Origin of the sequence: Bifidobacterium sp. N4G05 (assembly GCF_002742445.1) — a bacterium.
GTDB classification, from domain to species: domain Bacteria; phylum Actinomycetota; class Actinomycetes; order Actinomycetales; family Bifidobacteriaceae; genus Bifidobacterium; species Bifidobacterium hominis.
The window spans coordinates 57,672-115,342 of the sequence record NZ_NJNQ01000001.1 but is presented as its reverse complement, the minus strand read 5'-3'; the positions used below and the strand labels follow the sequence as shown (position 1 = coordinate 115,342).

The window sequence follows — 57,671 nt, the reverse complement described above, 5'->3', positions numbered from 1 at the left end:
GGGCTTCACTCGCACCGGCGACGCATTCTGGGGATTCGGACGCCAAGGCATTGTTCCCGATCTGGTCACATCCGGCAAGCCCATGGCCAACGGTCTGCCCACGTCGATGATGGCCGCCCGCCACGAAGTACTTGAACCGTTCGCAGGCTCCATTCCTTACTTCAACACTTTCGGCGGCAACCCGGTATGCATGGCCGCGGCCCAGGCGGTGCTTGACGTGATGCGTGACGAAGACACCATGAGCAACGCCAAGAAGGTCGGCGCAATATTCAAGGATGCCGTCGCGTCGCTTATGCCGGCACACCCCTGCATCGGCGACGTGCGTGGCGCGGGCCTGTACATCGGCTGCGAAATCGTCAAGCCGGGCACCAAGGATCCCGACCAGCAGGCAGCGCTCGATATCCTCGAAACCCTGCGTGACAACCACATCCTCACCTCCGTATGCGGCCGTTACGGCAATATCCTCAAGCTGCGCCCGCCGCTGGTGTTCAGCGAATCCGATGTGGATTGGTTCATGGATGGATTCACGAAGACTCTGGAAACATTGAAGCTGTAAAACGACAGATAACCATAAAGAAAGGGCACGGATATGGAAGATCATACCGGCATCGGGCGCACGCGAAGCGCTACGAGCGAACTGGTCTACCGTATCCGCGCTCGCATTCGTGAACAGGAGCTTCTTCCCGGAGAGAAACTCGGATCGGAACGGGCGCTCGCCGAAAGTCTTGGCGTCAGCCGTTCCGATTTGCGCAATGCGTTGACCGTGTTGGAATCCGATCATGAAATCATCCGCAAAATCGGGCGTGCCGGAGGCATCGTCATATCGGACGGACGTTTGGAACGCAATATCAACACGGTGGAATCATTGCCGACGATCGCGCGAAGACAAGGCATGCGCGTTTCGTCGAAAGTATTGCAGGCGGTGATTGCCCTGGCTTCCGTTTCCGACGTGCGTTTGCTGCGATTGCCGGGCGAGCATCCGATGATCTACGACATTACGCGATTGCGGTATATCGAAAATCGGCCGCTTTCGTTGGAACGGTCGCATTTGCCGGCATATCTGTTTCCTCTGTTCCTTACACGCGATTTGACGACCCCGTTCTACACCATGTTCGAACGTGATTATGGCGTGTATCCGTGCAATGTCGACGAAACATTGGAATCGGCGGTCGGCGATGAGCAGGAGAACGAGCTGCTGCAGATCGAGGCGGAAACTCCGCTGATGCGCATTCACCGGATCGCCTATGCGTCGGATGGACGCCCGTTCGAGCGTGCCACTGACGTGTATATCGCTGATCGCATGCGATTCACCATGCATCATTCCGGCTATGTACGCCTGTCCGCAACGTCTACGCAGAATATGACGAAATAAGCCGGAAGATTCTTCGGTTATACGATGCGGCGGTCGGCGGCCCAGCGGGTGAGTTCGGTGCGGTTTGACAGCTGCAGTTTGCGTAGTACGGAGCTGACGTGCGTTTCCACGGTTTTGATGGAAATAAACAGTTCCGCTGCCACTTCCTTGTACGTGTAGCCGCGCGCGATCAAGCGCATGACTTCCTGCTCACGGTTCGACAAGCGGTCCAACTCGTCATCGTGGATCGGTCCACTTGCAGAGCCACCCATGCCAGCCGGTGAGCCATTTTGGAAGGCGGAGAGCACGAATCCCGCCAATTTCGGCGAAAACACGGCATAGCCCTCATGTACTTGCTTGATGGAAGAAATCAAATCATCGCCGGAAATCGTCTTCGTTACATAGCCTTGCGCTCCGGCACGAATCACCGATCCAACATCCTGCGGCGAATCAGACACCGACAGTGCCAGAAACACGGTATTTGGGGAGTATGCGCGCGATTTCACGAGAATTTCAGCTCCGCCGCCGCCCTCACCACCGGGAACATGCACATCAAGCAGCACCACATCCGGCTTCGTCTGCGCGATCATCGCCACCGATCCCTCGACATCGGCCGCTTGCCCGACGATATCGAAATGCGGCTGCAGCGTTGCGATAACGCCCGCGCGGAACATTTCATGATCGTCAACGATGGCGATGCGGATCTGCTGTTCCTGCTCGTTCATTGCTGTTCCTCCGTTGGCATATTTGTACTTACGGTTGCATTCGCGTCTGTAGTTGCATTCGCAGGAGTTGCTGCGATCGGCATATGCATGCGCACCTCCGTGCCCCATTGCGGTCTTGATACGATCTCCACTGTACCGCCACGACGTTTGATTCGTCCGATAATCGATTCACGAATGCCAAGGCGATTCGCAGGAATCGCATTCACGTCAAATCCGTTGCCATGGTCGCGTACGAATACTTCCACCAATTTGCTGCTTGCCTCGCAGTAGACGGAAATCGGCTCGCCTCCATGCGTCACCGCATTGATAAGCGCCTGTTGCGTGGCATCAAGCAGCGCATCGGTTTGCGCGCTTGGACGTGCGTCGCCCACCGTCACCACTTCGATCGGCTTGCCATGCGTGTCTTCCACATGTGCGGCGATTTCTTTCAAACCGGCGTTCACGGAACGGTCAGACGTGGTGCGTTCCTGATACAGCCATTCACGCAATTCGCGTTCCTGCGAGCGCGCCAGCGAAAACACCGTCTGCTGATCATCGGCATGCAACTGAATCAGCGCCAACGTTTGCAGTACGCCATCATGCAGATGTGCGGTCATGTCAGCACGTTCCTCTTCGCGTTCCTTCAACGCGCGTTCCGTACCCAAATCGCGAATCAGTGCCATAATCCATGGCACAATCGCAAGCAATGCGCCAATCAGCAGTGCCAAACCGGCGCACAGTATGCGAATCATGGAAAACGCGTCAAAATGCATGCAGGAACTGACATACAAAGCGTATGCGGCGAAAATAATCGCAATGCCGCCAAGCATCGTCCATAACTGACCTTCTTCAGCGTTGAAACGCAACCAAGAGACGCCGATACCGACCAGACCAAGCAGCAGGGGCACAATCAGAGTGCGTTCAACACCGCCTGCGAACATGACGAAACAGATGGAAAGCAGTATCAGACCAGCTAATGCAAGCAAAGCGGGTTTCGGTGCTTTCTTCAGTGTCTGTGCAAGGTTTTCGCTGGAAGATTGCGTATTGCCATACGTTCCGTCGTTGTGTTCAGTCGTATCTTCAAAAGATGGTGGTTGCGTGTGCTGACCATCTTGCGTAGCTGTAAAAGATTGATATTCCGGGGAAACGGGATATGTTCCGTACGGCATGTTGCCTCTGGAAAGCGGTGCCTGCCATGGCGAACGCTTGCCGGCAATAATGTACGTCTGCTGTACGGGGTCTCCTACGGGAAGTGCCATCCACAGGAAAACATAGGCGATCAGTCCTGCGCCGAACAGACATGTGGTGGCGAGAAAAAACAGGCGCACCCATAGCACAGCAATGCCCAAATGCATGCTGATCGCCTTGCATACGCCGGCTCCCATGCGTCCGTATGGAGGGCGCATCAACGGCAGTTTGGCCGGCTGCGTCGGCAGCAGACGTCCCTCATGCAGGGCTTGATCGCAGCAGTAGCGCATATACACGGCGCTCGCCTGGTCGTATTGGCTTTGCGTGTACCACGGTTTTCCTAAGGATTTCATACTTCTATTGTGCCCTGTGAGGGATGCCGTTTCAGGGCATTCATATAGTGTTCAGGGCAGATTCAGGGTGTTCCCCGATACGTGTGGCACGCGCGAGTTGCTGTAATGGAACCATGAGCAATGCAAATAATGATCCGCTGGGTGATCGCGGCAACGCAGGGCCGCAACCTGCTGCTGGACAATCGTATCATCGGCAGCCTGCGTACGGTTCGCCGCAACCTTCCCGCGGTGGCCGTTTCTTCGCGTGGATTCGTTCCAGCCAGGTCAAGCGTGGGCATGACCGTTGGATTGGCGGCGTGTGCGATGGCATAGCACGTCGTCTTGGTTGGAATACCACGTTGGTTCGTGCGCTTATGATGGTTGCCACGCTGTTTTTCGGCGCGGGTGCCGCGTTCTATGGCCTGGCGTGGTTTGTGCTGCCGGATGAGCGCGACAATCAGATTCTTGCTGAGGATTTGATTAACGGCAAGTGGGATTGGAATTGCATTGGCGCGCTGTTGTGCTGCCTTGTTGCCATCTGTTTGCCGGGTGCAGGATGGTTTGCTTTCGCGCTGGCCGCGTTGGCGCTGTGGCTTCTGCTCAATAGGCAGATTTATGCGCCGAATGTTCGTCCAGCTCAGTGGCAGCAGCCCCCGTATGGTCAGGCTCCGTACGGTCAACCGCAATATGGTCAGCCTCAATATGGAAGTCCTTCGTACGGACGGCCGGTGCCTCCTGCATCGCCGTCTCCGGCGCAATCGAATCCTTATACTCAGCCGATGCAGGCGAGCGGCGCATATAACGGGGCGGCCAACACGGCTTCGTCACCGGAATCGCAATCGCCTCAGCCTCAGCGTCCTCAGCCTCAACAGCCTCAGTATCATGCCTACCAACAGCAGGCCAATGGTCCGGCCGCTTTTGCCACGGCCAATGTTCCTCCAACATTCACCGCTCCGGCAGCCCCGGTAGCGCAGACGCCTACGCAGCCAAGAAGGGGACGCCGTAAGCCGGCCGGTCCACTGCTGGTATTGATGATGTTCGGTCTCACGATGATCGCATGCGCACTATGCGTATGGTGCATTATGACGTACGGCGTTCAAGGCGGGCAGCGGGGCACCGAATACACGTTGCAGGCATGCGCGGCATTCGTCGGTGGCATCTGTCTGGTGACGGGAATCGTTATTGTCGCGCTCGGATTCGCGGGCAGAAGAACGGGAGGATTGCATCCTCTGACATGGATATCCATATTCATGTCGTTGGTCATGGTGATAGCTTTGGCGAGTTATTCGCTGTTCAGCTATCGGATTGACACGAGCATTCCCTCATCCTACAAGAGGGTCAATGTGTCGGGAATAACCACCATGGGCTCTACCGCCAGTGAAATGAGCAAATACGAGCAGGGCATCGTCGCGCAAGGCAATGATTACGCCACCGACGTGCTGCATATCGACTTAAGCGATTACGCGAAAAACAACGGTCCGCACAAAGTGGATCTTCAGGATGGCACACAGGGCACAACTTCCTGCCCTACAGGAACGTTGAATGTGGTGGCCTCAAGCGCACAGGTCGTGGTGACCTTGCCGAACGGCTGCTGGTGGGCGTTCGGGTCTAACGGTAATTTCTATAACATCACCGATTTCGTCGGCAGTTCGGACGGGCTTACGTTGGATTCCGGCAATATCTATGTCTCGCTTATGGGCAACGATTCCACGAAATCGGTAGTGAAAAAGCGTGCGCTGGGAACTTACGATACTTACGATTGGAGTTGCGGCTCATACGGAGATGAATCTGGCATCGAGGATTTCGATGATGAGACCGATACGGAAGATGGCACGGATACCGGCGCCGATTCCACTAGGACCGATTCCCCATTCAAAGACGGGGATGTAGACAAGGCCTACCGCGAAATCTACGACAATCATCAATATTGGCCGTGCTTCACCGGTGATGACAAGGCTCCGGTCAGACCAGCCGGACTGCGGATCAATACTATGGCAACGATCGGCGGCAGCGTCGCGGTGCAGTATGCGTCCGACAACACATTGGGCAAAGCGGGAAAGGAGTGACCATGAGCGACGACAAAACCCAGGAAATGCCGGTTATGACGGATGCTGGAGATATGCCTACCGAAACGTTGCATACCGTGGATGCGCAGTCCACGTATGACCAGTCGCAGCACAGTGGGCGTGCGACGCAGGATGATAAGCCGCGCGTGGAATCCGTTCCAGCGCAAAGCGTTCCGACCTATACCGCTTCGGCAGCCGGTGCGAATGACGGGCACAAGAATCGGCAGATTGGAGACGACATCATCAGACCTTCCGGAAGAAGCGGTTCGACCATCGCGCTCGGCGTGTTCACGTGCTTCATGGGGGTGGTGACGCTGCTTTGCGGCATGCATGTGCCAATGAATCTCTGGTGGTGGGCCAGCGATCCGAAACAGTCCTTCGTATTCCTGCTCGGAGGCATCGGCGTGCTGCTTATCGCCGTCGCCGTGATTTGGGCGATAGTCAGCGCGGTGCATTCAAACCGATCCAAGAATGGAAACGATGCGGACGGCGACGATCCGTTCGACGCTCCCCATAGCTCGGATACCACGGCCTTTTCGACTGATTCGGATAAGTCACCGGTTTCGGAACGATTGTGAGAATCAGCTGAATAACCCCTGATATCAGCCGCACCAACGAAATCGAGGCTGACATCGCAAACAAATACGTGGCCACCATGGCATGACCAAATCCAACATTTGCTTTTCCATCTTGACGTTGGATTTTGGTCGTACCATGGTGGTCATTTTTTATTGTGATTTATGGGACTTACTGCAGTTTTCAGTAATTTTCACGGTGTTATTTTCACTGTGTTTTACTGTGCGGCTTCAGCCTGTGCCAAGTCCTCAAATCCAGCCAAACGAACCGTATTGCGAATCGTCTCTTCGGTTAGATTACGCTGCTCATGCCGCAAACGCTCCACAAAATCGCGGTATAACGCCACAGTACGGTCGGAATAGGTGCCCAATTCGCCGCGCAGATACGTTTCGAACGACGTGGTCTCTGGCGTATCTTCGACAGTGGTCAGCACGCGCATCGCCTCGCCAAGATGAGGAAAACGCTCACGAAAATCACGCGCCCACGACACCTGAACTGTTATGATGCCTTCCTGCAAGGTGTTGCGATCCGCGGAAATCCGGGGAATATACGGCGCAATGTTTGCACAATACTCCTGTGGATATGTGGATTGCATCATGCGACCATACTTTTCCGTCACCAAATTACGTCCAACACGGTCGGCTTCCTGCAAGTCCGACCGGTAACTGCGCAGCAATTCTTCCGGCCACGTCATGAACTGACTGGCACGCATCTGATGGAACATCGGCCAATTGCCTTGGCAGGACGCGCGGCCGCCCTCATTATTGGTTTGCTGAAACTGATTCCATTCCAGTTTGATAATGGATTCAACAAGATTTGCTGTATCGTGACCGTCTATTACATCTGAACTTACGCTGCTATTCATATGATTTCGATTCTTGATTTCGATTTTTGATTTCGTCTTATTGCTGATCTGAATGTGCGATGCCTGCAGTGAAGTTATTGCAATCACAGGCTGTGCAGACAACTTGCATCGGACTTGATATGGTCCTCAATATACGGACGTTGCCATTCCACAAACGTTTCGTGGGATTCGGTCAGTCCCTCCCGCAACAATTCATCCACAACATCACTGCAGATGCGCTCAATGGTGGCGATAATGTGATCCGCCGCAGGCTTCGCGCCCTTGCCGCCCTCACCGAAGCCGGCACCACCAAAACATGCGGCGGAGCCCAATCGCAATATGTCTTCCAACTGCTCGCACACGCCTGCAAGCTTTGTTGCCATACGGCGGCTCAGCTTGCGTAATGCCGCAAACTGCCATTTGTAATACGGCAGATATCCAACGCTCACCGGCTCATTGATCAGAAACACCAACGAAGCCGTGGCGTTCACGAACTCATGAATGCTCAACATCGCAGCAGCACCATCGCCACGTTGCAGCATGCGCGGCAGATTGTACTGCCCCGCCTGAGCCATCATGCCCAAACGGCGAGAAATCAAGGAAAGTCGAACATCTTCCGGCATGAACTTGAACCCCTGCCGAGTCTTGGAAAACATGCCCAATGGATCAGCGAACACCTGACCGTTTGTGGCAGTGGCAAGTGTCGCATCCTCCAAACTCAGCCAAGACGCGTGGTCGTTCTGCGCCGGAGCCTCACGAAACAGCGTGATACGCTCGAAGAAATCACCGATACGAAACACGCCATCACGGCGGAACTCGCCTTGCGCACGCGGCGTAAGTGGCGATTGAGATGCGGCAAGAGCGTCGGAATTAGCCGAACCATACCCTGCAAAATGCGGCTTGCCCTGCTCATCAACAGTGAAATCGCGACTCAACGCATCGTAATCAGCCTGCAATTGCTCGCCAATCGCATCATAATCCTCATCGGTAAGCCACAGGCAGAAACGCGGCGCGAAATCATGATCGCGCGAAAACTCATCGTCGAAACCGAAACATTCCGAACCATAACCGACCAAACCTGCGGCAATCCGCCCCTGATATGCCGAATATGCGCCGGCAAGCAACGGTTTGCCGAGATCATTCCAGAATGCGCGAGACAAAGCAAGTCCCGAAATATGGTGAGAAATCGCAGGAATCGAAGATGCGCCGGATTCTGTCATATAGTGCGGTTCACTTGATTGCTGAGATTCGCTTGATTTCGGTGAATGCTGAGATTTCAAGGATTCTTGCGATTCTTGATATTCTTGCGATTCTCGCGTTTTATGTGATGATGGCATGTGTTTATGCAACGTCTGTTTTGCCGCTTCAAGATTGGCTGCAGTCGTGTGATAGTAGTCGGTGTTGCGTCCGTAGCATTCTTCAATCACGCTCAACGCATGCTCATAACCGGAAACCGCATCTTGCAGGCAGCCGGCCATATAGCAGGCCTGCGCATAGCCGGCCAGCGCCGAAGCATAATGCGCACTATGTTCCAAATGCCCGGTACGGTAGATTGTCAACGCTTTCTGGGCGTGCTGCATGGCGTCGCTCGCCCAATACCGGTCCATCTGCAGGAGCAGCAACGCAAGATTGGTGTGCGTGGAGGCAACGTCGATATCAGCGCTCGCATCGGGGGAAGATTGCTCCAACAGGTCCAGCGCCTGTTCCAGCTCGCGCTTCGCCTGATTGAGACAACCGGTTTCGCTGTACAACATGGACATATTGTTATGCAGTGCGGCCAGGCGTCGGTCGGCGGGGGAGAAGGCGGACGTGGCCGCGTCAAGCGCCTGACGGTACAGCTGCTCGGCTTCCTCGTACTGGCCTGCGGCTCGCATGCCCGTGGCCGCGTTGATCAGCGTCGTGGCCCACGTCTGCGGGTCGATTTCCTGAAGATGCAAATGATCCGCAATGCTTAACGATTCGCGGATAATCGGCAGATTGTCGGTATGGCGACCTTGCGAACGGTAAAACCCCATCGTTTCGTTCAACACCGTCAGCAAACCGGCGTCATCATGACTGTGTTCGGCTTCGGTTCGTGCCTTCTGCAGGTACGGTTCAGCCTGTTCAGGAGCCTTATGTGCGTCGAAAATCGCATCAAGACCACGCAAAAATCGTTGTACATCAAATGTTGCGCAACCGTCATCGCAATTATTCATATTCAGATTGACATCACTGTCTGCCATCGCAATCCCTTCATCGGTGACTTCCATCATCTCCCGAACCGCAGACGGCATCGCAGACGGCGAAACAACGAAAGATGGGGAACATGCGATACGTCGTAAAAAGAACAACGGGATATCTCATCACAATAATTGTGATGAGATATCCCGTTAAATAACAGAAATAATCGAAATAACTGATTGTCGAATGTCAGACATGCACTTCGCGCATACGCTCCGTAGCACCCGTATGCGTTTCGTAACGACGCGAATAGGTGACCAGCATAATCACCGCGATCAAGGCGATCGGAGCACCGGCCAAACCGGTGTAATGGTAGTTCATGGCGGTTGCCGTCAATGCGGCACCACCAACGATCGAACCGATTGCATTGCCGAAATTGAACGCGATCTGCACGGCCGCGCCCGCAATCAGTTCGCCGCCGCCCTCACCGGCCTGCACCATCAGCAGCTGCTGTGGAGACGAGTTGAAGAACAGCGCGAAACCAAGCATGAACGTCAACACCGCAGTCGTAACGAGATTGCCGGGAACGAAAAACACCAACAGCAAACCAACCGTGGCGATGGCCTGCGAAAGACCGGCAGTGGCACCTGGCTTCCACAAATCAGTCAAACGGCCGCCAGCAATACCGCCAAGCACCATGCCGAAACCAGCAAGCACCATTAACAGGGGAACCATCGAGGAATCCCATCCACCGACCTTCTGCAGCCACGGCGAAATGTAGCTCCACCAGCAGAAAATACCGGAATTACCGCAGAACACCGCCATGAGAATAAACCACGGACCGGCGTGAGTGAGGAAACGGAACTGCCCTTTAATACCAGCGTCCTTGATCGGCGCGACGAACGGCACCCATGCGATCACCAACACCATCGTCATCAATGCCCAAGCGGCAAGAATCGCAAACGCCAAACGCCACGACAGCATTTCCGAAAGCAATGTGCCCGCAGGCACACCCAACATATTGGCAACCGTCTGACCCGTCACCATCATCGACACGGACTGCGCTTCCTTGCCCTTATCGGCCAAAGTCTTGGCAATCAGCGTGGCCGTACCGAAAAACGCGCCATGCGGCAAGCCCGAAATGAAACGAGCACCCAACAACATGGGGGAATTGAACGAAACCGCGCTCAACGTATTGCCGACCAGCGCGATGATCATGAACAGAATAATGAGATTCTTCGGCGGTATCTTACGGCCGAACACCAGAATCAGCGTGCCTACGCACACGCCGATCGCATATGCGGAAATATAATGGCCTGCCGCAGGAATGCTGACCTGCATGGCGGCGGCTGTCTGGGGCAGAATGCCCATCATCACGAATTCTGCGGCACCAAGAATAAAGGCGCCGGAAGCCAAAGCCAGAATGCTTCTTTTCACAGTCTCTCCTCCATGAACGTGAAGCGTGTTGGTGTGCGCGCTTGTTTACGCGCTTGTGTATTACGTGTTTTTTGATTTTTCAGGTGGTTGCGTCTCGTATATGCTGTTTTGCACCGCTGATGCGCTGGAAATAAAAAAGGCGGAACCGAAGTTCCGCCTTAAGTTGTCGGGCTGGCGGGATTTGAACCCGCGGCCTCTTCGTCCCGAACGAAGCGCGCTACCAAGCTGCGCTACAGCCCGTTTTGCAACAGTTGGAAATATTACACGATTGCTTAGGTAATGCAAATACGGCGTGTCGCATGTGGTGTAGTGGCTTCTCGGTACACTGTGGGCTTATGAGTGAGACCATCGAATCGCAAGAAAATCAGAATGAAGAGGCTGCCGTTCCCGCTATGACCACAGTGGAACGTGCCGAAATGCTGCTGCAGCAGGATGCGGCTATCTACGCCAAGATCAATGACGGCGCTACCCTGGATGAGGCCGTTGATCCAGGCAATAAGGAATTCGGACCGCTGGCGCATCCGGAACAGGTGCAGATGCGCGTGGCCAAGCGTGCCATGATGCTTAAGGACGGCATTCAGCCGTACCCGGTGACCCTCGACGTCACCGCCACCATCGAAGAGGTCCGCGCCAAGTATGACGGCAAGCTTGAAGCCGGAGACGAAACCGAAGACGTGGTCGGCATCGCCGGTCGCGTACTCTTCCTGCGCAACGCCGGTGGCTTGTGCTTCGTGCAGCTTTCCGCTGGCGATGGCACCAAGATTCAGGGCATGATTTCCAAGAAGGAGATTGGCGCTGATTCCCTCAAGCAGTTCAAGCAGCTGGTTGACCTGGGCGATCACCTGTTCATTAAGGGTCGTGTGATTGCCTCCAAGACCGGCGAACTGTCCGTGTTCGCCACTGAATGGGCTATTGCCGCCAAGGCGCTTCAGCCGCTGCCGGCCCTGCACAAGGACCTGAACGAGGATACCCGCACCCGCAAGCCGTACATCGGCATGATCGCCGACGAGAAGATGCGCAATATGGTGCGTAACCGCTCTAAGGCTGTTGCTTCCCTGCGCAAGACCTTCGCTGATCATGACTTCCTCGAGGTTGAAACCCCGATGTTGCAGACCGTGCACGGCGGTGCTGCGGCCCGTCCGTTCACTACGCACATGAACGCGTTCGACCTTGACCTGTATCTGCGTATCGCGCCGGAACTGTTCCTCAAGCGTTGCCTGGTCGGCGGCATCGACCGCGTGTTCGAGATCAACCGTGACTTCCGTAACGAAGGCGTTGACGCCACCCACGCTCCGGAATTTACCATGGTCGAGGCCTATCAGGCTTACGGCAACTACGACACTATCGGTGCGCTCGTCAAGCAGCTCGTGCAAGACACTGCCATGGACGTGTTCGGCACCCACAAGGTGACGTTGCTTGACGGCACCGAATACGATTTCGGCGGCGAATGGAAGACCATCAGCATGTATGATTCCCTGTCTGAAGCGCTCGGCGAGGAAATCGTGCCGAACGGTGGCCCGGACAATCCGGGCACTTCCGTGGAACATCTCGGTGCCATTGCCGACAAGCTTGGCGTGGAACGCGACGATGTGGAGAACCACGGCAAGCTCGTCGAACACCTGTGGGAGCACTTCTACGAAGACAAGCTGTTCGAGCCGACCTTCGTGCGTGACTTCCCGGTCGAAACCTCCCCGCTGGTCAAGGGCCACCGTTCCAAGCCAGGCGTGGTCGAAAAGTGGGATCTGTATGTGCGCGGCTTCGAGCTGGCCACCGGCTACTCCGAATTGAACGATCCGGTTGTGCAGCGTGAACGTTTCGTGGCTCAGGCCAAGGATGCGCTCGCGGGCGACGAAGAAGCCTGCGATATTGATGAGGACTTCCTCGAGGCTCTCGGTGTGGGCATGCCTCCGGCAGGCGGCATGGGCATGGGTATCGATCGACTGTTGATCGCCCTGACCGGCGCCACCATCCGCGAAACCATCACCTTCCCATTGGTGAAGCCGCTGAATTAAGGCGAAGCCTTAATTCACATCGGCTTCACGCGAGGCGGAAAAGCTGACGGCCCAGTGGGCCGTCAGCCCGCCGGAGCCATCCCTATAAAAATGGCGTTCATGGGAATGACGATTTGGATTCGTGGGGCACGGTTGAAAACGTTGCCGTTGGCGATTGCGCCGGTGTTGATTGGGGCGTCTCTGGCTTGGCATGATGCTGGCGAGCATCGCATTGCGGTGGCGGTGTTGTGCGGTTTCGTGGCATTGTTGCTGCAGGTCGCAGCCAATTTCGCCAATGATTATTCCGATGGCATTCGCGGTACGGATGAGGGGCGTTCGGTTCCGGTGAAAGATGCAGACGATTCTGCGGTCTCCGGCAAAACAACGCCGTCGCGCGGTCCTGCCCGCCTCGTGGCTTCCGGCGTGAATCCCAAGAAAGTGCTGGCTGCGGCGGGAATCAGCGCTCTGCTTGCTTGCCTGTGCGGACTGGCGATCATTGCGCTGACTGGCTACTGGTGGTTCATTCTGGTCGGCATTGCATGCTTGGCGGCAGGCTGGTTCTACGTTGGTGGCAAACACCCATACGGCTACCACTATTTGGGTGAGGTCTTCGTATTCATTTTCTTCGGATTGACGGCCACCTGCGGTACCATGTTCGCCCTGTCTGGCACGATTACGCCTGATGGATTGCTTGGCGGTTCAGCTGCGGGATTGGTCGCGGTTGCTGTGCTGTGCGTCAACAATCTGCGCGACATCGAATCTGACCGCAATCACGGAAAACATACGTGGATGACTGCAATGGGGCTGCGAAACGGCACTATCTTCACTATTGCAATCCTGATTATTTCAGCATTGATCGCGTTGCGCCATCTGTTGCAATTGTCGATATATGCGGCAAACAGCATTCCGCTAATCGCAATTATTGCAATACTGTGTGCGGCGCAAATTGCCGCATCGTACGCAATCGCAAGAAAAACCTACTGCAGAGCATTGCCGCTATGTTCTCTCGATTCGTTGACTGTCGCAGCGATTTTCGTGCTATCGACGATGCTTGCATAACGTTTGCCTGACAGTAGATTGCAGCGGAATGAAAATTGTTGAATAAACGTAACTCGAATAATCGAGAAAACACTCGTTTTTGGGTGTGCAAGGCGGTAGACTGGCAAACATGACTTACAAACTAGTACTGCTCCGTCATGGACAGAGCGCATGGAATAAAACCAATCAGTTCACCGGCTGGGTCGACGTCCCGCTGACCGAGCAGGGTGTCGAGGAAGCCAAGAATGGCGGTCGTCTGCTCAAGGAGAAGAATGTTCTTCCGGATATTGTCTTCACCTCGATGCTGCGTCGCGCCATCAACACCGCCAACGTGGCTCTGGATGAGGCAGATCGTCTGTGGATTCCGGTTCAGCGCAGCTGGCGTCTGAACGAGCGTCACTACGGCGCTCTGCAGGGCAAGAACAAGACCGAGATCCGTCAGGAGTACGGTGACGAGAAGTTCATGCTGTGGCGCCGTTCCTACGCCACTCCGCCGCCGGAGATCGATCCGAACGACGAGTATGCGCAGAACAACGATCCGCGCTACACCGGCGATCCGGTTCCGGAAGCCGAATGCCTTGCCGACGTGGTCAAGCGCGTTGAGCCGTACTTCAAGTCCGACATCGAGCCGGAGCTGAAGGCTGGCAAGACCGTTCTGATCGCCGCTCACGGCAACTCCCTGCGCGCCATCGTGAAGATGCTTGACAACCTCTCCGAAGAGGAGATCGCCAAGGTCAACATTCCGACCGCAATGCCGCTGCTGTACGAGCTGGATGAGAACTTCAAGCCGATCAAGCCGCGTGGCGAGTACCTGGATCCGGAAGCCGCTGCTGCCGGTGCCGCTGCCGTCGCCGCTCAGGGCCAGAAGTGAGTTTGTTGCGATTGATACGCAGGTAATCGCGTTCAATCGCACGGAACGTATATGAAAAGGTGGAAACCCACGTACTGTGGGTTTCCACCTTTTCATATACGTTGCCTTTGTTGGGCTATTGCGTCCGTCTGCCGGATGGAATGCGGAACATGGGATGTACGGCAGGCGGACGTCAATCGCAATCGACTCAGATCACGCCGTATTCCTTAAGTAACATCGGAATGTCGGTGGAATCGAGCCTCTTCAGAATCTGTTTCAGCACGGTCTTTTCAATGGGGTTAAGCTTCATGTCGGTAATCGGCTTGCCGTCACGCAGCATCACCGTGGCGTTGAGCAGGTTGCGTACGTCGTAGACCGAGCCCCACACTTCCGGCACGCCACGGTCCACATCGCACAAGGTATACACAGCCTCCATGCCGGTGCGCATCGAATACTCAGTGGTGAAGATCGTGTCGCGCGGGGTTTCGGCGAACTGACCGAGGAAAGCGAAGTTCACCGCGCCGTCCGGCACCACATCAGGGCGGTCTCCGACGGAACGAGGCATGAAGAACGCATCGATGTATGGCATCATCACCGGCACGGTGTTCGCATGATTCGTGGCGAGATCCTTGATCTTGTCGGTCGGCACGCCCATATGGTAGAGCCATTCCTCGCAGATCTCCTCGCCCGTGCATTCCTGCATCGGCTTCTTCACGTAATTGCCCGGCTTGTCGGGGAATAGGCCGTACACCCATACGCTCAGCTGATCCTTCGGCTGTTCGCGGAATTGCTGTTGACGGTTCAGCGTCCAGCTCATAAGCCAATTGGAATCCTCGACGGTCACAATGCCGCCGGTCACCACATGGCCGGTGAACGGGTCTCGCTTGCAGATTTTCTGAATATACGGCGGAATCTCCATGTCAAGCGTGGTAACGGTGGCGCTCATCCACTTCGAATGCTCCGGATCGCCGCAGAATACGTCCGGGTGGCCGAAACTCGGGTCTTGCTTGGCGATGCGACGCCACATATCCCAGCCGCCGCCGGGCTTGATCTCCGGAGCCCATGCGGCTGCTTCGGTCTGCGAGCCCATGGTCGAATTCTCCACGCAACCACCGTTAGTAATGAATACCAGATCGTTTTCGCCCAGGTCAATGCTTCGCGCGGTGCCATCCGCCTCGGTCAAGTCGATGCGCGTGGCCATTTTCTTGGTTGGTGAGCTATACGGATTGCGTACGAACACACCGGATTCAGCCTGCTTCTTCAAAATCGTGTCTTGACCGGTGCCTGTATGCTGCCGAACTGGACCCATACCGCCGCCAATCTTAAAATCGACATTCTCCACCTTCACGTTGTAGTGGAACTGCACGCCGAATCCTTCCAAATACTTGATCATCGGCAGAATCATCGACTCATACTGGTTGTAACGGGTAAAACGCAACGCACTGAAGTCCGGCAATCCGCCAATATGATGAATGTATCGACGGATATACAGCTTCATTTCCAACGCACTATGCCAATTTTCAAAGGCGAACATAGTGCGCCAGTACATCCAGAAATTCGAATTGAAAACCTCATCGTCGAAATAATCAGAAATTTTCTTGCCGTACAGTTCCTCATTCGGCGTGAAGAACAATTTCATGATCTCCATCGAGGCTTTGTCTGACAGATTGAATTTGCCGTTCGTGCCTGCGTCAACGCCGCGCGCTTTTGTGGAGCGGCAGAGTGAGAAGTTGGGATCTTCCTTGTTCAGCCAGTAATACTCGTCAAGTACGGAAACGCCTTCCGTTTCGATGGATGGAATGGAACGGAACATGTCCCACATCACTTCGAAATGGTTGTCCATTTCACGGCCGCCGCGCATCACATAGCCGACGCCGGGAATATTTGCGCCATCGCAGGCGCCTCCCGGAACCGCGTCCTTTTCGAATACGTGAATGTGGCTGCCCGGCATTTGCGCGTCTCGCACCAGGTAGCAGGCTGCGGTGAGTGCGGCCAAGCCGGTGCCGATGATGTACGCGTTCTTGCTGTCCATGCCTTCGGGCTTCTTCGGTCGGGCGAATGCTTCGTAATTGCCGTTGGAATAATACATGACTGCCTCCTTTGGATGTCACTGCACATATTGTGCCGCGACATTGCGTAAAAGTATATGGGCAAAAAATAGACAGATTGTTTAATTTTTCTTACGGCTTGACGAAAGTGAAATAATGCGGGAGATAGTGCTTGACGATTCGTGCTGAAAGATTGCAAAAACAAAACAAGAAGGCGGCTTCAGTGGGGAACGGAAGCCGCCTTCTCAAAAAGAAGATGAAAAAGAAGATCGCAAGAAAAAAATCAGGCGATGTCGGTGTCTTCGTCGCGGGTCGGCTCCTTGGACGGGTCGAAACCGGAGACGATGTACACCACGCGGCGAGCCGCGGACACGGCGTGATCGCCAAGACGCTCCATGAAGCGGCCGATCAGCACCACGTCGATGAGCTGCTGGTTGGTGCCGGACCAATCCGCGGACTGAGCCAGTTCAAAGGTCTTCTTGTGCAGTTCGTCTAGCTTGTCGTCGTTGATGATGATCTGTTCGGCGGTCTTGGTGTCGCGGTCAGACAGCATGGCCACGGTCTGGTCGGCGACGTCGTTCAGGAACGCCTGCATTTCGGCGAACAGCGTCTGGGCTTCGGGCGGCAGCGGGGAAGCCGGGTAGGTGCGGCGGGCGGCTTCGGCGATGTGACGAGCCAGATCGCCCATACGTTCGAAAGTGGTGGCCAAACGCATGGTGGAAACAACCACGCGCAGATCGGTGGCAACCGGGTTCTGCTTGGCCAGCAGCTTCACGCATTGGTCGATGACGCTGGCTTCGAGGGCGTCGATTTCGATGTCGCCGTCAATAACGGCCTGGGCGGCTTCAAGATTCTGGTTCAGCAGCGCGTCGCCGGCGCCGTTGATCGCCTTGCGAACGCCTTTGACCATATGGTCGAGATCATCGGCAACAGCCTTGAGCTCTTCGTTGAAAATAACGCGCATGTGACTTGCCTTTCAATGCTTCATAATTTCAGGTCTGGTAATACCTTTCATAAGTCTATTAGAGAAACGCCATATTCATAACCAGCGTTTGTGTTGTTCCGTGAAAGTTCACCGGCGCGTTCACCTTGCGTTCATGAACGGGCTGTGGTGTCGTGAACATAGGAGCCGTAGGAGTATGCGAGAATGAAACCATGGTTGAATCTTTGGGCTCGTGGTGGCGTTCATTGACGCACCGCAACGACGATGATGAGCATGATGCCGATGATGATACATTGGATGATGCCACTAATGCGTTGCTTTCCGTGCTTCCGTTGGCTTCCATTGTGGTTGATGAGCATGATGAGGTGATTCGTGCGCATCCTTCCGCATATTCGCTTGGCGTGGTGCGGGACGACGTCATCATCGAAGACAGTGTGCTTCAGGCGGTGCGCGAAGTGCGCTCCTTCGGTGGCAAAAAGCAGTTCGATCTGACCACCACCACCGCGTATGTTGCGCAGCGTGCGCCGAAAGCAGGCAGGCTTTCCACTCGCCAAGCCGCGAAACAGGCGCTGATTGGGCAACAGTCAGCCAGCAAGCCTACGGCAACCGTGTCAAGGCCAAACTGGTTGAAAGTCATCGTCGGCAAACTCAGCGACAATCTTGTGGTGGTGTTGATCAGCGACGTCAGCGAAAGCGTACGATTCTCGCAGATACGCGACTCCTTCATCACCAATGTGTCCGAGCAGCTGCTCAAGCCCACGCAATCGCTGGAACAGTTGGCGGATATCGTGGAACAAGGTGGAACAAGCCAGCGGGATGTTGAGCGCAACGCCATGCAATTGCGTCAGTCCTGCTCCCGTTTGGAACATATGATTTCCGACCTGCTGCTGCTTATCAAGGCGCAGGAGCCGATTCTGCCGACCGCAGACAATCGCATCAATGTGATGGGCCCGGTGCGGGCTGTGGTCGACTCCCATCGTGAGGTGGCGGCGCAACGCAATATCACCATCGATATGAAGGGCGACGAAAGCCTGGAAATCAATGGCGATGCCGAACAGATTCAGGCGGCGCTTGCCAAGCTGGTTGAAAACGCCATCACCTATTCAAAGGACGGTTCGACGATCAATGTTGTGGCCAAAGCCAATGAGGAGGGCACGGAGGCGGTAATCAGCGTGCTTGATCGTGGCACTGGCATTGCCGTTGGCGAGCAAGGCCGCATTTTCGAGCGATTCTACCGTGGTAATAATCAGAATGATCATTCTGGCGATGGTATTGGTTTGGGACTTGCGATTGTCAAGCATGTTGCGTTGACACATCATGGTTCCGCTTCAGTGTGGAGCAGTCCGGGGCAGGGGAGCACGTTCGCACTGGTATTGCCGTTGGCTGGAGAATAATACAGGGAGACAACATGATGCCCGTCTTGCTTTCAACAAGGCAAGACGGGCATCATGCTTCTATTTATGAGAAAATTTTCGGGGGTATGCTGCTGGTTGTTCGTGTTGACGGTTACTCGCCGAGACGTCGATAGTCCCAACGGTCGAAATGCTCCCAAACCAGCATAAGCACGCCAATGACCGTGCCGGCCTCGCATACGGTCTGCGCACGCTCGGCGTTGATGCCGAACGCAAGCAATACGATGCAGACGATCAGTGCGATGGCCCAAAGCGCGGTGCCGAACGTGAACACCTTGCGCAAGTCCACGCGCACTGGTTTTGGTGAGGGCTTCCTCACGCTGGGATCAATGATCGGAGCAATCTTCATATCGCCATACCCTACCTTGCGTCACAGATGTTCCACCACATAGTCGATGCAGCGGGTGAGCGAGTCGACATCGCTTGGATCCACCGATGGGAACACGCCGATGCGCAGTTGGTTGCGGCACAGCTTGCGGTATCCGTTGGTGTCCACAATGCCGTTTTCGCGCAGTGCGGCGACCACTTGGGTGGCGCTGATGCGTTCGTCAAGGTCGATGGTGACCACGGCGTTGGAATGAGCGTTCTTGTCGGCGACGAACGGGGAAGCGTAATCGGACTTTTCCGCCCACTGGTACAGCAGGGACGCCGACCTTGCGCAACGTGCCGAAGCCCAGGCGAGGCCACCGTTGTCGTTGAGCCAGCGCACTTGGTTTTCCAACATGATCAGCGTAGCCACGGCCGGAGTGTTGAGCGTCTGATCCTTGCGCGAATTCTCTATTGCCGAGGTGAGCGATAGGAACGGGGGGATCCAGCGGCGTGCGCCCGGAAGGTCCACGCTTTTGGCGATGCCGTATGCGCGTTCGACCGCGGCGGGGGAGAGCACGGCGATCCACAGTCCGCCGTCGGAACCGAAGGCCTTCTGCGGGGAGAAATAATAGGCATCGGTCTGGCTGATGTCGACCGGCAGCGCTCCGGCGCCGCTGGTGGCGTCGATCAGCGTGAGCGCGCCCTGTTCCTTGGTGCCTGCGATGCGTTTGATCGGTGCGGCAACGCCGGTGGAAGTCTCATTATGGGCCCAGCAGTAGGTGTCCACGTATTCCGTGAGCTCCGGCAGACGGTAGGTTCCCGGCTCTCCTGCGAAAATCTTCGGCTCTTCGAGGAACGGCGCGGATTGCGCCGACTTGGCGAACTTCGAGCTGAACGAGCCGTACGTGCCGAATGCGGCCTTGCGGGTGATCAGCGAGGCGCAGGCGATATCCCAGAACGCGCTGGCTCCGCCGTTGCCCAGCACCACTTCGTAGCCGTCGGGAATCTGGAAGAATTCGGACAGTCCTTCGCGGATTGAGCCGACCACCTGCTTGATGGGGGTCTGTCGATGGGAGGTTCCCAGAAGATTACGGGCTCCCTTATCGAGCGCTTGGATTTGCTCCGGGCGAATTTTGGTCGGTCCAGAGCCGAAACGTCCGTCTTCCGGGAGCATGTTGGAAGGAATGGTCACAGTGTTCGTCATGACACCTAGGGTAGTCAGATGGTCGGATTGTGCGTGGTGATGACCGCTTTTCGGAACCATGACGTGACGATGATGACTGCGATATCCCGGTGTCGGTGTAGCGTGAACTTCCGTGACGGTTCTGTAACCACGCGGCCATAAGTTTGCTGTGGTTGAAGTAATCCGCAAGGAGTGTTGATATATGAGGCATGCGGCGCATAAAGCTGCCAAGGTTTCGAATGAGCGTTTCAGCGTTGCCAAGGCGCTGTTCACCTCGAGCCGCGGTTCCCACACCGCCAAGGCCGTTCGTATGGTCCAGCTGGCAAATGGTGAGGGTGCCGTTGTAGGTCTTGAGCCTGCGGTTGCCAAGAAGCTGAATGAGGTGGTTCCGATGAGCCGCCGCGCCATGCGTGAGGCCGCTCGTGCAGCCGGCCGTCGCTCCGCATTCGTGACTTCCGCATCGCTGGCTGCGTTGGTTGGCACCGCGGCCACTGCCATGGCGGTCAGCCAGCAGAATGCGTCTGAAATGACTTTCGCTGACAATGCCACCACTACCACGCAGATGAAGCGTATCTCCGACGATGCGGCATCCCGTTCCGAGTCCCGTAGCGGTCTCGACGCTCTGGCCTCCACCAGCAACAGCGGTGATTGGCAGCTTGGCGAAACCAGTTCTTCCATGGACGCGAATCTTCTGTCAAAGTCCATTGCCGACAATCCTAATGTCGCCGTTCTCATGGATCAGGATGCCGGCCTTCTTCCTTCGGGCTTCAATCCGAACCACGGCACCGGTGACACCGGCAATGACTACCCGTACGGCCAGTGCACATGGTGGGCGTATACCCGTCGTGCGCAGCTTGGTCTGCCTGTCGGAAGCCATTTTGGAGATGCGCGTAGTTGGGGTGATTCCGCGCGTGCTCTCGGCTATTGGGTTGATAATACGGCACGTCACACTGGCGATATCGTGGTATTCGCTCCAGGCCAACTGAATGCGGACAGCTATTACGGGCATGTCGCGATTGTCGAAGAAGTGAATGCCGACGGTTCGATCAAGATCTCGGAATCCAATGCCAAGGGTCTTGGCGTGATTTCCGATCGTACGTTCACTGCGCAGGAAGCTTCGCAGTTGACGTATATTCATTACTGACATTACTGATTTCACTGTTTTCCGTTAATTTGCGTTTGCCATCCCGTTTTTTGCATAACATAATCACGTCGGCGTGTCGCATGATATGACACTGTTCCGGTTGTCTTGCTGTTCTATTGAAGGGGAATGTTTATGGTAGCTTCGGACACGATGAGTATTGCTAGACGTTTCACGAGTATCTTCGCTGTTGTTACTGTGTCTGCCATGTTGGGTGCGGCGGTTCCGGCCGCAAGCGCAGGCAATGCTGTGGCTGGTACCACGGTAACCGCTACACGTTCTTTCCCGAAGACCACCACGGCCAAGCGTGATTTCCTCGCCGAGCACACATCCACGGATATTGAGTCCAACGCCGATTGGGGTGGCATCGAAAGCTTGGATGTTCCCCAGACCGAGTCTCAGGCGGAAAAGGATCAGAAGGCTCAGGAGCAAGCTAAGGCTGAAGCTCAGGCTCAGGCGGCTCAGGAACAGGCACAAGCGCAAGCGCAGACTGGAGCTCAGGCTGCCAGCCGTTCTTCCGAACGTGCCAACATCAGCGTTCCTACGGCTCCTGCGAGTGCCACTGGTCAGGCATTGGCCGACTATGCTCTGCAGTTCCAAGGCTATCCGTATGTGGCTGGAGGCAATACTCCGTCCGGCTGGGATTGCTCTGGTTTCGTGCAGTGGGTGTTCGCCCAGTTTGGTGTGAGCCTGCCTCATTATTCTGGCGCCCAGATGAGCGTTGGAACGGCTGTCGGAAGCATTGCCGAAGCAGCTCCGGGGGATATCATCGTCAATGCTCAGCATGCCGCGATCTATATTGGCAATGGTATGGTGATCAACGCGCTGAATCCGGCTCAGGGAACGCAGGTCACTTCGCTGGCCGTGTTCTCAGGTGGCTATGCGATTCGTCGTGTGCTCTGAGCGAACATACGGTTGACTTTTTAGGGCGTATCCTTTCGGGGATACGCCTTTTTGTATGGAAAAGATCGAGTCGTTGCTGACAAAAGCGCATGTCGCGCGGTATGGTGGAGCCTAGAGGCAATGCATGGTGGCGTTGCCGAGGCGATTCAAGGAGGTCGTCCCATGATTAATGACAAGGCAATCCTCGTTGGTGTTGATGGATCCCACGCCAGCTATAAGGCCACGTGGTGGGCTGCGAATTATGCGAAGCATGCGGGATTGACGTTGCAAATCGTATGTGCGTACTCGTTGCCGAGCTATGCCGCTGTCTCCTTTGATGCGACGTACACCGCCATGGGGGATGACAATGCGGCCCATAACGACGCTCAGGAGATTCTGTCGAAGGCCAAGGCCATCGCCGATGAGCAGGGCGTTGAGGCGACGACTCTCATCGTTACGGGCGATCCGGCGTCCGTGTTCGTGGAACTGTCCCGCAACTACAATCTCATCGTCATCGGCAATCGTGGCAAAGGTGGCTTGGCGGAACGCCTGCTGGGTACGACCAGTTCGAGTTTGCCGGCATATGCGTACTGCCCGATCGTGGTGGTGCCGTATACCGACGATGATGGCAATCTGATGCATTTGAACAACACCATCACCAAGGTGGCCGTTGGTTCCGACGAATCCAAGTGGGGCTTGAAGGCTCTTGAGATCGCGGCTGATTTCGCTGCCGCATGGGATGCCGAGCTTGACGTCATTTCCGCGGTGCCGAATATGAAGGGTTCCGACGATGAAGGCGTGATGGCTTCATTCAAGGATGATCTTGAAGTGCGTATCAAGCCGCTTGAGGAAGCCCATCCGGATTTGAAGATCAACAAGCAGATCGTGCCTGGCCCGGCGGTTGGCGCGCTGACCAAGGCCAGCTACGATCACGACGTCGTCGTGGTCGGTTCCCGTGGTCGCGGCGGCTTCACTGGTCTACTGCTCGGCTCCACCAGCCAAGGCTTGCTGCAGCATGCGGTCGGCCCGGTGTATGTGGTGCCCCGCAAGTATGTTGAGGCTGCGGAAACCCGTCTTGACACGGTTCCGAGTTCGCCGGCCGAGGTCAAGCCGAAGGCGCTCGACGATATCAAGGGTGTCGAAGAGGTGCCGGTCGCCAAGGCCGAGCCGGAAGTGGTCGAAGCCATCGAAACCAAGATTGACCCGGAACGTCAGTAAATATTTAATAAATATATAAAAAATGGCGATTGCGGCGCTTTTCACGGCGCTGCAATCGCCATTTATTTTTTAAAAAACTCTTACAAAGAAAACGTTAGTGCTTGATGGTGACGTTCATACGGACCGGAGTCTTCTCCACGTACGTATGCTTCACCGTGCAGCCCTTGTCAATATGACGGGTGACACGTTCCTTGAATTTCTCGGCATCCTCGTCGCTCAGACCGGCGTCGGAAGCGTCGATGACCACCTGTTCGTCGAAACCGATATAAGCGTCGTTGTCGGCGTCATAGGTGCCATCCACAACGATTTTCGCACCCTTGCCCTCGCCCAGCGTATGCTCGACGGCGAACTGGCTCGACAGTGCGGCACAGCCGGCCAAAGCGATTTTCATTAGGTCGCCAGGCGTGAACTGGCCACGGCCTTTGCCGAACTTGATATGCGCGCCATCCTCGCTGAACGCATCCCAGGAACCGTCTTTGTTGCGCTCGACCCACAGTCTCTTGCCCATGGTGAACTCCTCATCGTCTTGCCGGGAGCGCCATTCGCTCCTCGCCTACATACCTAATGTAATCCATCGATGTTCATTCACAGTGAAGCATTCCGAAAAGCGCAGGAACCATCAACACGCGGGCGTATGTGCTTGACCTGCGATTTTGTGCTGTTAAGCTTGCAAGCATGGCTTTGACACCTGAACAACTTGCTGATATTCGTACTCGCATTCCGGCACGCCCGGAAACCGACATTCCTATGCCTTATGAGGATTTGGTACGTCGCATCCTGACGGAGGGCATGTTGAAGTCCGATCGCACGGGCACGGGCACCATCAGCCTGTTCGGTCAGCAGATGCGATTCGACCTGAGCGAGTATTTTCCGCTGCTCACCACGAAAACGGTGTTTTTCAAGGGACTCGCCTATGAGCTGCTGTGGTTCCTGAAGGGGTCCACAAACGTGCGTTGGCTGCAGGAACACAATGTGCATATTTGGGATGAATGGGCCGATGAGAACGGCGATTTGGGCCCCGTGTATGGTGCGCAGTGGCGCAGCTGGCCGGCGCCTACGCCTGATGATCCGAATCGCACCATCGATCAGATCAGCAATGTGCTCGATTTGGTCAAGAACCATCCGGATTCCCGTCGTATGGTCGTGTCCGCTTGGAATCCGGCCGAAGTGGAGAATATGGCGTTGCCGCCATGCCACGCGCTGTTCCAGTTCTACGTGGCGGATGGCAAGCTTTCATGCCAGCTGTACCAGCGTTCCTGCGACATGTTCCTCGGCGTGCCGTTCAACATCGCATCCTATTCGTTGCTGACGCTGATGATCGCCCAGCAGGCCGGACTGCAGCCGGGGGAGTTCGTGTGGACGGGCGGTGACTGCCATGTGTACGACAATCACATCGATCAGGTTCTGGAGCAGTTGAGCCGCGATCCATATCCGTATCCTCAGATCCGCATTAACAAAGCCGCTTCTCTGTTCGATTACGATTACAGTGATTTTGAAATCGTCGACTACCGGCACCATCCAACCATCAAGGCGCCGGTGGCGGTCTGAGAGTCGTCGCCAGACGTTAGACTACTGACCCTAGTTCGACTTCAAGGAGTGAGTGAAATGGAGCATGACAGTAGCCGCAGTGGCTATCACGAACCCGAGCCCGGACATGCCGGGCTTGAGAACGAGGAGGATTGGGGCGATGATTTCCCCAAGACATTCTCGGTGAATCTGATTTGGGCGCAGGCCTGTGACAAGGAAGGTCATGACGGCGCCATCGGATTCAAGGGTGGTATGCCGTGGCATCTGCCCGAAGATATGAAGCGTTTCAAAGAGCTTACCGTCTCGCATCCGGTCATCATGGGGCGTAAGACGTGGGAATCCCTGAGCCTGAAGTATCGTCCGTTGCCGAATCGCGACAATATCGTGGTTTCGCACGATTCGTCTTATACGGCGCCTGGAGCGACCGTGGTCGACAGTTTGGACGATGCGCTTGATCTGGCGCGTCAGGAAGCCATTCCGGATGATGGTCTCGACCGCAGTGAAATCTGGATCCTCGGTGGCGGTCAGCTGTTCCACGAGGCGATGCCGTTTGCGGACAAGGCGTACGTGACGCAAATCAGCATGCATGTTGACGCCGACACCTATGCGCCTGACATCAAGGGACTGGTAGAATCTGGGGCATGGAAGGTGGCCGAGGAAGGCGTATGGCATGGCACGACGAAAGGCTCCGACGATATTGCCGGATTCCGTTGCATAACCTTTGAGAGAAATCACGAGGAGTAAACCCATGTATACCGTGATGACCGTGTGCACCGGCAACATCTGCCGCTCTCCCATGGCCGAGATCATTTTGCGCACCGAATTCGAGCGTCGTGGGCTCGCCGACAAGGTCAATGTCGAATCCAGCGGCGTCAGCGATGAGGAATACGGCAATCCGATCGATCGTCGCGCCGTCAAGGTGTTGCGTGAGCGTGGATATGAGCTTCCGGCGCACCATTTCGCGCACCGCATCACTCGTGATGAGATCGAACGAACCGACCTATTCCTGCCGATGACCGCTTCTCACATGCGTGCGTTGTTGCGTCAGCTTCCGCAAGCCAAGCGTGAGAACGTGCATATGTACCGTAGCTTCGATCCGAATCTCGCCAAGCCTGCTGCAGGTTACGAAAGCGAGATTGACCTGGTCGATCCATGGTATGGTGGCGCCCACGAATTCGAAGTGGCAATCGATCAGATTGAGGAAGTGGCTCCGTTCATCGTCGATTGGGTCGAACAGCAGCTCTGAACCTATGTTGAATGTGCCATTCGAGGCGATTGAAAAAGCTCGGTTCGTTTGAACCGGGCTTTTTTGTATGAGAGATATGCTGGCGTGACAACCGCAATACGACAATCGCAAAAGATATCTGAAAAGATTCAAAAAGAAATAAAAAAGCGACCCCGGCCGGACTTGAACCGGTGACCTCCGCCGTGACAGGGCGGCGCTCTAACCAACTGAGCTACGGGGCCGTTGTTTCAATCTTGCGAATGACAACAAATGTATATATTACGGCAAAGTCGCCATTGTGCAAATCACGGCGTGTCATCGGCGAATATTTGCATGGATCGTCGAAGGAAAAAATGTTTGTGAAATCAGAAATAGCGGGAAAACAAAGCAACGGCCGGTCGTATATGAGGGGAAAACTTCTCATATACGACCGGCCGTTACGTTTGCGGTGCCGTGTTGTCGCTCACGACACTACGTTTTGTTGAAATCAGTCGGCCTGCTTCCAGGTTTCGACGTCGATATGGTGTTCCGGATTGGCCTGCCATGCTGCCCAGGCGGACTTCACGATGTCTTCCACGTTGTACTGTGCGTGCCAGCCCATCTCTTCGTTGATGCGCTTCGGGGAACCGATCAGGTGCGGCGGATCGCCCGCGCGACGGCCCATGACGGCCTCCTTGAACGGCAGACCTGTGACCTTCTTGACCTCATCGACGATCTGGCGCACGGAGGTGCCTTCGCCGGTGCCGACGTTGAAGGCGTCGTACTTGCGCTCGTCGCGGTCCAGGTACTTCAGGGCGGCGATGTGGGCGTCGGCCAGATCGGAAACATGGATGTAGTCGCGCACGCAGGTGCCGTCCGGAGTCGGGTAGTCGTCGCCGAAGATTGCCGGAGCCTTGCCTTTCTTCAGGCGGTCGAACAGCATCGGGATGAGGTTCAGGATTGCCGGATCCTCGAGCTCGACCGGACCGCAGCCGGCCACGTTGAAGTAGCGCAGACCGCAGAAGCGAATGCCGTACGGCTCTTCGCAGGCGCGAGCCATCCACTCGCCGAACAGCTTGGTCTGGCCGTACGGGTTGATCGGCAGCATCGGAACGACGTCTTCCGGCACCACGTCGACCGGCGGAACGCCGTAGGTGGCTGCGGAAGAGGAGAAGACGAGCTTCTTGGCGCCAGAGTCGCGCATGCCGATGAGCACGTTGAGCATGCCGTTGATGTTCTGCTGGTAGTACCACAGCGGCTTCTCAACGGATTCGCCGACCTGCTTGCGGGCAGCGAAATGAATGACGGAGTCGACGCCTTCGGCCTTCATGATTTCGGCGAGACGTTCGCCGGCACCCGGAGCGGCGATATCCATGCCGTACAGGCGGGAGCCTTCGATGCGGGTTGGCTTGCCGTAGCTCAGATCGTCAACGACGACGACCTGTTCGCCGGCCTGATGAAGAGCGTGGACGACGTGGGCGCCAATGTAGCCGCACCCACCAGTGACGAGAACTGTCATGTTCTGGCCTTTCCTCCAAATGAGCGATAAAGCGCTTTGGTTCGAAAAACGAACGTTCAACGAACGTTGTTCACTTTTGCTCTAGTTTGTTACTTTTTGAACAATTTGAGTATAACACATGAACAGTAACGCACATAATCGCTCCGTTCCTGCGTTTCCTCTATAAATAGGGTATGCAAGAAGATGCGAACACGCCGACTGAAAATCAAGTAAACGGCGAAAACGAACAAAACATGTCAAAAACGCAAGGTGAACTACAGGCTGATGCTGGTCAGCGTCCTGCCTTGTATGGGCGCAAGGTGCTTTCCTTCGTGCGTCGTTCCGCCAGGCTCGACGCACGCTTGCAGCGCGCATGGGATGCCTATGCCGATACCTATCTTTTGAATATCAATGCAGGTGAAAGCTCCCTTGACGTGCGAAACGATCTGGTGTTCGATCAGCCGTATATTGCGGAAGCGTGGGGCAATGCCAATCCTCTGATTGTGGAAATCGGCACCGGTCAGGGCGAAAACATTGTTGCCGCGGCCGCCGGACGCCCGGAAATGAATTTTCTGGCGCTTGAAGTCTACGATCCGGGTGTGGCGCACACCATGCTGCTTGCGGGCAAACAAGGCCTTGCTAATCTGCGCATCGCACAGGTCAACGCTCCCGAACTCTTCAAAGCCGCCGCAGATGGCTCGATAGCCGAAGTATGGACTTTCTTCCCTGATCCATGGCCCAAGATGCGTCATCACAAGCGCCGCATCGTGCAACCGGAGCTTGCCGGTGAGATTCATCGCACGCTGTGGGCTGGAGGGGTGTGGCGGATCGCTACCGATATTGAAGACTATGCATTGCATGTGCATGAGGTCATGGATGGTATTGAAGGATTCCATAATGACGGCACGTTGACGGTGAGTCTGCCGGTTGAGCATGTCGGCAAGGGAAATGCCGACGAAGCCGCAAGTCTGCGACACGCCGATTTCGGTGAATCCGAGCGTTTTTCTGGTCGAGTTTTGACGAATTTCGAGAAAAAAGGACTTGCTGCCGGTCGTGTGATTCATGACTTCACCTATCGCCGCGTATGAGGCTTCGTGTTGTGCTGTTCATGTGATGAAATGGCTTTGTTTCAACGATTTTCAACATGTGAACAGCATGGTTTCCGCAATTGTGCAACGTTGCGACACGCCGAGACTTGCATGTTTCGATGATTCGCGTATAGTTAAGCGAGTTGTCAAGCGGAAACGCTGAAAGCGCCCCCTTCGTCTAACGGTTAGGACACCAGACTTTCAATCTGACAACGAGAGTTCGACTCTCTCAGGGGGTACTTACCTTGGTAACAAGGTGGCAATGGCCCCGTAGCTCAGTTGGTTAGAGCGCCGCCCTGTCACGGCGGAGGTCACCGGTTCAAGTCCGGCCGGGGTCGCTCGAACAGGTTCCTGTTCATGGCTCTGTAGCTCAGTTGGTAGAGCGAACGACTGAAAATCGTTAGGTCAGCGGATCGATGCCGCTCGGAGCCACCATGGCTTTAAACCTCGGAAATCTCCGAGGTTTTTTGTTTTTCGTCACTTTTTTAGTCATATAGGAACCAAAGTTACGGCGGACTGACTGCAGAGAGGCCATGACTTTTTGAAGGAGCAGACTCTTCGGTCATGGCTCTCTTAATCTCAAGTCTTGCTGAATCCGTGATGTGGGCGTATCAATGCCCCGCACGGGTGTGTCATCTTATGCGCTACTTAGCAATAACCAAGAAACCCCCGTTGAGGGGTGCATTTGTCTGTTGGCGGATTACACTGGAATACCGTAAGACAGGAACAATGGAGGGTTTGTGGGTAGAGCTATGCCATAACCCCGTTAAGGGAGTATTCACTGGGGCGGTAGCATGGAAGTGCTTTTGGTCGGTAATACCGATTTCATCACCAAACAGTGGATTCAGCATGCCTTTCCCCGAGACCATGTGGTGATAGCGGAACGAGAAGACACCGTAGACGGCAATGACCGTCTCAGAATCGTCAACATGTCTGACGCCAACACCCTTGCCGAAACCATCACCACATACGAATTTGATCGCATCGTATTCTTTTCTGAAAATCTGACCCCACGCAGCGACAGAGACGGCAATCTGGGCGCATTGCGAAGACTTCTGCATGCCATTCGCAACAGGCAAACGCAAATGCTGATGGTCAGCGGCCCCGAATCCGAGTTCACCTATCCGGAAAACGCCGACGTACGGGATACCAGCAAAAGCCTGATGTCTCGAGCATCGGAAGAACTCTGCCTGTACTACGCACGTACCTACCGTCTGGAAGCGAAAATCGTTCGCTGCCCATACTTGTATGCACCCGAACGCAATGGAGTGACCGCATATTTCGGCAGACTGTTCGAACAGGCCGCAGCAGGGTCGATCTCATTCCGCGAACGCGAACAGCAGCAGACATGCTTTCTCTGCGCCGACGATCTTGCCGAACTGATCTACCGCATGTTCGACGATTGGACCGCTGAAAGCGAAGTATTCCACGTGCCCAACGTGTTTGACTTCACGTACGGCGATTTGGCAGACATGATTCGCGAGGCGTTCCCCGGATTGTCGGTGTCTTTCGGCGAAGACAGGCCACAGCATTACCCAGCAGACGACCATGCGCTGCGTCTGCGTTATGGCTGGTCGCCGCGATATTCGCTCAAACAGGATCTTCCCCTAGTACTGCAACGCTGGAAAGAGGCGCGTGCGCAGGAACAGTCCGGAAAGCACCCGATTTGGGATTTTCTGCGTAACCATTCGAAACCATGGATCGCATTCGAAATCTGCGTCACGTTCATGCTGGAAGAGTTGCTTCGTTCCGCGGTACAAGGCAACAATCAGCTGGGAACCGTGGATGTGCGCCTGTTTTTCGTGGTGATCGTCGGCACGATGTACGGACTGAACGCAGGCGTGTTCGCGGCGGTTTTGGCATGTGTCGGCATGGCGTTGTCGTACGCGTCGAACGGTGCGTCATTTGCGCCACTGTTTTACGATACGTCGAATTGGATTACGTTTGTGGTGTATTTCGTTGCGGGCGCAGTATGTGGGTATGTACAGATGCGCAATCGCGAAAACCTGCGATTCATGCGTGACGAAAACAGTTTGCTGCGTGAACGACTTGCGTTCCTGCGTGACCTGTACCACGATGTGCTTGATGATCGTCGTATGTTGCGCGGACAGATTATCGGCAGGCGCGACAGTTTCGGCAAAATGTATGCGATGACCCGTGAATTGGACGAAGTGCTGCCTCGAAAGCTGTATTACGCGACCATTCGCATTATGCAAGATACGTTGGGCGGCGATAGTTTCGGTATTTACCGAATCGATAATGGTGGTCGTTTCGCGCATTTGATGGCCGCGAGTCCGCAGACCGAATCCTTATTCAGTAAATCGGCGCTGCTTGAGAATTATGCCAACATTGTTACGGCCTTGGATCATGGCGGATTGTGGGTAAACCGCAATCTCGAACAAAATCTTCCAATGTATGCGGCGGGCGTGCATGCCAATGGCAGGCTGGCCGTGGTGATTGTGCTTGCCAAAGCCCAGCCCGACCAAATGAACCTGTACTTCCAGAACCTGTTCATCATCATGTGCGGCTTGGTGAAATCCGCAATGGTGCGTGCCTTCGATTATGAGAATGTTGCGCGGCAGGCGATGCTGGTGCCCGGCACGGAATTCTTGAACACTCAGGCGTTCCTGCCCAGAGTGCTGGCTGCAAACGAGCTCAAGCGCAATCATATGAGCAATCATCTGCTGTTGCGTGTGGAAGACGCCTGGCAAGACGATGGTAGCCGCCTGAGGGGAGCCATTCGTCAAACGGATGAGGCCGGTGTACTGCAGGACGGCAATGTGTATGTGCTCATGGATCAGGTCAGCGAGCATGAGCTGCCGATCATCAACAAGCGTTTGACCCAGGCTGGATTGCATGCGAAGCTGGTTTCAGACCACGAGGAAGATTCGTTGCTGGCTGAGGCTTCGGAACAAGTAGCTGCCGAGTCGCAAGCGGATGAAACGCCGCGCAGTGACGCTGCACCGAATGACTCCGCATCGCATGAAGGCGGCACAGTGTGAACGCGACGGTGATGGCGATGCTGCTTATCGCCGTGCATGTAATGATATGCGTGCTGCTGTGCGTATTGTCTCGCGTTGGCGTGCTTCGCGTGGAGGGGCGGCTGCTTCCTTTCATGCTGCTGGTGCCATTGTGGGGGCCGTTATGTGTGCTGATGCTGCATACGCGCACGCTGATTCGCGCTGGTGAGCACACGGCTCCGGGGCTTGAGCAAATGCGTGTGGATGATGAGGAACGTCGAAGCATCCTGGTTGAGGAACGAGCTGATTTCGCCAATACAGTGCCGTTGGAAGAGGCACTGATCGTCAACGATTCGAGTCAGCGGCGCAGTCTGGTGATGTCCATTCTCAACGACAATCCCAGCCGTTATATCGATGTGCTGTCGCAGGCCCGACTGAATGAGGATGTGGAAGTCGTGCATTACGCGGCTACCGCCATGGCGCAGATCAGTGCCAAAGAAGATCTTGCATTGCAGCGCTGCCGTAACGATTATCTGCAGCATCGAAATTCCGAAACGATGTTGGAACGCTATTGCGATGCGTTGGAACGATATGTCAATTCCGGTATTGCGCAAGGATACGCATTGCAGTTGCAGAAGCAGCGATATGCCGAAGTGTTGCAGGAACGACTTCGTAAACATGACGATTATCACGTTGCGTGCCGTCTTGCGCAAATGCAGATTGATCTTGAACTCTTTGATGATGCCGCGCACACTATTGACGACGCTATGGAACGGTGGCCGGATCAAGGCGATGTATGGCTGATGCGTCTACGGCTCGATGCCGCACGCAATGATGGCGGTGCGTTGCGTCAAACCGTTCAGCAGATTGAAAGCAAGCATATTTATCTCGGTGGCCAAGGAAGACGCACGCTGCGGTTCTGGACTGGAGCCAAGGAGGCTGAACGCGCATGATTAGAGGATTCCTGTCAGACGTGTTGGCCAAGTGGAAGCGATTCCGCTGGCAAGGTCTGGTCAAGGTCTGGGCTGTGTTCATGGCCATCGCATTGGTGTTGCTGGTGGAAAGCCTGGGCGTGCATTATGGTGCCACGCGGTTCGACATCACGTATTTGGATCGAGCCAAAGCCATTCCTGCAGCCAATGCTATCGCTGGACAAAAAGCCACGAATCTGTTGGTGGTTGACAGTTCGCAGGAGGGTGTCAGCGATGCCGAAGCCATGCTCGACCAGATTCTGCTTGATATGAAAGTCCCTACCACTACGGTTGACGTGGCTGACGAAAACGCTGAATTTCCAGCGTTGAATCACTACAGCACCATAGTAGTGGCCATGCCTAATCTCGACCGTCTGGGCGAGCACGTGCTGCAAATCATGCAATGGGCCAAAAAGGGCGGCGGAGTCATGTTTGCCATGACTCCCGAAAAAACCGGCTATTTGGACGTAATCGGCCCGCAGATCGGCATTGAATCGTCCACATACGAATATGTGGCGACTAAAGGCATTACACCGTCCGAAGATTTTATGTTGGGTGGCGGCCAGACATACACATTCAGTGACCCGTTCAAATCGTCGCTGAGCGTCGCATTGAATGATCGTGCACAGGTGGAAGCGGTCAGCAGCAATGGCAGAACGCCATTGGTGTGGAGGAACGCGGTGGAGTCAGGAACGGCTGTGATGTGCAATATCGGCATTTACGGCAAGGTGTTTCGAGGGTTTTACGCTTCGGCGTTCAGTCTGCTCGGTTCTGCCATGGCCTATCCGGTGATTAACAGCGCGGCGTTCTACTTGGATGATTTTCCCTCTCCGATACCGTCTGGCAATGGCAAATACATCAAACGTGACTACAACATGAGTATTTCTGAATTCTATTCTCAAGTATGGTGGCCGGATTTGGTGCGTCTTGCGGAACGGTACGGTATTCGTTTCACCGGTGTGATGATTGAGAATTACGGCGATGACACCAAGGATGCTCCGGTACGACAGACGGATAACACACAATTCGAGTATTACGGAGGATTGTTGCTTCGGCAAAACGGCGAAATAGGATATCACGGGTACAACCATCAGCCGTTGGTGTTGCCGAACACGCATTACAGCAAAGAATACGTGTACGTGCAATGGCCGAATCGCAAAGCCATTATGGCATCATTGCAGGAACTGATTGCATTCCAGAAAGACGTATTGCCGGCCGCAACATCGTCGGTATACGTGCCGCCGTCGAATATCCTCTCCCAAGAAGGACGAAAGATCATAGGCGAGGATGTGCCGCAGATTCGCGCCATCGCCAGTACGTATATGCCTTCCGACAGTTCCTTGCCGTACATACAGGAGTTCGGTGTTGCGGCCGATGGCGTGGTGGAGGCTCCCCGTATCGTGTCCGGCGGCATGGTGGGCGACACATACATGCGTCTTGCCGCGGTTTCCGAATTGAACATGCACTATGTGAGCACGCACTTCATGCATCCCGACGATCTGCTTGATGAAGATCGTGGTGCGAAAGAAGGTTGGGAAACCTATCGCAAGGGATTGGAAGATTATTTGGATTGGTTGGAACAGTCGGCTCCATCCATTCGTATGCAGACTGGAACGGAATGCGCTGCGGCGGTGCAACGATTCTCAGGATTGACGGTTTCGATGGAAACAACCGATACCAGTTGGGATCTGAAACTTGGCAACCTCACCGATCAAGGGTGGCTGATGTTCCGTGCCAGTAATGGTACGCCCGGCAATGTGCGCGGCGGAAGCCTCACTAAGCTGACTGGCAACTTGTATCTGCTCAAAGCCACGAGCGCCACGGTTCATATCGAACGCAAGACTGGGGGAGCGGCATGAGAATCTGCCTGGTTTTGGAAGGATGCTACCCGTACGTGCATGGTGGCGTGTCCACGTGGATGCACAGTTATATCGAAGCGATGAAAGAGCACGAGTTCGTATTGTGCGTGATCGGCGCCAAAGCCGAAGACCGCGGCAAATTCGTATATGACCTGCCCAGCAATGTGGTGGAAGTGCATGAGGTGTTCCTCGACGACGCCTTGCGTCTGAGCGGTGAACGCGCGCAAGTGTCGTTCACCGAAGAGGAATTGCGGTCATTGCGCGAACTGGTGAATCTTGGCAGCCCGGACTGGGATGTGCTTTTCAACCTGTTCCACACCAAAGGCGTGCATCCGCTGTCATTCCTGCAAAGCCGTGAATTCATTGACCTGTTCACGCAAATCTGCATGGAGGAATACCCGTATGTGGCCTATGCCGACGCTTTCCATACTGCGCGCTCCATGCTGCTGCCGGTGTTATACCTGATGGGCAGCGAAGTGCCGGAAGCGCAAATCTATCATGCGATTTCCACTGGATATGGCGGATTGTTGGCTTGTTTGGGTGGTTCCATCAACCATGCGCCGGTATTGCTTACGGAACATGGCATTTATACGCGCGAACGTGAAGAGGAGATTATTTCTGCCGAATGGGTGCTTCCGGCTTTCCGTCCGCGTTGGATTCGTTTCTTCTACATGCTTTCGGAACAGATCTACCAGCGTGCATGGCGTATCACTAGTTTGTTCGGTCGTGCCCGTCTTATCCAAATAGGTATGGGTGCTCCCGCCGACGCCTGCCAGGTTATTCCCAACGGCATTCAATACGAACGTTTTTGCGATATTCCTCTGAAACCCGACGATGGTTGGGTTGATATCGGTGCGGTGGTGCGCATGGCGCCGATCAAAGACGTGAAAACCCTGATTCATGCGTTTCATGAGCTTTCATCTCGCGTTGACAATGTGCGTTTGCATATTCTCGGCGGTGTTGACGATCAGGAGTATGCCGACGAATGCTATGAGCTTGTGGAACAGTTGGGCGTGCGCAATCTTGAATTCACGGGCCGTGTGAATGTGGTCGAATACATGCGCAAGCTTGATTTCACCGTGTTGACCAGCATTTCCGAAGGCCAACCGTTGTCGGTGTTGGAATCGTTCGCAGCCGCACGCCCATGCGTGACCACTGATGTCGGCTGTTGCCGTGAGCTGTTGGAAGGTGAGGATGGCGATGATTTCGGCACTGCCGGTTTTTATGTGCCTCCCATGTACCGCGAAGGCTTAAGCGGGGCGATGGAACGCATGTGTTCCAGCCGCGTGTTGCGTGAAACCATGGGGCAGATCGGCCGCGATCGTGTGAATGCCTATTATCGGCATGAGCGTATGCTTGACGATTATCGCAGGCTGTATAGCGATACCGCGAATCAGTTCGGATTGAATCAGTTCGGATTGGAGCGCTGATATGGCCGGTATTGGATTTGAACTGAAGAAACTATTCCGCCGTAGAGGCTTGATGGCGATGCTGCGAGCTTACGGCTACGCCGGTGTGATTTGCGCAGGCCCGATGCTGCTGGGCGTGCTTCTGCAGTTTGGCGTGCTGATCGTGAGCAGTTGGTGGCAGGTGGGCCGCCCCGACCGTGATCTGCTCGTATGCATGATCACATACACATTGCTTGCCTCGTTGGTGTTGACAAGTTTTCTGTCGATGCCGGTCACACGTTTTTTGGCGGATATGCTGTTTGATCACGATGAGAAGATGATTCTGCCGTCGTTTTGGGGGTCTACCGGCATCATGTTGGTAGTGGGCGCGGTGTTGTACACGGTGTTTCTGCTGTTTTCTGGAGCCACGCTGATGCAGGGCGCGTTGTGTTTATGGCTGTTTCTTGAAATGGTCGTCAACTGGAATGCGATGAGTTATTTGACGGCCATTAAAGATTACAAAAGCATTCTGTATTCTTTTGCTGCTGCAGTGCTGGTGGCGTTTATTACGTCATGCGTGCTGCTTGCATTGGCGTTTCCGCCGGTGGAATCGCTGTTGTTTGCGGTGGTGCTTGGCTATGGTGTGATGCTGGTGTGGGATGTGCTGCTGTTGCATCGGTATTTTCCGCAAAGTCGTGAGAATCCGTGGCTGTTTCTGCAGTGGGTTGACCAGTTTCTGCCGTTGGCGTTGACCGGATTGTTCACCACCATTGGCTTGTTCGCCCATTTGGTGATCACCTGGTGTGGGCCGCTTGGCATCAAAGTGAAGGGTCTGTTTTATGGTGCGCCATATTACGATGTGCCCGCCATGCTTGCGTTTTTAACGATTCTGATCACCACGGTGAATTTTGTGGTGTCGGTGGAAGTGAATTTCTATCCGACATATCGTTCGTATTACAGTCTGCTCAACGATGGTGGCACGGTTAAAGACATTATCGTTGCCGAAAATGAAATGCTGGCTGTGCTCAATCGAGAATTGCATTACACGGCGTTGAAGCAATTGTTGGTGACCGCTGCCGTGATTTCGTTGGAAAAAACAGTGTTGAACGCGCTTCCTTTGGGCTTCAACGATGCGATGCATGGATATTTTCGTGTGCTATGCGTCGGATATGCGCTGTATGCGGTCGGCAATACCGTAATGCTGATCCTGCTGTACTTCACCGATTATTCCGGTGCGTTGACTGCATCGGCATTATTCGCCGGGTCGACGGTCATTTTCACGGTGATCGGACAGTTCTTCACTACTACACTGTTCGGCTTCGGTTTTCTGATGGGAGCGTCGCTGTTCGCTATTTATGCGACATTCCGGCTCGCCTCATACACCGACAATCTGCCATACCGAGTGCTGGGGCAGCAGCCGATTGTGGCACAGACGAAACGTGGACGTTTCACCGAACTGGGCATACTGCTTGAACACGGCGAACAACGAATCGATCAATCACTGCATCGCACGGAATATAAGAGGCACGTGCGGCGCGAGTGCGGGACGAACATTACAGAAGCGCACAATACAATCGGGGAGGAATCGTAAATCATGACATGGTGGAATCGACGCAACACAAAAGCTATTACCACGCTTGTCAAGCAAATAGCGGCATTGACGGCAATGCTGATGGTGCTTTCCTGCGCTGGGTGTGCGACTTCATCACCCAGCGATAATGAACAATCGCAATCATCGGATTCAACGCAGACGCATGAGCAAGTCAAGAAAAGCGCTGAACAAAGCATCGACGGCGCACACTTGCGCGACAACGAATCGTTATACAAGGTGTATGACGACAGCGGCGTGGAAACCATGTATCTGACGGTATCGCGCGGTAATTCGTCGGAAGGAACCGACCATAGCTGGAGTGAAATCAACCAGTATTCCGTTGATGACTATGCGGCAATGGGCGTTGGACGCTACAAGGTCAATGGTTTGCTGCAGGTCGGCGACGAACAGGGGCCGGTTTCCGGGGAGCTTGGTTTTGGCGAAAGCGCGCCGAACGCCACCGTGCAGGTACGTGGTCAGTCATCGAGTAAAAACGAGCAGAAGAATTACAAGATCGAGTTGAAAAGCGGCAAAGGCAAGTGGCGTGGACAGCGTACCATCGCATTGAACAAGCATATGGGTGAAGGTCTGCGTTTCCGTAACAAAATGGCCTTTGATCTCATCAAAGGCATCGACCAGATGATGGGGCTGCGCACGCAATTCGTGCACTTGTATGTGAAAGACGAAACCAGCGGATCGGATTCCTTTGACGATTACGGTCTGTATACGCAGGTCGAACAGCTCAACAAAACCGCATTGCAAGCACACGGACTTGATAAGAATGGCCAGCTGTATAAGGCCAATTATTTCGAATTCCATCGAGACGAAGACGTGATCAAACTCGCCGACGATCCCGATTACGATCAGACGAAATTCGAAGAAAAACTGGAAATCAAAGGCGACAACGACCATACCAAACTGATTGCCATGTTGAACGCGCTCAACGATTATTCAGTGCCGATGAGCGACATTCTCGGCAAATATTTCGATACTGAAAATCTCGCATACTGGATGGCATTCCAGCTGTTGACCGGCAATATCGATACGCAAAGCCGCAATATGTACCTGTATAGTCCCACGAATTCCGACACCTTCTACGTGCTTGACTGGGACAACGACGGCATGCTCATGCGCAAGGAATATGAGATCAAACAACGTTCCGATGGCAAAAGCTGGGAGAACGGCATCAGCAACTACTGGGGCAACATGCTGTTTAGCCGCTGTTTGCAGACCAAGTCGTTCCGAACTGCGCTCGACAAGGCAATACAAGACGAATATAAGTACATGAATGCCAATCGCATCAACTCCATGGTGAAGCATTACCGCAGCATTACGGAACAATATGTGTGGAAAATGCCTGATTCCATGCATGAAGGCGTCACCAAAAGCCAATATGATGTAATCGCGAACCAGCTGCACAGTGAAATCGAACAGAACTACCAGACATACCAAACCGGGTTCAACAAGCCCATGCCGTTCTACATCGGCACACCTACCCCTACCAATGGCAAGCTCAAACTCAACTGGGATGTCTCCTACGATTTCAACGATGAGGATTTGCGTTATACCGTCACCGTGTCCAAGGATTACGAAGGTAAGGATGTAGTGTTCACACAGGGCGACCTCGTATTGCCGGAAGCCGTGATGGACATGCCCGGTGAAGGCCAGTACTTCATCAAAGTGAGCGTGCGCAACGCATCAGGCGAGACTCAGGACGCGTTTGACTACTACATCACCAACGGCAACAAGATCTATGGCACCAAGTGCTTCTATGTGAAAGCCGGCGGCAGCATTGTGGAGGATGCCAATGTTCAATGATGGTGGCAATCGAGGAACGTCGCTGCTGCAGCGCGTCAAACGTCGGGTCAGCGAAGAATTATCCGTTCCGCCGAGCACCGCCAAGGAACGGTTCCGTCATGAGCTCAAATATCTGATCTCATACGCGCAAAAAGCCGATCTGAACGTGCGTATGGCGCCGCTGCTTGGTCTCGACAAACATGCGAGCAATGGCGGCTATATGATTCGCAGCCTGTATTTCGACGATTATTGGAACACCGCATATCGGGAAAAAGTCGATGGTGTGCTGCTGCGCAAGAAATACCGTATTCGCATCTACGATTACAGCGACCGTGTGATCAAACTGGAACGCAAACGCAAAAGCGACAGTTGGATCTACAAGGAGGATGCGCCGCTCACCCATGAGCAGTTCGACCGCATTCTTGCCGGCGATTACGAGTTTTTGCGCGACAGCGAGCATCAATTGTGCCGCGAGCTTTATGTGGAATGCATGTGCAATGTGTTGCGTCCGCGTGTGATCGTCGATTATGAGCGCGAACCGTGGATTCTTGATGCCGGTACTGTGCGTGTCACTTTCGATATGAATGTGCGTGCGGCGGTTGGAGGATTCGATATTTTCGACTCCACACTGCCGGTACTGCCCGTGCTTGAGCCGGGAAAACTGGTGATGGAAGTCAAATTCACTGAATTCCTGCCGCAGATGGTACGCGATCTGTTGCCTGGCAAAGCTCAGGAGTTGACGTCGGCTTCGAAATACGTGCTCTGTTATGACAAAGCCTCGTATTTGCGGAGATTCGGCTACTGGCAGGAAGGCTGGAGCGTGCCGAGCCTGTAAAGACAGTCTGTGATCGGCTGGCATTTCCCGAAATCAAACGTTACGAATCAAGGAAGCAAAGAGAGAAAGAGCAGCATTATGAGCGTTAATGACATGATTAAAAAGTCGGTGCTGAAATCCTTCAGCCAATACAATGTGCCCAAAATGGCGCTGGCATTACTGGTGGCGTTGATCGTTGGCATCGTTATTTACTGCGTGTACCGCCGTTTCTACACGGGCGTGGTGTATTCGCGCAGTTTCGCGGTCACGTTGGTGGGCATGTGCGTGCTCACCTGCATGGTCACATTGTCCATCAGTACGAATATTGTGATTTCTCTTGGTATGGTCGGTGCATTGTCGATTGTGCGTTACCGTACCGCAGTCAAGGACCCGATGGATTTGCTGTATTTGTTCTGGGCGATTACTTCAGGTATTGCGTCGGGTGCGGGCATGTATGTGCTGGTGATTGTGGCCGGATTGGTGATGATCGGCATGTTGGCATTGTTCTACTCGTATCAAGACAAAGGGCGCGTGTACATTGCGGTGATCCACTATGTGGGCGATATGGCTGGCGATGAGATCACGCGTGCGTTCGGACGTACTAAATTCTTCGTCAAATCCAAAACCATGCGTGGCGAACGCGTGGAAATGGCCGTCGAAGTGTTTTGCGACGACAAGGATATGGCGTTCGCCGAGCGTATCCGTGCGATTGATGGTATCGAGGACGTAACACTGATACAGTACAACGGCGAATACCACGGATAGTTTTTTCGACGAGAGGGAGACCGCGTGACCGACATGCCGGAAATGGGCGGAATGCCGTCTAACGACGAGCTGGTGCCTTTTTTCACATTCGAAGACATCGATTATGCGCTCGAAAACGGCGAATTCTGCTGTTATCTGCAGCCTAAATGCAATGCGGAGACGGGAACCATTGTAGGAGCCGAGGCGTTGGTGCGCTGGAATCACCCCAAATATGGCGTGATTCCCCCAGGATGGTTCGTCCCGGTATTGGAAAGAGCCGGGCGGATCTGCCATGTGGATATGTTCGTATGGCGCTTCGTGGCTGAGATGCTGGGCAGATGGGAGCGTGAAGGACGCAATCTGGTACCGGTTTCCGTGAACGTGTCCATGATGGATATCAACCAGATGGATGTGGCCGACGTGATTGGCGGGCTGCTGAACGAATATAGCGTCGACGCGCGTCTATTGCAGGTGGAAATCACCGAAAGTGCCGTGGCGAAAAACCTGCCCATAGTGGAAGGCACCATCCGCAAACTGCATGCGAGAGGCATCGTGGTGCTGATGGATGATTTCGGTTCGGCATATTCCTCGCTGAACATGCTCAAAGACATTAATGTCGATGTGATCAAACTGGACATGAAGTTCATCGAACTGAGCGATGAGAATGCCGGTAAAGGCATGAAAATCATCCAATCCATGATTATTATGGCCAAGAAGCTGCATCTGATGATCATCGCCGAGGGCGCCCAAACCAAGGAACAGGTCGATCGGCTGAAAGCACTTGGATGCGGATACATCCAAGGATATTATTTCTACCCTCCACTGCCGGTGAAACAGATGGAAACGCTGTTGGCTGAACGCGCCGACGGTCGGCACTATTGGGATATGTCGTGCGATTACCTGCATCGCAATCATGTGACTGTCAACGGCCGGGTGCTGTTGGGAGTCTCCGCGTTGGCGGCCGACACCTTTGAAATCCTGGCTGATGGTCTGGCGGAAATATCCCGGTTGAATGTGGAGACAGGCGAATACCGTGTCATCAAACGGGATGGGGTGATTCCCGATCCGGAAGTCGACGAATTCGGTGCCTACATGCGTGCGGTGGCCGCCAACCGGGTGGTGCATCCTGACGATGTCGGGCGATTCTTCGCCGATCTGAATCTGACCTCAATCCGAGAACGGCTATACAGGCAGGAAACCGTGCTGGGGTTATACCGCAGCGAGATATTGGCCAAAACCGGTGTAGTCGCATTCGCAGCGATTCCCACTCACGCATGCTCCCCATCCGACCCTTGGGCTGTGGTGCTGGTCGGACAGAATCTGCCCATGGGACTATTGGCATGCGGCGATGCCGATAATTATCGCAGAGACTCGCTTACGGGACTACTCAACCGCAATGCCTACGATGATGACTTGGAGTACATCCAAGCCACGCATGACAAGCCGTTGACGGTGGTGTACGTCGACATGATCGGACTGCATGAAATCAACAACCATTTGGGGCATGCCAAGGGCGATTCGGCGTTGTGCGGACTTGCGAATGCGATGCGTGCCTGCTTCGGGGACGACAGGATCTACCGCGTCGGAGGCGACGAGTTCGTGATTATCAGCTGCAACCATACGGTGAGCCAAAGTATGCGTCGGATGGCGCGTATGCGTCGGGATTTTCTGGAAGGTGATTGGGATATATCCGTAGGCATGGCCGAATCCGATGATGGAGGGGATCTTCCGGACCTCATCAATCAGGCGGAAATCCGTATGCGTCAGAACAAGAAACAGTATTACGTCAATGGCGGAGGCAAACGTCAGCTCCGCATGCTCAACAACCGGCTTGAGGATATTCTGGTGCGCGATGAGGATATGAAAATGCTGCTTGAACATCTGAATGTACGTTATCCGGTGTCATTTATAGTCAATCTGAATACCGATACGCAGCGTTCGATCATGGTGCCCGATTTCTTTCAGCGTATGCTTGATGGTCATGGCGGTTCCTTCCGCGAAGCATTACGTGAGTTTTGCTGTGTGAGGATTGCTCCCGAATACCAAGAAGGTATCCTGCGACTGCTTGACTACGATGTCGTCCGTAGCCGGCTCAAGTCGGAAGGTGCGGTGCAATGCGGTTACATGAAGAACGACGGTGAGCGGTTCATGTTGACGATTCTTACCGACAACAGATCCACGGACGAGACCATGTGGGTGTTCGAACGTAAGGACCTGCCGTAGCGGAAGGGCAGGTTGTTCGATGGATGATTTTACCCCTCAGCTGGTTTTATTTTGTGAGAATGGTCACATAATATCGCGGTGTCGTTGATCGCATAACGGTCGAAAATGGGTTTATGATGGGAGCGTTGGCTTCGGCAAGGTATGACGAAGCCTATGAACGCACAGTAGCTTAAAGGAGAGCACTATGGTCTATCGCATGATTTTCAACCAGACGGCGTATTTCGGTCGCGGAGCCATCAAGGAGATTCCGGGCGTTGCCAAGTCGCACGGCTTCACCAAGGCATTCATCGTCACCGATCCGGTGCTGCTGGAAACCGGTACCGTCAAGAAGGTCACCGATGTGCTCGATGAGGCAGGCATGCCGTATGAGGTCTTCGACAACGTCAAGCCGAACCCGCCGGTCGAATGCATTCAGGACGGTGTCGCCAAGTTCGCCGCATCCGGTGCCGACTTCCTGATTGGCTTGGGCGGCGGCTCCCCGCAAGACACCTGCAAGGGCATCGGCATCATCACCGCCAACCCGGAATTCTCCGACGTGCTCTCCCTGGAAGGCGTTGCCGACACCAAGAATCCGTCCGTGCCGATCTTCGGCGTGCCGACCACCGCCGGTACCGCTTCGGAAACCACCATCAACTATGTGGTCACTGACACCGCCAACAAGCGCAAGTTCGTGGCTGTCGACCCGCACGACATTCCGATCGTCGCTTTCGTCGACCCGGATCTGACCGACTCCATGCCGCGTGGTCTCAAGGTTGCCACCGGACTCGACGCCCTGACCCACGCCATCGAAGGTTACATCACTCCGGGCGCATGGAGCCTGTCCGACTGCCTGTCCATGCAGACCATCCGTATGATCGCCAAGAACCTCGCCAAGAGCGCCGACGGTGACATTCCGGCAGGTGAACAGATGGCCTACGCCTCCTACATCACCGGTATGGCCTACTCCAACGTCGGCCTCGGCCTGGTGCATGGCATGGCCCACCCGCTGGGCGGTCGCCTCGGCGTGGCCCACGGCGTTGCCAACGGCATTCTGCTGGCTCCGGTCATGGAATATAACAAGGACTATACCGGTGAGAAGTACCGTGACATCGCTGACGCCTTCGGCATCGCGGACGCCTACACCGGCGATATCGAAACCGTGCGCGAAGAGGCCGTCCAGGCTGTGCATAAGCTCACCGTGGATCTGAAGAACCCGACCACCATCTCCGAAGTCGGTGCAACCGAAGCCGATCTGGAGCCGCTGGCTTATGATGCCTTCCACGATGTGTGCACGCCGGGCAACCCCCGTCAGGCCACGCAGGAAGACATTCTCGCCATCTACAAGAGCCTGATGTAATGCGGCAATTCCCACGAATCGGCAATCGTGCGTAACGAACGACGAATCGTGAGAGAACATCGCTGAGAACATAAAAAATCGTGGTGTGAATCGTAATAAATTCACACCACGATTTTTGTATGCGATTACAATTACGTATGTTGATGAATTGAAATACTTCAATCCAATACGAAAATGTGCGAATTAATCGTTGGAATCCTCGTGCTTTTCACTCCACTCCTCATCAGTAGGGGTGTCGTCATACCATTCATGTCCCTCCTGCTCGGCCAATTCCATCTGCTCGTTGATCCACGCCGCCTCCGCAGGATTGATATCGGCGGTGTCAAGCACCTTCTGCCACACCGGATACAGCAGATGCATCACCGGATACAGCGCGGTGAGCAGAATCTCCGGCCTATGCTTGCGTGAATGCTGTGGATGCGCGTCGAACGTGTTCTTGAAACGACGCATGTAATTATTGAACGACGTGAGCGACGTGTCCATACGGCGGGCGCTGATGCCGGCGATCATGCGCGGGCAGTACACGGTTTTCAAATCCTTGCCCAGCAGATGCAGCGAAATATCGATATCCTCATGCATCACATCGGCCTTGTCGCGGCACACCTCGTCGCAGATTTCGCGCCAAGCTGAAGCGCGGACCGCCATATTCGAGCCAAACAGCAACGGCTGGCCGCCATCGGCCTTGTAAATGCGCTTGCGCGTGGAATTATCCCCACGCAAACCAAAATGGCGGCTCGGCAGATCGTAATACATCACCGGACCAGTGGCACCCATGGCCTCCGGATCCTCGGTGAAAATGCCGGACACCACTTCGACCCAATCCGGGCGAATCATGCAATCAGCGTCGAAACGGCCCAAAATATCGCCGGTGGCGTGATTCAAACCATAATCTCGCGTCGGAATCAATCCCTGTTCCTCATCCTGATGCAGCAAACGGACAGGGGCTTGAGGGTGGTCTTTCATAAACTGCTCCACCACAGCTACCGTCGAATCGGTGGAACGATTGTCGACAACGATCACTTCATGGGGCATCACGGTCTGCCTAGTGGCATTCAACAGGCAATCGTTGATACGCTCCTCTTCATTCCAAGCGGGGATGACAATTGAAACGTTCAGCATAACTACCACAATAGCTCAGCCTGTACACGACGCCTATCGCTACAATGGGAAGCCATGAGCGAAAGCGAACAGCGATTGAACAATACGCAGAGTGAAAACGGTGCGAACACCAGCGAGCAGCGCTGGGACCTCGGCACCCTGTTTCCAGCCAAAGGAGATCCCCGAAAACCGCCGGAATGGTTGGGGCGTGCACTGCTATACATCGCCATAGCCATTGTGGTGTTTACTTTCTGCTGGCGCAGCTGGGGCAAAATCGAATACCTGGTGATCGACATCATCGTCTCGCTGTTCATCGCGCTCGCGGTGGAGCCGATGGTGGTGCCGCTGGTCAAACATGGCTGGAAACGTTCGTTCGCGTCGTTGTTCTCGCTGCTGATGCTGGCCGTGATTCTCGGCGTGCTGTTCACGCTGTTCGGCAACCTGTTCGTGCAGCAGGTGATCGCATTGGTGAACGGTCTGCCCGACCTATACGAGCAGATGTGCCAGTTCGCCAGTCAATACGCGAATTTCCAACTTCCTGAAATCAATAATCTCGGCAATGAGATTCTGAAGAACATTCAAACGTCATGGGTCACCGATTTCGCGGGTACCGCGCTAAATACAGTGTCGGGATTGTTCTCGTTCCTGATCAACCTCATGACGATAATCATGACCACGTATTACATTTCAGCGGCTGGTCCGAAACTGCGCCGTGCCGCATGCCAGTGGATGGCTCCGGCGGCTCAGCGGCGATTCCTGTTCGTATGGACGGTGAGCCAGAGCCAGATCTCGTCGTTCCTGTTCTCCCGTGCCATTCTCGCGTTGCTGAACGCGTTCTTCACCGGAATCTGTCTGATGTTGCTGCATGTGCCCTATTGGATGCCATTGGCGCTGTTCTGCGGTATGGTTTCGCAGTTCATTCCCATGTTGGGTACGTATATTGGCGGCGCGTTGCCGGTGCTGTTCGCATGGGGTAGCTGCGGATTGTGGCAGGCTGTGGTGGTGTTGGTGTTCATTTGCGTATACCAGCAGATTGAGAATCTGATTTTCGCGCCGAAGATCTCCCAGCGTACCATGGATGTGAACGATGCCGTGGCGTTCCTCGCGGTGCTGGCGTTCACCTCGCTGTTCGGCGCGTTGGGTGCGTTCCTCGCATTGCCGGTGGTCGCGTCCGTGCAGACGATTTTCCGCACCTATACGAAGCGGTACGAGCTGGTCGATTCCCCGCTGATGGACGATCCGGTGCCTGAAAAGAAGTCGAAGCTGGTGGAAGGCGCCGAAGTGATCAGCGAGCATCTGCACAGTATGCCTCGCGCGGTGCAGGGATCCAGTGCGCATGTGCCTATTTCCGACGAAGTGCGGCAGTTGCAGGAGCAGGCGTACAATATCACCCGTTCCGAGGAATCGCTGGAATCGGACGAAACCGTCGCCATTCCGAAGCATGTGTTGGGCAAAACGAGCAAAACGGAACGCAAGCCATTGCGGGGTCTTGAGAGCGAAAACGCATCGCGGGAATCCAACGAAAATCCGGAATCCGGCAATGAACGGAAGAACGGTGAATCGCGGGAAACTGGAGGAAGCGCGAAAAACGTGGATGACAATCCAAGAAGTAGGTGGCGTTAATGGTACTGCTGAGTGTACTTGACATTCTGTTGGTCATCGTCGGCGGCGCAGGTGTGGTCTATCAGGCGGTGTGCATTCTCATCTCCCTGTTCACCAAGCCGATCAAATTTCCCGATGCGCCGATGAACAAGCGTTACGCGGTGCTGATTTCCGCACGAAACGAGGCGAAAGTCATCGGCAACCTCATTACCTGCATCCAAACGCAGACGTACCCGAGCGAGCTGATCGACATTTGGCTCGTTGCCGACAATTGCACCGACAATACCGCCGAAGTGGCGCGCAACATGGGCTGCCATGTGGTCGAACGCTTCAACAAGGAACTTGTGGGCAAGGGCTACGCATTGACGTATCTGCTTGACCAGATGAACGAATCCGGCGCATCCGACCTGTACGACGCGTTCTTCGTGTTCGATGCCGACAACAAGCTCGACAAGCATTACGTCGAAGAGATGAACAAGGCGTTCCAGTCGGGTTTCAAGATTCTCACCAGCTACCGCAATTCCGTGAATTTGTCCGACAATTGGGTCTCTTCCGGTTCTGCATTGTGGTTCATCCGTGAATCTCGATTCCTGTCGGCCTCGCGCATGTGGCTCGGCAACAGCTGCCATGTAGGGGGCACAGGTTTCATGTTTTCGCAGGAGATCATGCGTCGTAATAATGGTTGGAAATTCCACCTTTTGACCGAGGATTTGGAATTCACCATGGATTCCTTGCTACACGGCGACCGCATCGGCTACTGCGGTACCGCGATTCTGTATGACGAGCAGCCTGTCACCTTCGCGCAGAGCTGGCGTCAGCGTTTGCGTTGGAGCAAGGGTTTCCTGCAAGTGTTCCGTTATTACGGGCCGGCTTTGGTCAAACGCGCCATCAGGGAACGCGATTTCTCCGCCGTTGATTTCACACTGTTGTTGTGTCCGTTCACGGTGATCGGTATCATGCGCGTTCTGCTGGGACTGTTGTTCGCGACTTGCGGATTCGTGACATGGCAGAGCCAGTTGAGCTCGTTGACCAGTTGGACGTCCGGCATTGTGACGTCGGTGATCGGCATGATGGCGTTGGCTGCGTTGACGATCATTGTGGAACGCGATCAGATCGGCGCCACCAACAAGGAACTGTTCGCGTATGTGCTGAGCTTCCCGATCTACATGTTCAGTTATGTGCCGATCTCGTTCCAGGCGATGTTCGCCAAGTCGGAATGGAAGCCAATCGAGCATAAGGGATGACGTTCGTTCGCAGGCTTGCGTGTTTCCTGCTTTTTCGTTTTCATTTCGATTTTTCATTTCGATTTCCGCTTATGACTGGAGTGTTGTTGTTCCATGGATGATTCGGCTGAATACCGGCATGTGAAACGCCGCCGATACATTACGGTGGCGCTTTCCGTGGCACTCACCACGGTATTGTGCGTCGGCTATGTCGTGGCCGACATTTTCGACAAGCTGCCGGGCGTTCTTACCCTGCAGGAAGTCGAACACATCACCGCCAAGACGCCGGGCAACGCCGTTCCTGCGGCAACGGTGGTCGAAGGGCTTGACGCTTCGAAGACCGTGGATGAAGCTGCAGCGAAGGCGCTGATCAGCCAATTCGAAACGGCCGCCTCCGATTTCGGTGGCGAATATGGCATCGCCATCGCCGATGCGGCCGGCAATGTGGTGGCCGAGCATGATCTCGACAAGTCGTATACGCCGGCATCCACCATGAAAACGTTGACGGCATATGCTGCGGCGACCACGCTCGACATGGGTAAGACGTTGGACACGCAGACCTATCTGGAACAGCGTGAGGACGGCACCGCGCGATTGGTGCTCAAAGGCAATGGCGACATGCTGCTCGGTGCCGGTGCATCCGATTCGGAACATATCAATGGGCGTGCCGGACTGGGAACGCTTGCCGCGAACACGGCTCAGGCGTTGCGCCAGCGGGACATCGCCTCCGTGACGCTTGTCTACGATGATTCCCTGTTCGGTAGCGACCGTTGGCCAAGCGGCATCGCAGAACTAGACTCGGACCACGTGTACTACGCGCCGACCGCGTCCATGGCGGTGGATGGCGGGCGTAACTGGAACGGTGCCAATCCCGCGGATCCCGATGTGTTCAGCGCATACCCCGCTTTGAGTACGCAGCCTGCCCGCGAGGCCGCGCAGGTGTTCGCGCAGCGTTTGGCTGAACAGGGCATTGCCGTGAATTCTTCCGTGGAACAGGGAACGGTTCCCGAAGGCACCAGTCCCATCGCGGCCGTGCATTCCGCATCGCTGAATGAGATCATGGCGTTCATGCTTCGGCATTCCGACAATTCTCTGGCTGAGGAATTCGGCAGATTGCTGGCTTTGCATATCGGTGCCAATAATTCGCCGGCCGGCGCGGTTCAATCGGTCGAACAGGTGCTGACTCAGCGGGGAATCTCCACCAAGGGCCTCACCATGCTCAACTGTTCGGGGCTGTCTGATGATTCCAAACTCACCGCGCATACCTTGCTCGACGTGCAGCAGCGTAATCTGGCGGCCGGCGCCGGTGCCGCCGCCGCCGAAGGATTGTCGGTCGTGGGTTTTGTGGGTACCGCTGCGAATCGTTTGAACGATGCCGACGAAGCTGGTCTCATCCGTGTCAAAACCGGCAGTTTAGGGGAAGTGACCTCCATGACCGGCAATGTGTCGCGTCATAAAGGGGGTGCGTTGAGCTTTGCCGTGATCGTCAATAATCCCGATGATTTCGAGGCTGCGAAATCCGCTATCGACGCATTCGTGGCCGCGCTGCCGAAGCTGTGATGCCATGGTGTATTCGTCTCGTTTGCGTAAGGGTATCGGCGAGTTACGGGCCGCTCTGGAATCGGCCGGATTTGGATTGCAGGATGCCCGATTCGCCCGTCATGGCGAGCATGCGCCAGATGCGGACGCTCCTCTAATCATGGTGGCCTGTTCCGGTGGGCGCGATTCGATGGCGTTGGCTGCGGTTGCGGCGAAAACATGCGCTTCATTGGGATTGCGATGCGGGGCGATCATCATCGACCACCAGTTGCAGCAAAGCTCTGCCGAGGTTGCGCAGGCAACCGCCGATCGTTGCGTTGCGTTGGGTCTTGACCCAGTTCGTGTTCGTGCGATTGACGTGCCCGACTCCCGCGGCATCGGCATTGAAGCTGCGGCGCGTGAAGCACGCTACCATGCGATTGTCGACGCATGCTCCGACGCTTCGGCCGTGCTGCTGGCTCATACGAAAAACGATCAGGCGGAAACCGTTATCATCGGTTTGTTACGTTCCGCTGGCCTTGATGCGGTTTGCGGTATGAACGGTTCCTTCATGCGAGACGGGGTGCGTTTTCTACGCCCGTGGCTGAATGTTACACGCGAAGAAACCACAGGCATCTGCGAGGATTTACGGCTTGCCTGGTGGGACGATCCCACAAATGGGCCGGATGTAGGGAATTCGGATGGAAACGAGCCCCTTCCCGCGAACTATCCACTGCGATCCCGAATACGGCACGATCTCATGCCATATCTTGAATCATTTGCGGGAAGTGACGTTGTGTCGAAACTTGCGCTTGGAGCGAGGCTTGCCGAAGACGATCGCGCATATCTTGACGGTGTGGCGCAACGCGTGTGCGAACAAGGCGTAACCGTGAGCAACGGCGATATAATCATCGACGTGCGTGCGCTGCAATCGCAAGACATTGCCATCAGAAGACGGGTGATTGTGCGCTCGCTTGCAGAAGCCGGCATTTCGTGCATGGCACGGCAGGTTGAAGGGATCGATAGGTTGATATGCGACTGGCATGGTCAGCAAGGTGTGAATCTTCCCAGCGGATATTCAGCATATCGCCAGAAACACGTCATTCGCGTGTGCCAAGATGGTGGGCATGCGAATCGCTGACGTACAAGAAGACATTGATCACGAGCTGATCAGTAAAGAAGAAATTGCCGACATCATCAACCGTGCCGCGGCTCAGGCCAGTGAAGACTACCGTGGCAAGAATCCGCTGCTGGTCTGCGTGCTCAAAGGCGCGGTGAATACGCTGGCAGCGTTTTCGCAGGCCATGAGCATCCACGCGGAGATGGATTTCATGAGCCTGTCAAGCTATGGCTCCGGCACTCAATCGAGCGGCAAGATCACCGTGCGACAGGATTTGTCCACCGATGTTCGCGGTCGTCACGTGCTCATTGTAGAAGACATCATCGATTCGGGCATCACGTTGGCGTGGCTCGTCGATGAGCTCAAGCGCCGCGGTGCCGCTTCTGTGGAGGTTTTTGCGCTGTTGGAAAAGCCGGCGCGCCGTAAGGTGGATGTTTCTGTGAAATATAAGGGACGTGAGATTCCCGATGAATTTGTGGTCGGTTTCGGCTTGGATTATGACGAGCGATACCGCAATCTTGATTCGATCGCGGTGCTGAAGCCGGAAGTCTATGAAGGAGGTCAGGCATGAGTTTTCCTGGTCCGGGCCAGTCGCCGAACAACAACGGCGGCGGCAATAACCCGTTCACCAATCCGTTTGGACGCAACAACAACACCGGTAATGGTAACGGTTCCAACGGTAACGGTTCCAGTGGCAACGGTTCCAATGGTGGTCCACGTCCGTTCTGGCAGTCCCCGTGGCTGTGGGTTGTGGTCGTGGCCCTGCTTGCCGTGACCATGTTCCAGATTTTCGCCGGAACCGGTTCCCAGACCATCGACACCAAGAATGGTCTGCAGATCCTCAACGGCAACAATGTTGAATACGCGCAGATCGTAGACAACACCCAGCAGGTCAAGCTCAAGCTCAAGAGCGATTACTCCGCTACCGACCCTGATACCGGGCGTATGAAGAACTACGGCAAGAGCGTGCAGTTCTACTACACGTACGCGCAGTCCGCCACCGTGGTCAAGGCCGTTGAAAAGGCCGATCCGGCCAAGGGCTGGACGGCGACCATGCAGCAGAGCAGCATTTGGACGTATCTGCTGACCTCGCTGCTGCCGTTCCTCATTATCTTCGGTCTGTTCTGGTTCATGATGAGTCGTATGGGCGGTGCCGGCGGCATGTTCGGCATGGGCGGCAAGAAGAACAGCGGCAAGCTGCTCGAAGGTCAGACCCCGACCACCAAGTTCGCCGACGTAGCCGGCGAAGAGGCTGCCGTGCAGGAAGTCGAGGAAATCAAGGACTTCCTGAAGGATCCGTCTCGTTACAAGGCTTTGGGTGCCCGTATTCCGCGTGGCGTGCTGCTCTACGGTCCTCCAGGTACCGGTAAGACACTGCTGGCACGAGCCATCGCAGGCGAGGCCGGCGTGCCTTTCTACTCCATGGCAGGCTCCGACTTCGTGGAAATGTTCGTGGGTCTTGGCGCCTCTCGTGTGCGTGACCTGTTCGATGAGGCCAAGAAGAATGCTCCGGCCATCATCTTCATCGATGAGATCGATGCCGTCGGTCGTAAGCGTGGCGGTTCCGGTATGAGCGGTGGCCACGACGAACGTGAGCAGACGCTGAACCAGCTGCTAGTTGAGATGGACGGCTTCAATAACGATACCAATCTGATCATCATCGCCGCAACCAACCGCCCCGACGTGCTTGATCCGGCACTGCTTCGTCCGGGCCGTTTCGACCGTCAGGTGGCCGTCGAAGCGCCTGATTTGGAAGGCCGCGAGGCTATTTTGAAGGTGCATGCCAAGGGCAAGCCGTTCGTGCCTGACGTCGATCTGCATATGATCGCCGTGCGTACGCCGGGCTTTACCGGTGCTGATCTGGCCAATGTGTTGAACGAAGCCGCATTGTTGTGCGCCCGCGCCGGTGCGCAGCTGATCGACAACCGCGCCATCGACGAGGCTATCGACCGCGTGCAGGCGGGGCCGAAGCGCCGTTCCAAGGGCATGGCGCTCGACGAACTGCGCAACACCGCATACCACGAGGGTGGTCACGCGTTGGTGGCAGCCGCCATGAACGATACCGATCCGGTCACCAAGGTCACCATTCTGCCGCGTGGCCGTGCGCTCGGCTACACCGCGGTGATGCCGACGGAAGATCGCTATTCCATGTCGCGCAACCAGCTGCTCGACCAGATGGCGTACGCCATGGGCGGTCGTACCGCGGAGGAGGTCGTGTTCCATGATCCGACCACCGGTGCTTCCAACGACATCGAGAAGGCAACGAACATCGCACGTCAGATGGTGCTCGACTACGGCTTCTCCGACAAGCTGGGTGCCATCAAGTGGTCCGATGACGAGCAGAGCGATCTTGGATCGCTGAACCACAAGTATTCCGCACGCACCGCCGAAATCATCGACGAGGAAGTGCTCAAACTGGTGGAAACCGCGCATACCGAAGCGTGGAACGTCATCAACGAGAATCGTGAGATTCTTGACGAGCTCGTACGTCAGCTGCTCGTCAAGGAAACACTCAACGAAAAGGAACTTGCGGAAATCTTCGCTAATGTCAAGAAGGCGCCGAAGCGTGAAGTGTGGCTGAGCGACAGCAAGCGCCCGGATTCCGACATTCCGCCGGTTCCGATTCCCGAATCCCTGAAGAAAAGCGCAGGATTGACCAACTGATGAGCGATACCGAAGCATTCGATACCCTCTTCGACGACAAGGCCCGTGCCGCCCATGCGGCCGGGCCTGTCGGCTATGACGAGGAAGGCGTGCGCCAAGCAGTACGCCTGTTTTTAAAATCCATTGGCGAAGACCCGGACCGTGAAGGCCTGCTCGACACCCCCGACCGTATTGGGCGTGCCTGCAAGGAGCTGTTCGCAGGACTTGGACACGGCCCCGAGGAAGTGCTTAAAACCAAGTTCAAAGTCGATACCGACGAAATGGTGCTGGTACGCGATATTGAACTCTTCTCGGTATGCGAACACCACCTGCTGCCGTTCCATGGCGTGGCCCACGTCGGCTATATTCCGTCGAACGGCCAAGTGGCGGGCTTAAGCAAGCTTGCACGACTGGTGGAACTGTATGCCCGACGTCCGCAAGTGCAGGAGCGCCTCACCCAACAGGTGGCCGACGCGCTGATGGAAGGCATCGAAGCACGTGGCGTGATCGTGGTCACCGAATGCGACCACATGTGCATGGCCATGCGTGGCGTGAAGAAGGCGCAATCGCGCACGGTCACGTCGGCGGTGCGCGGCTGCATGCGAGACGCGACGACGCGAGCCGAAGCCATGAGTCTGATCCTGTCGCAGCATGCGTGATCGGCGCGACTCTTCAAAGTCGAATCGTAAATAACAACAACCGGATATAGGAGGGGAAACCGGATGGCCATTGATATGAAAGCGATTCACGACAGCACACATACGCTGGTGATGGGCGTGCTCAACATTACGGAGGATTCGTCCTCCGATGGAGGGCTGTGGCTCGACCCTGCGAAAGCGAAAGCGCACGGCGAAGCGATGATGAAAGCCGGCGCCGATATCATCGACATCGGCGCCGAATCCACTCGCCCCGGAGCCAAACGCGTCAGCGAGGAAGACGAGCAAACCCGCGTACTAGGTGCCGTGGATGCGCTGATTTCGGAAGGCGCGGTGCTGTCCATCGACACAACGCGCGCCTCGGTAGCTCGAATGGCACTGGAACATGGAGCGCAGATCATCAACGACGTGTCCGGCGGTCGGCTGGACCGCGAAGTGCCCCATGTGGTGGCCGAACATGCGGAAAGCCTCTACATCGTGCAGCATTGGCGTGGATGGCTTGCCGGTTCCGCAGGCGACGTGCCTGACGCTGATACGTCCGTGTACGCCAATGGCGTGGTGGATGACGTGTATGACGAACTCATGAAGCAGGTCGACGACGTGCTTCAGGCAGGCGTCTCACCGTCACAAATCATCATCGATCCGGGTCTTGGATTCTCCAAACCGAGCGTCGAGCATAACTTCCCGCTGATGACGGCATTGGAGAGGTTCAATGCTACCGGGTATCCGGTGCTGATCGGAGCCTCGCGCAAACGATTCGTCGGCGCGGCGCTTGCCGATGCTGGTATTGACACGCCAAACATGGATAGCAAAGACAATGCGACCGCCGCCATTAGCGCCCTATGCGCCGAACATGGAGCGTGGGCCGTGCGCGTGCATGACGTGGAGAAAAGCCGCGACGCGGTGCTGATCGGCAACGCATGGCGTGCCTTCGCTAACGACTGATGCACGGTGCTCGCATACGTCGTGCGTTCCTGACAGCGTAGGTGCGGCAACGTATTTCCACCATTAAACCTTAAAACATGCAAAGAAAGGCTGGCATGGATCAGATTCGATTGACTGGCGTTCGCGCGGTCGGCAAACACGGAGTGCTTGATTTCGAACATGAGCGTGCGCAAACGTTTGTCGTCGACGCCACGTTGTTTCTTGATCTTGCGCCAGCCGGGCATTCCGACGACCTGCGGGACACCGTCGATTACGGTGCCATCGCCAAAGGAATAGTCGCCATCATCGAAGGCGAGCATGTCGATCTCATCGAAAAACTCGCGGATCGCATCGCCAGCATGATTCTTGAATATCCTGCCGTGGCGCAAACGCAGGTGACCGTGCACAAGCCGAGCGCGCCAATCGTAGTGCCATTCGACGACGTGAGCGTAACCGTGGAACGTTCTCGTGAAACAATTTCGGCTGCATCGCAAGTGCATCATGCCATCATTGCCATGGGTGGCAATCAGGGCGATGTAGTGGCCACCTTGCGTGACGCGGTGCGTTCGATCGACGGACTGGCATCCACTCAGGTTACGGGTGTTTCGCCGCTGTACCGTACCGATGCGTGGGGCATGCCCGATGGCACTCCTGAATTCCATAATGCGGTCGTGTCGGTGAATACGCGACTGTCGGCCTTGGAACTGTTGCGCGGATTGCAGCGTATCGAAGCCGACCATGGCCGCGTGCGTACCGATCATTGGACCTCGCGCACGCTCGATCTGGACATCATCGATTTCGATGGTCAGGAAAGTCAAGATCCCGATCTGACGCTTCCGCACCCCCGTGCGTGGCAGCGGGCGTTCGTGCTCGGTCCATGGCTGGCGCTCGAACCCGATGCCGAACTGACTGGCGATCATGCCGGTTCCGTAGCGCAGCTTTTGCATGAATCAACTGACCGTGATCATATCGACGAAATCGCCGACGATTGGATGGTCGGTGGCTCAGTCGGTGACGGTATCGCCGACCATGCCGACGATACCGATAATGCGGATGATATGGGCGAATCCTATAGTGCGATTGATGCCAGCGATCTTCCGGAAGGAACCGCGGCAGCCAAAGCGGCCGCATCGGCATCCGTACAATCCGGTCCCGCATCCCGACGCGCAGTAATCTCGCTGGACAGCCCATCAACCAAGGCCGAACAGCAATTCCGCATGGCCATTGTTGCCTTGGACGGCATCCCTGGCAACCAGGTGGAAGGCATCTCACCGCTCTACCATGTGAGCCAACTTGATGGACTTCCCGACAAGATGGCTGCGGTGATGCAGATTTCCACACGCATGGGAGCCCGCGATCTGATCGAAACGCTAGGCAATGTGGAAGCCTCAATCAGCGGCGACCTTGATCTCGACCTGATCGACATGGAAGGCGTGACATGCGATGAGCCTGACTGCAAGGTGCCTTGGCCCACCGCGCGCAACCATGCCGCAGTGCTCGCGCCATGGCTCGATATGGATCCTGATGCGCGACTGGGCAAGGATCCGGTATCATTTCTGTTGGCCATGGCCCCCGATACCGCGCAGGTAGGATTGCTGACCGACAATTGGATTATCGGAGGTGAGCTGTGAAGGCACGCAGAACCCCTTGGTGGTACTACGTTCTCGCCGCCGCATTAGGAGTGCTCGCTGGTATTGGCTTGGCGAAATACGGTGAGATTTCAGGACTACCGCTCGTGGGCGCTCCATGGATCGTGCCTGTGGTACTGGCGATTTTGGGACTCGTCGTGCTGTATATGGCATTGCAGATCCACAAATACACCAGCACGGATCCCGAAAAACGCGTGCAGTTGAAACCGTTGGACCCGCGGAAAGCATTCGCCACACTGGTGTCATGCAAGGCGTTGGGTGTTGCCGGAGCGGCGTTGGCCGGTTGGTACGGAGGGCAGCTCATCATGAGCCTGCCACATGGTGAGGCGACGTTCTACAGTCAGGTCATTCTCGAATGCGCGATCGCGGCAATCGTATGCATCGCTGACATGATCATCGGCATTGTGGGGGAGTGGTTGTGCCAAATCCCACCAATCGACGGTCCGGAAAGCCCGAAAATGAAAACGGCCACGCAACGAAACCGTTACGCGGCCGCGGCAACCAAATCGGCAACCCAAACGAAAGCCTGATTGTCCTTACTTCTTCAAATCCTCCTCAGGAACAC

At 55.2% G+C, this 57,671-nt stretch carries 48 protein-coding genes and 5 tRNA genes (2 of these 53 cut by a window edge); 38 read left to right on the top strand and 15 right to left on the bottom strand.

Translation table 11 applies throughout. From position 1 onward, the window contains the following. Positions 1-556 carry the end of an aspartate aminotransferase family protein gene (locus CE153_RS00520; RefSeq protein ID WP_099594807.1) on the top strand. 809 nt of this gene lie to the left of the window's left edge, so 556 of the gene's 1,365 nt are visible here — the last part of the coding sequence; its start codon lies beyond the left edge, outside the window; the stop codon is at positions 554-556. Positions 557-589: 33 nt separating this feature from the next. Further along, positions 590-1,372, top strand: a complete 783-nt coding sequence (locus CE153_RS00515; RefSeq protein ID WP_099594806.1) for a GntR family transcriptional regulator — start codon at positions 590-592, stop codon at positions 1,370-1,372. A gap of 17 nt (positions 1,373-1,389) precedes the next feature. On the opposite strand, the gene CE153_RS00510 is transcribed toward CE153_RS00515, so the two are convergent. Both CE153_RS00510 and CE153_RS00505 read right to left on the bottom strand, forming a co-directional pair. Then, positions 1,390-2,076, bottom strand: coding sequence for a LuxR C-terminal-related transcriptional regulator (locus CE153_RS00510; RefSeq protein WP_004219954.1), 687 nt, complete (start codon positions 2,074-2,076; stop codon positions 1,390-1,392). Then, positions 2,073-3,596: an ATP-binding protein gene (locus CE153_RS00505; protein WP_099594805.1), complete on the bottom strand. Its 1,524-nt coding sequence runs from the start codon at positions 3,594-3,596 to the stop codon at positions 2,073-2,075. Before CE153_RS00505 ends, CE153_RS00510 begins: the two co-directional genes overlap by 4 nt. 113 nt (positions 3,597-3,709) lie before the next feature. On the opposite strand from CE153_RS00505, the gene CE153_RS00500 reads away from it, so the two are divergent. Together CE153_RS00500 and CE153_RS00495 are read left to right on the top strand one after the other, a co-directional pair. Then, on the top strand, positions 3,710-5,641 hold the full coding sequence (locus tag CE153_RS00500; RefSeq protein WP_099594804.1) for a PspC domain-containing protein: 1,932 nt from the start codon (positions 3,710-3,712) through the stop codon (positions 5,639-5,641). A gap of 2 nt (positions 5,642-5,643) precedes the next feature. Then, the gene (locus tag CE153_RS00495; protein WP_099594803.1) at positions 5,644-6,219 is read left to right on the top strand and encodes a DUF3784 domain-containing protein; all 576 of its coding nucleotides are present in this window, start codon (positions 5,644-5,646) and stop codon (positions 6,217-6,219) included. Positions 6,220-6,434: 215 nt separating this feature from the next. Here the strand turns inward: CE153_RS00495 and CE153_RS00490 are convergent, their stop codons facing one another. From CE153_RS00490 to CE153_RS00475, 4 genes are all read right to left on the bottom strand, one after another. Beyond that, complete coding sequence (locus CE153_RS00490; protein WP_099594802.1) at positions 6,435-7,082, bottom strand: DUF4125 family protein; 648 nt, start codon at positions 7,080-7,082, stop codon at positions 6,435-6,437. A gap of 83 nt (positions 7,083-7,165) precedes the next feature. Next, positions 7,166-9,283, bottom strand: coding sequence for a DUF4037 domain-containing protein (locus CE153_RS00485; protein WP_236824417.1), 2,118 nt, complete (start codon positions 9,281-9,283; stop codon positions 7,166-7,168). Positions 9,284-9,470: 187 nt separating this feature from the next. Beyond that, positions 9,471-10,658 carry an MFS transporter gene (locus CE153_RS00480; protein ID WP_099594800.1) on the bottom strand — a complete coding sequence of 396 codons (1,188 nt, stop codon included), beginning with the start codon at positions 10,656-10,658 and terminating at the stop codon, positions 9,471-9,473. Between the two features lie 166 nt (positions 10,659-10,824). Next, a tRNA-Pro gene (locus CE153_RS00475) sits at positions 10,825-10,898 on the bottom strand. A gap of 95 nt (positions 10,899-10,993) precedes the next feature. Here CE153_RS00475 and lysS point away from each other — a divergent pair. From lysS to CE153_RS00460, 3 genes are all read left to right on the top strand, one after another. Next, positions 10,994-12,670: a lysine--tRNA ligase gene (gene lysS / locus CE153_RS00470; RefSeq protein WP_099594799.1), complete on the top strand. Its 1,677-nt coding sequence runs from the start codon at positions 10,994-10,996 to the stop codon at positions 12,668-12,670. A gap of 99 nt (positions 12,671-12,769) precedes the next feature. Continuing rightward, positions 12,770-13,708: a 1,4-dihydroxy-2-naphthoate octaprenyltransferase gene (gene menA, locus CE153_RS00465; protein WP_236824416.1), complete on the top strand. Its 939-nt coding sequence runs from the start codon at positions 12,770-12,772 to the stop codon at positions 13,706-13,708. 109 nt (positions 13,709-13,817) lie between these two features. Next, entirely contained in the window at positions 13,818-14,558 is a 741-nt protein-coding gene (locus tag CE153_RS00460) for a phosphoglyceromutase (RefSeq protein ID WP_003835576.1), read from the top strand. A 187-nt stretch (positions 14,559-14,745) separates the two neighbouring features. On the opposite strand, the gene CE153_RS00455 is transcribed toward CE153_RS00460, so the two are convergent. Further along, on the bottom strand, positions 14,746-16,626 hold the full coding sequence (locus CE153_RS00455; RefSeq protein WP_099594797.1) for an oleate hydratase: 1,881 nt from the start codon (positions 16,624-16,626) through the stop codon (positions 14,746-14,748). A gap of 242 nt (positions 16,627-16,868) precedes the next feature. Next, the gene (phoU, locus tag CE153_RS00450) at positions 16,869-17,549 is read right to left on the bottom strand and encodes a phosphate signaling complex protein PhoU (protein WP_099594796.1); all 681 of its coding nucleotides are present in this window, start codon (positions 17,547-17,549) and stop codon (positions 16,869-16,871) included. 191 nt (positions 17,550-17,740) lie between these two features. On the opposite strand from phoU, the gene CE153_RS00445 reads away from it, so the two are divergent. Continuing rightward, positions 17,741-18,922, top strand: coding sequence for a sensor histidine kinase (locus CE153_RS00445; RefSeq protein ID WP_099594795.1), 1,182 nt, complete (start codon positions 17,741-17,743; stop codon positions 18,920-18,922). 112 nt (positions 18,923-19,034) lie between these two features. On the opposite strand, the gene CE153_RS00440 is transcribed toward CE153_RS00445, so the two are convergent. Together CE153_RS00440 and serC are read right to left on the bottom strand one after the other, a co-directional pair. Then, a complete protein-coding gene (locus CE153_RS00440) occupies positions 19,035-19,289 on the bottom strand; it encodes a DUF2530 domain-containing protein (RefSeq protein WP_099594794.1) in 255 nt (84 codons plus the stop codon). Positions 19,290-19,310: 21 nt separating this feature from the next. Continuing rightward, positions 19,311-20,453 carry a phosphoserine transaminase gene (serC, locus tag CE153_RS00435; RefSeq protein WP_099594793.1) on the bottom strand — a complete coding sequence of 381 codons (1,143 nt, stop codon included), beginning with the start codon at positions 20,451-20,453 and terminating at the stop codon, positions 19,311-19,313. 181 nt (positions 20,454-20,634) lie between these two features. Here serC and CE153_RS00430 point away from each other — a divergent pair, with 181 nt between their 5' ends. The 3 genes from CE153_RS00430 to CE153_RS00420 all read left to right on the top strand — a co-directional run bounded on the left by CE153_RS00430 (position 20,635) and on the right by CE153_RS00420 (position 23,673). After that, positions 20,635-21,576 carry a CHAP domain-containing protein gene (locus CE153_RS00430; protein ID WP_099594792.1) on the top strand — a complete coding sequence of 314 codons (942 nt, stop codon included), beginning with the start codon at positions 20,635-20,637 and terminating at the stop codon, positions 21,574-21,576. 132 nt (positions 21,577-21,708) lie between these two features. Then, positions 21,709-22,476, top strand: a complete 768-nt coding sequence (locus tag CE153_RS00425) for a C40 family peptidase (protein ID WP_099594791.1) — start codon at positions 21,709-21,711, stop codon at positions 22,474-22,476. A 162-nt stretch (positions 22,477-22,638) separates the two neighbouring features. Continuing rightward, positions 22,639-23,673, top strand: a complete 1,035-nt coding sequence (locus CE153_RS00420) for a universal stress protein (protein ID WP_099594790.1) — start codon at positions 22,639-22,641, stop codon at positions 23,671-23,673. 94 nt (positions 23,674-23,767) lie between these two features. Here CE153_RS00420 and CE153_RS00415 read toward each other — a convergent pair whose 3' ends face one another. Then, on the bottom strand, positions 23,768-24,181 hold the full coding sequence (locus tag CE153_RS00415) for an OsmC family protein (protein WP_003835595.1): 414 nt from the start codon (positions 24,179-24,181) through the stop codon (positions 23,768-23,770). A 239-nt stretch (positions 24,182-24,420) separates the two neighbouring features. Between CE153_RS00415 and CE153_RS00410 the strand changes: the two genes are divergently transcribed. The 3 genes from CE153_RS00410 to CE153_RS00400 are packed head-to-tail and all read left to right on the top strand — an operon-like array spanning position 24,421 to position 26,446. Further along, positions 24,421-25,221: a thymidylate synthase gene (locus CE153_RS00410; protein ID WP_180753363.1), complete on the top strand. Its 801-nt coding sequence runs from the start codon at positions 24,421-24,423 to the stop codon at positions 25,219-25,221. A gap of 57 nt (positions 25,222-25,278) precedes the next feature. Then, positions 25,279-25,944, top strand: coding sequence for a dihydrofolate reductase (locus tag CE153_RS00405; RefSeq protein WP_099594788.1), 666 nt, complete (start codon positions 25,279-25,281; stop codon positions 25,942-25,944). A gap of 4 nt (positions 25,945-25,948) precedes the next feature. Further along, a complete protein-coding gene (locus CE153_RS00400) occupies positions 25,949-26,446 on the top strand; it encodes a low molecular weight protein-tyrosine-phosphatase (RefSeq protein WP_065438984.1) in 498 nt (165 codons plus the stop codon). 147 nt (positions 26,447-26,593) lie between these two features. On the opposite strand, the gene CE153_RS00395 is transcribed toward CE153_RS00400, so the two are convergent. Beyond that, a tRNA-Asp gene (locus CE153_RS00395) sits at positions 26,594-26,667 on the bottom strand. A 245-nt stretch (positions 26,668-26,912) separates the two neighbouring features. Further along, a complete protein-coding gene (galE, locus tag CE153_RS00390) occupies positions 26,913-27,923 on the bottom strand; it encodes a UDP-glucose 4-epimerase GalE (RefSeq protein WP_055063045.1) in 1,011 nt (336 codons plus the stop codon). Between the two features lie 173 nt (positions 27,924-28,096). On the opposite strand from galE, the gene trmB reads away from it, so the two are divergent. The 14 genes from trmB to fucO all read left to right on the top strand — a co-directional run bounded on the left by trmB (position 28,097) and on the right by fucO (position 44,673). Next, on the top strand, positions 28,097-28,990 hold the full coding sequence (gene trmB, locus CE153_RS00385) for a tRNA (guanosine(46)-N7)-methyltransferase TrmB (RefSeq protein WP_099594787.1): 894 nt from the start codon (positions 28,097-28,099) through the stop codon (positions 28,988-28,990). A gap of 167 nt (positions 28,991-29,157) precedes the next feature. After that, positions 29,158-29,229 (top strand) — tRNA-Glu (locus tag CE153_RS00375). Between the two features lie 25 nt (positions 29,230-29,254). Continuing rightward, positions 29,255-29,328: transfer RNA gene (locus tag CE153_RS00370), tRNA-Asp, on the top strand. A 21-nt stretch (positions 29,329-29,349) separates the two neighbouring features. Then, a tRNA-Phe gene (locus tag CE153_RS00365) sits at positions 29,350-29,425 on the top strand. A gap of 359 nt (positions 29,426-29,784) precedes the next feature. Further along, positions 29,785-31,992: an NAD-dependent epimerase/dehydratase family protein gene (locus CE153_RS00360; protein ID WP_099594785.1), complete on the top strand. Its 2,208-nt coding sequence runs from the start codon at positions 29,785-29,787 to the stop codon at positions 31,990-31,992. After that, a complete protein-coding gene (locus tag CE153_RS00355) occupies positions 31,989-32,903 on the top strand; it encodes a hypothetical protein (RefSeq protein ID WP_099594784.1) in 915 nt (304 codons plus the stop codon). Before CE153_RS00360 ends, CE153_RS00355 begins: the two co-directional genes overlap by 4 nt. Then, entirely contained in the window at positions 32,900-34,780 is a 1,881-nt protein-coding gene (locus CE153_RS00350; protein ID WP_099594783.1) for a DUF2194 domain-containing protein, read from the top strand. Before CE153_RS00355 ends, CE153_RS00350 begins: the two co-directional genes overlap by 4 nt. Continuing rightward, a complete protein-coding gene (gene pelF / locus CE153_RS00345) occupies positions 34,777-36,210 on the top strand; it encodes a GT4 family glycosyltransferase PelF (RefSeq protein WP_099594782.1) in 1,434 nt (477 codons plus the stop codon). The genes CE153_RS00350 and pelF overlap by 4 nt, the downstream gene beginning before the upstream one ends. Position 36,211: 1 nt before the next feature. Beyond that, entirely contained in the window at positions 36,212-37,759 is a 1,548-nt protein-coding gene (gene pelG / locus CE153_RS00340) for an exopolysaccharide Pel transporter PelG (protein WP_099594781.1), read from the top strand. Positions 37,760-37,762: 3 nt separating this feature from the next. Next, positions 37,763-39,577, top strand: a complete 1,815-nt coding sequence (locus tag CE153_RS00335; RefSeq protein ID WP_099594780.1) for a CotH kinase family protein — start codon at positions 37,763-37,765, stop codon at positions 39,575-39,577. After that, positions 39,567-40,391: a polyphosphate polymerase domain-containing protein gene (locus CE153_RS00330; protein WP_099594779.1), complete on the top strand. Its 825-nt coding sequence runs from the start codon at positions 39,567-39,569 to the stop codon at positions 40,389-40,391. Before CE153_RS00335 ends, CE153_RS00330 begins: the two co-directional genes overlap by 11 nt. A 78-nt stretch (positions 40,392-40,469) precedes the next feature. Then, complete coding sequence (locus CE153_RS00325; RefSeq protein WP_099594778.1) at positions 40,470-41,135, top strand: DUF4956 domain-containing protein; 666 nt, start codon at positions 40,470-40,472, stop codon at positions 41,133-41,135. Between the two features lie 33 nt (positions 41,136-41,168). Further along, positions 41,169-43,337 (top strand): GGDEF domain-containing protein, encoded by a 2,169-nt coding sequence (locus CE153_RS00320; RefSeq protein ID WP_099594939.1) that lies wholly within the window; start codon positions 41,169-41,171, stop codon positions 43,335-43,337. Positions 43,338-43,521: 184 nt separating this feature from the next. After that, the gene (gene fucO / locus CE153_RS00315) at positions 43,522-44,673 is read left to right on the top strand and encodes a lactaldehyde reductase (protein WP_033500889.1); all 1,152 of its coding nucleotides are present in this window, start codon (positions 43,522-43,524) and stop codon (positions 44,671-44,673) included. Positions 44,674-44,856: 183 nt separating this feature from the next. Here fucO and CE153_RS00310 read toward each other — a convergent pair whose 3' ends face one another. Then, on the bottom strand, positions 44,857-45,792 hold the full coding sequence (locus CE153_RS00310) for a glycosyltransferase (RefSeq protein ID WP_099594777.1): 936 nt from the start codon (positions 45,790-45,792) through the stop codon (positions 44,857-44,859). Between the two features lie 54 nt (positions 45,793-45,846). Here CE153_RS00310 and CE153_RS00305 point away from each other — a divergent pair, with 54 nt between their 5' ends. The 10 genes from CE153_RS00305 (at position 45,847) to CE153_RS00260 (ending at position 57,636) form a co-directional block, all read left to right on the top strand. Continuing rightward, positions 45,847-47,394 (top strand): AI-2E family transporter, encoded by a 1,548-nt coding sequence (locus CE153_RS00305; protein WP_099594776.1) that lies wholly within the window; start codon positions 45,847-45,849, stop codon positions 47,392-47,394. Then, positions 47,394-48,617, top strand: a complete 1,224-nt coding sequence (locus CE153_RS00300; RefSeq protein ID WP_099594775.1) for a glycosyltransferase family 2 protein — start codon at positions 47,394-47,396, stop codon at positions 48,615-48,617. The genes CE153_RS00305 and CE153_RS00300 overlap by 1 nt, the downstream gene beginning before the upstream one ends. Before the next feature lie 93 nt (positions 48,618-48,710). Then, positions 48,711-50,156 carry a D-alanyl-D-alanine carboxypeptidase/D-alanyl-D-alanine-endopeptidase gene (locus tag CE153_RS00295; RefSeq protein ID WP_034880527.1) on the top strand — a complete coding sequence of 482 codons (1,446 nt, stop codon included), beginning with the start codon at positions 48,711-48,713 and terminating at the stop codon, positions 50,154-50,156. 4 nt (positions 50,157-50,160) lie between these two features. Beyond that, positions 50,161-51,255: a tRNA lysidine(34) synthetase TilS gene (tilS, locus tag CE153_RS00290; RefSeq protein ID WP_099594774.1), complete on the top strand. Its 1,095-nt coding sequence runs from the start codon at positions 50,161-50,163 to the stop codon at positions 51,253-51,255. Then, the gene (gene hpt / locus CE153_RS00285; RefSeq protein ID WP_180753349.1) at positions 51,242-51,805 is read left to right on the top strand and encodes a hypoxanthine phosphoribosyltransferase; all 564 of its coding nucleotides are present in this window, start codon (positions 51,242-51,244) and stop codon (positions 51,803-51,805) included. Before tilS ends, hpt begins: the two co-directional genes overlap by 14 nt. After that, complete coding sequence (gene ftsH / locus CE153_RS00280; protein WP_099594772.1) at positions 51,802-53,898, top strand: ATP-dependent zinc metalloprotease FtsH; 2,097 nt, start codon at positions 51,802-51,804, stop codon at positions 53,896-53,898. The genes hpt and ftsH overlap by 4 nt, the downstream gene beginning before the upstream one ends. Continuing rightward, positions 53,898-54,536: a GTP cyclohydrolase I FolE gene (folE, locus tag CE153_RS00275; protein WP_022245396.1), complete on the top strand. Its 639-nt coding sequence runs from the start codon at positions 53,898-53,900 to the stop codon at positions 54,534-54,536. The genes ftsH and folE overlap by 1 nt, the downstream gene beginning before the upstream one ends. Positions 54,537-54,599: 63 nt before the next feature. Then, on the top strand, positions 54,600-55,478 hold the full coding sequence (gene folP / locus CE153_RS00270; RefSeq protein WP_099594771.1) for a dihydropteroate synthase: 879 nt from the start codon (positions 54,600-54,602) through the stop codon (positions 55,476-55,478). 95 nt (positions 55,479-55,573) lie between these two features. After that, entirely contained in the window at positions 55,574-57,088 is a 1,515-nt protein-coding gene (gene folK / locus CE153_RS00265) for a 2-amino-4-hydroxy-6-hydroxymethyldihydropteridine diphosphokinase (protein WP_180753348.1), read from the top strand. After that, the gene (locus tag CE153_RS00260; RefSeq protein WP_099594769.1) at positions 57,085-57,636 is read left to right on the top strand and encodes a DUF3180 domain-containing protein; all 552 of its coding nucleotides are present in this window, start codon (positions 57,085-57,087) and stop codon (positions 57,634-57,636) included. The genes folK and CE153_RS00260 overlap by 4 nt, the downstream gene beginning before the upstream one ends. 6 nt (positions 57,637-57,642) lie before the next feature. On the opposite strand, the gene CE153_RS00255 is transcribed toward CE153_RS00260, so the two are convergent. Beyond that, positions 57,643-57,671, bottom strand: partial view of an acyl-CoA thioesterase gene (locus CE153_RS00255; RefSeq protein ID WP_099594768.1) — the end only. Its footprint extends 886 nt past the window's final position; the window shows 29 of its 915 coding nt (coding positions 887-915); its start codon lies beyond the right edge, outside the window — the gene reads right to left on this strand; the stop codon is at positions 57,643-57,645.

What these genes read in the sequence shown, in the direction of transcription:
- CE153_RS00515 (WP_099594806.1), top strand. Translation starts at nt 590, where the DNA reads ATGGAAGATCATACCGGCATCGGGCGCACGCGAAGCGCTACGAGCGAA.
- CE153_RS00510 (WP_004219954.1), bottom strand. Translation starts at nt 2,076, where the DNA reads ATGAACGAGCAGGAACAGCAGATCCGCATCGCCATCGTTGACGATCAT.
- CE153_RS00505 (WP_099594805.1), bottom strand. Translation starts at nt 3,596, where the DNA reads ATGAAATCCTTAGGAAAACCGTGGTACACGCAAAGCCAATACGACCAG.
- CE153_RS00500 (WP_099594804.1), top strand. Translation starts at nt 3,710, where the DNA reads ATGAGCAATGCAAATAATGATCCGCTGGGTGATCGCGGCAACGCAGGG.
- CE153_RS00495 (WP_099594803.1), top strand. Translation starts at nt 5,644, where the DNA reads ATGAGCGACGACAAAACCCAGGAAATGCCGGTTATGACGGATGCTGGA.
- CE153_RS00490 (WP_099594802.1), bottom strand. Translation starts at nt 7,082, where the DNA reads ATGAATAGCAGCGTAAGTTCAGATGTAATAGACGGTCACGATACAGCA.
- CE153_RS00485 (WP_236824417.1), bottom strand. Translation starts at nt 9,283, where the DNA reads ATGGCAGACAGTGATGTCAATCTGAATATGAATAATTGCGATGACGGT.
- lysS (WP_099594799.1), top strand. Translation starts at nt 10,994, where the DNA reads ATGAGTGAGACCATCGAATCGCAAGAAAATCAGAATGAAGAGGCTGCC.
- menA (WP_236824416.1), top strand. Translation starts at nt 12,770, where the DNA reads ATGGGAATGACGATTTGGATTCGTGGGGCACGGTTGAAAACGTTGCCG.
- CE153_RS00460 (WP_003835576.1), top strand. Translation starts at nt 13,818, where the DNA reads ATGACTTACAAACTAGTACTGCTCCGTCATGGACAGAGCGCATGGAAT.
- CE153_RS00455 (WP_099594797.1), bottom strand. Translation starts at nt 16,626, where the DNA reads ATGTATTATTCCAACGGCAATTACGAAGCATTCGCCCGACCGAAGAAG.
- phoU (WP_099594796.1), bottom strand. Translation starts at nt 17,549, where the DNA reads ATGCGCGTTATTTTCAACGAAGAGCTCAAGGCTGTTGCCGATGATCTC.
- CE153_RS00445 (WP_099594795.1), top strand. Translation starts at nt 17,741, where the DNA reads ATGGTTGAATCTTTGGGCTCGTGGTGGCGTTCATTGACGCACCGCAAC.
- CE153_RS00440 (WP_099594794.1), bottom strand. Translation starts at nt 19,289, where the DNA reads ATGAAGATTGCTCCGATCATTGATCCCAGCGTGAGGAAGCCCTCACCA.
- serC (WP_099594793.1), bottom strand. Translation starts at nt 20,453, where the DNA reads ATGACGAACACTGTGACCATTCCTTCCAACATGCTCCCGGAAGACGGA.
- CE153_RS00430 (WP_099594792.1), top strand. Translation starts at nt 20,635, where the DNA reads ATGAGGCATGCGGCGCATAAAGCTGCCAAGGTTTCGAATGAGCGTTTC.
- CE153_RS00425 (WP_099594791.1), top strand. Translation starts at nt 21,709, where the DNA reads ATGGTAGCTTCGGACACGATGAGTATTGCTAGACGTTTCACGAGTATC.
- CE153_RS00420 (WP_099594790.1), top strand. Translation starts at nt 22,639, where the DNA reads ATGATTAATGACAAGGCAATCCTCGTTGGTGTTGATGGATCCCACGCC.
- CE153_RS00415 (WP_003835595.1), bottom strand. Translation starts at nt 24,181, where the DNA reads ATGGGCAAGAGACTGTGGGTCGAGCGCAACAAAGACGGTTCCTGGGAT.
- CE153_RS00410 (WP_180753363.1), top strand. Translation starts at nt 24,421, where the DNA reads ATGCCTTATGAGGATTTGGTACGTCGCATCCTGACGGAGGGCATGTTG.
- CE153_RS00405 (WP_099594788.1), top strand. Translation starts at nt 25,279, where the DNA reads ATGGAGCATGACAGTAGCCGCAGTGGCTATCACGAACCCGAGCCCGGA.
- CE153_RS00400 (WP_065438984.1), top strand. Translation starts at nt 25,949, where the DNA reads ATGTATACCGTGATGACCGTGTGCACCGGCAACATCTGCCGCTCTCCC.
- galE (WP_055063045.1), bottom strand. Translation starts at nt 27,923, where the DNA reads ATGACAGTTCTCGTCACTGGTGGGTGCGGCTACATTGGCGCCCACGTC.
- trmB (WP_099594787.1), top strand. Translation starts at nt 28,097, where the DNA reads ATGCAAGAAGATGCGAACACGCCGACTGAAAATCAAGTAAACGGCGAA.
- CE153_RS00360 (WP_099594785.1), top strand. Translation starts at nt 29,785, where the DNA reads ATGGAAGTGCTTTTGGTCGGTAATACCGATTTCATCACCAAACAGTGG.
- CE153_RS00350 (WP_099594783.1), top strand. Translation starts at nt 32,900, where the DNA reads ATGATTAGAGGATTCCTGTCAGACGTGTTGGCCAAGTGGAAGCGATTC.
- pelF (WP_099594782.1), top strand. Translation starts at nt 34,777, where the DNA reads ATGAGAATCTGCCTGGTTTTGGAAGGATGCTACCCGTACGTGCATGGT.
- pelG (WP_099594781.1), top strand. Translation starts at nt 36,212, where the DNA reads ATGGCCGGTATTGGATTTGAACTGAAGAAACTATTCCGCCGTAGAGGC.
- CE153_RS00335 (WP_099594780.1), top strand. Translation starts at nt 37,763, where the DNA reads ATGACATGGTGGAATCGACGCAACACAAAAGCTATTACCACGCTTGTC.
- CE153_RS00330 (WP_099594779.1), top strand. Translation starts at nt 39,567, where the DNA reads ATGTTCAATGATGGTGGCAATCGAGGAACGTCGCTGCTGCAGCGCGTC.
- CE153_RS00325 (WP_099594778.1), top strand. Translation starts at nt 40,470, where the DNA reads ATGAGCGTTAATGACATGATTAAAAAGTCGGTGCTGAAATCCTTCAGC.
- CE153_RS00320 (WP_099594939.1), top strand. Translation starts at nt 41,169, where the DNA reads ATGCCGGAAATGGGCGGAATGCCGTCTAACGACGAGCTGGTGCCTTTT.
- fucO (WP_033500889.1), top strand. Translation starts at nt 43,522, where the DNA reads ATGGTCTATCGCATGATTTTCAACCAGACGGCGTATTTCGGTCGCGGA.
- CE153_RS00310 (WP_099594777.1), bottom strand. Translation starts at nt 45,792, where the DNA reads ATGCTGAACGTTTCAATTGTCATCCCCGCTTGGAATGAAGAGGAGCGT.
- CE153_RS00305 (WP_099594776.1), top strand. Translation starts at nt 45,847, where the DNA reads ATGAGCGAAAGCGAACAGCGATTGAACAATACGCAGAGTGAAAACGGT.
- CE153_RS00300 (WP_099594775.1), top strand. Translation starts at nt 47,394, where the DNA reads ATGGTACTGCTGAGTGTACTTGACATTCTGTTGGTCATCGTCGGCGGC.
- CE153_RS00295 (WP_034880527.1), top strand. Translation starts at nt 48,711, where the DNA reads ATGGATGATTCGGCTGAATACCGGCATGTGAAACGCCGCCGATACATT.
- tilS (WP_099594774.1), top strand. Translation starts at nt 50,161, where the DNA reads ATGGTGTATTCGTCTCGTTTGCGTAAGGGTATCGGCGAGTTACGGGCC.
- hpt (WP_180753349.1), top strand. Translation starts at nt 51,242, where the DNA reads ATGCGAATCGCTGACGTACAAGAAGACATTGATCACGAGCTGATCAGT.
- ftsH (WP_099594772.1), top strand. Translation starts at nt 51,802, where the DNA reads ATGAGTTTTCCTGGTCCGGGCCAGTCGCCGAACAACAACGGCGGCGGC.
- folE (WP_022245396.1), top strand. Translation starts at nt 53,898, where the DNA reads ATGAGCGATACCGAAGCATTCGATACCCTCTTCGACGACAAGGCCCGT.
- folP (WP_099594771.1), top strand. Translation starts at nt 54,600, where the DNA reads ATGGCCATTGATATGAAAGCGATTCACGACAGCACACATACGCTGGTG.
- folK (WP_180753348.1), top strand. Translation starts at nt 55,574, where the DNA reads ATGGATCAGATTCGATTGACTGGCGTTCGCGCGGTCGGCAAACACGGA.